The sequence below is a fragment of the Lacimonas salitolerans genome (genome assembly GCF_042677865.1).
In the GTDB taxonomy this organism is placed as follows: domain Bacteria; phylum Pseudomonadota; class Alphaproteobacteria; order Rhodobacterales; family Rhodobacteraceae; genus Lutimaribacter; species Lutimaribacter salitolerans.
In genome coordinates, this window is sequence record NZ_JBHUDD010000043.1 from 1 (window position 1) to 56,116 (window position 56,116).

Consider the following 56,116-nt stretch of genomic DNA (forward strand, 5'->3'; position numbering starts at 1 on the left):
CGTTCTCATCCTGATTGACGCTGGATTCTCAGCCTGTTTGTCGCGCGGCAGCATTGCGCCTGCACAGTCTCACCCTGCCCCACAGTGCCCGCCACATGCACAAATCCACCTGCAACAACTGCACGGCAATAGCCGATCCTGGCCTCGTATGCGCCGCCCGAGTGTATCCGCCTGATCCTCATGCTGTCTCCACCAATGCCACGAAAAAAGGCGGCGTTTGCACACCGCCTTTGTCAGGTATCACTCTGCAACCGCCCTAGCCGGCCGTCGCGCCCTCTTTCTTCTTGTCGGCATAGATCAGCAGCGGGCGGGCCTCGGAGGTCACCGCCTCTTCGTTCACCACGACCTCGCGCACCTCGGTCTGCCCGGGCAGTTCGAACATCGTGTCCAGCAGGATGTCCTCGAGGATCGAGCGCAGACCACGCGCGCCGGTCTTGCGCTTGATCGCGCGCTTGGCGATCGCGCTCAGCGCATCGTCGGTAAAGCTCAGCTGCACGTCTTCCAGTTCGAACAGCCGCTGATACTGCTTGACCAGCGCGTTCTTGGGCTGCGTCAGGATGGTGATCAGCGCGTCCTCGTCCAGATCCTCCAGCGTGGCGATCACCGGCAGGCGGCCGACGAATTCCGGGATCAGACCGAATTTCAGCAGATCCTCGGGCTCGAGCTCCTTGAAGGTCTCGCCGATCCCGGCCTCGGAATCGTCGCGCACATCGGCACCAAAGCCCATGGCGCTGCCCTTGCCGCGCTGCTTGATGATCCGGTCCAGACCGGCGAACGCCCCGCCGCAGATGAACAGGATGTTTGTCGTGTCCACCTGCAGGAACTCCTGCTGCGGATGCTTGCGCCCGCCCTGCGGCGGCACCGACGCGACGGTGCCCTCCATCAGCTTGAGCAGCGCCTGCTGCACGCCCTCGCCCGACACGTCGCGGGTGATCGACGGGTTTTCCGACTTGCGCGTGATCTTGTCGACCTCGTCGATATAGACGATGCCGCGCTGCGCGCGCTCGACATTGTATTCCGACGATTGCAGCAGTTTCAGAATGATGTTCTCGACGTCCTCGCCGACATACCCCGCCTCGGTCAGAGTGGTGGCATCGGCCATGGTAAAGGGCACGTCCAGAATCCGCGCCAGCGTCTGCGCCAGCAGCGTCTTGCCGCAGCCCGTGGGGCCGATCAGCAGGATGTTGGATTTCGACAGTTCGATATCGCTGGACTTGGCCGAGTGGTTCAGACGCTTGTAGTGGTTGTGCACGGCCACCGACAGCACCCGCTTTGCCATCGCCTGCCCGATCACGTAATCGTCCAGCACCTCGCAGATGTCGCGCGGTGTCGGCACACCGTCGGTCGATTTCAGCCCCGCGCTCTTGGTCTCTTCGCGGATGATGTCCATGCACAGCTCGACGCATTCGTCGCAGATGAACACCGTGGGGCCTGCGATCAGCTTGCGCACCTCATGCTGGCTCTTGCCGCAGAAGCTGCAATAGAGGGTGTTCTTGCTGTCGCCGCCGGAATTCGTCGCCATATCGTCCCTTTCAGGCCTCGTCCTGCATGTGCCGGCGCGGGGCCGGTGCCAAAGCGTTGGACGGTAGCCTAAAACAGCCGTCCCGCGCCCACAATGCGAAATTTGCGCCGCACCCCGACCGGGGGACGGCTAAACGTTTACTTGCCGTCTTCGTCACCAACAACGCGGTTCTCGACGATCTCGTCCAGATGGCCCCAGTCCTTGGCTTCTTCCGGGCTCATCCACTTGTCGCGGTCCAGCGCCTCGCGCACCGTGTCATAGTCCTGGCCCGAATGGCGCATGTACAGCTTGTACATCCGTTCCCGCGTGCGCTCGATGTGCTGGGCCGAAATCAGGATATCGGCCGCCGTGCCCTGCATCCCGCCCGAGGGCTGGTGCACCAGGAACTCGGCGTTGGGCAGCGAGAACCGCATCCCCTTGGCCCCGCCGATGGCGATCACCGACCCCATCGAGGCCGCAAGCCCGCACACCAGCGTCGACACCTTGGGTTTGATGTACTGCATCGTGTCATAGATGCTCATCCCCGCCACCACGGACCCGCCGGGGCTGTTGATGTACATGCTGATTTCCTTTGACGGGTTCTCCGCCTCAAGGTGCAGCAGCTGCGCGACGATCAGGCTGGACATGCCGTCATGCACCGGACCGTTCACGAAAATGATCCGCTCCTTCAGCAGGCGCGAGAAGATGTCGTAAGCTCGCTCGCCCCGGCTGGTCTGCTCCACCACCATGGGAACCAGCGTATTCATGTAGATATCAAGTGGATCTTTCATTTCCGCCCGCCTGCTTAATGTTTGTTTCCGATGATTAGCCGTCAGTTGTTAACCGAGTCTTAGTGGTGCGTCCAAGGGGCTGCAAGGGGCACCGGCCCGGCTTGTCGCCCGTTTGTCTTGGTCTAGCTCCCCACAGGCACAGAACAAGGCCCGCAAAGATGACAGACTTTCCCGCCACCCGCACCGCCGCGCTGGAGAAACTCCAGCAATTCCTGCCCCGCGCGGGGGCCGATTACGCCAAGCTGCGCAACTTCGACCACGGGGCCGGGCGTCACGACAACGTGTCCAGCCTGTCCCCCTACATCCGCCACCGCCTGCTGACCGAGGCCGAGGTGCTGCAGGCCGTGCTGGGCCGCCATTCACCCCGCGCCGCCGAGAAATTCATCGCCGAGGTGTTCTGGCGCACCTACTGGAAAGGCTGGCTGGAACTGCGCCCCTCTGTCTGGCTGGAATACCGCGCCGGGGTCACCCGCGCCTGGGACCGGGTGCAGGCCGAATCCGGCCTGCGCGCCGCGTGGGAGGATGCGTGCCTTGGCCGCACCGGCATCGACTGTTTCGACGCCTGGGCGCAGGAGCTGGTGCAGACCGGGTACCTGCACAACCACGCGCGGATGTGGTTCGCCTCGATCTGGGTCTTCACCCTGCGCCTGCCGTGGGAACTGGGGGCCGATTTCTTCCTGCGCCATCTTCTGGATGGCGATCCGGCCTCCAACACGCTGGGCTGGCGCTGGGTCGCGGGCATCCAGACCAAGGGCAAGACCTATCTGGCGCGGGCCGACAACATCGCCAGATACACCGGGCAGCGGTTCACCACGCAGGGCCTCGCCCCCAGCGCCCCGCCGCTGGACAGCGCCCCACACCCGGCGCCCCTGCCCGCGCCCACCGGCGACGTCGTGGCCTACGACCGCCCCACCGCCCTGATCCTGCACGAGGACGACCTCAGCCCCGGTTTCCTCTTCGATCGCGGCCTGGCCCCCGTTGCCACTGCGCTGGTGCAGGCCAGCGCCGGGCGCAGCCCTTTGGCGGTGTCCGACGCCGTGCACCGGTTCACCACCGGCGCGCTGGCGGATGTGCAGGCGCGCTGGGGTGACAGGCTTGGCCCGGTCACCATGATCGACAACGCCACCGACCTGCGCGCCTGGGCCGAGGGCACGGGGGCCGACCAGATCGTCACCCCCCACGCGCCCACCGGCCGCATGGCCGAGATGCTGACCGGTCTTGCCGCCGATCAGCCGCTGGCCCGCGTCCTGCGCGATTTCGACGCCCGCGCATGGCCCCACGCCACCCACGGCTTCTTCAGGTTCAAGGCACGCATCCCCGACTTTCTGGCCGCCTCCGGGCTGCGCGCGCGTTAACAAAACTCACGTTCCCGTGTGTGCATGGTCGGTGCATGGTCCGTGCATGGGCGGCACATCGGGATTTCTTGCAAATGCCGCAGTCCTTACCTATACGCCCGTTCATGCTGGACACCGCCACAAACCGCCCCGATCTGCCGCCCGAAATCGCGCGGCGCCGCACCTTTGCGATCATCTCGCATCCCGATGCGGGCAAGACCACCCTGACCGAGAAATTCCTGCTCTATGGCGGTGCCATCCAGATGGCCGGACAGGTCCGCGCCAAGGGCGAGGCCCGGCGCACCCGCAGCGATTTCATGCAGATGGAAAAGGACCGGGGCATCTCGGTCTCTGCCTCGGCAATGTCGTTCGATTTCAAGCAGTTCCGCTTCAATCTTGTGGACACACCCGGCCACTCGGATTTTTCCGAAGACACCTATCGCACCCTTACGGCGGTGGATGCGGCGATCATGGTGATCGACGGGGCCAAGGGCGTGGAAAGCCAGACGCAAAAGCTGTTCGAGGTCTGCCGCCTGCGCGACCTGCCGATCCTGACATTCTGCAACAAGATGGACCGCGAAAGCCGCGACACCTTTGACATCATTGACGAAATTCAGGAAAACCTTGCCATCGACGTGACCCCGGCAAGCTGGCCCATCGGCATGGGCCGCGATTTCCTGGGCTGCTACGACATGCTCAACGACCGGCTGGAACTGATGGACCGCGCCGACCGCAACAAGGTGGCGGAATCCATCCAGATCAAGGGGTTGCACGACCCCGAACTGGCCAAACACATCCCCGCCCACCTGCTGGAAAAGCTGCGCGAAGAGGTCGAAATGGCCCGCGAGCTGCTGCCCGAGCTCAACCCCCAATCGGTGGTCGAGGGGCACATGACGCCGATCTGGTTCGGCTCGGCCATCAACTCCTTCGGGGTCAAGGAACTGATGGAAGGCATCGCCACCTACGGCCCCGAACCCCAGCCGCAGCGCGCCCAGCCTCGTCAGATTTTGCCAGAAGAAACAAACGTTTCCGGCTTTGTCTTCAAGGTTCAGGCCAACATGGACCCCAAGCACCGGGATCGTGTCGCCTTCGTCCGCCTCGCCTCGGGGCATTTCAAGCGCGGCATGAAACTGACCCATGTGCGCAGCAAGAAGGCGATGACCGTCTCCAGCCCGGTGATGTTCCTGGCCTCGGATCGCGAACTGGCCGAAGAAGGCTGGGCCGGCGACATCATCGGCATCCCCAACCACGGCCAGCTGCGCATCGGCGACACATTAACCGAAGGTGAAGCTTTGCGTGTTACCGGTATTCCCAGCTTTGCGCCGGAGCTGTTGCAGACCTGCCGCGCGGGTGATCCGATGAAGGCCAAGCATCTGGAAAAGGCCCTGATGCAATTCGCCGAGGAAGGCGCCGCAAAGGTGTTCAAACCCTCCTTCGGCTCGGGCTTTATCGTCGGCGTCGTCGGTGCCTTGCAATTCGAGGTGCTGGCCAGCCGGATCGAGCTTGAATACGGCCTGCCCGTCCGGTTCGAATCGTCGCAATTCACCAGCGCCCGCTGGGTCACCGGTCCGAAAGAGGCTGTGGATAAATTCGTCGCTGCCAACAAGCAGCACATCGCAACGGACAACGATTCCGACATCGTGTACCTGACACGCCTGCAATGGGATATCGACCGCATCGGGCGCGATTATCCAGATGTGGCGCTGTCGGCGACCAAGGAAATGATGGTCTGACGTGGCCCTGCAAAACCGCGTCCTGCCCAGTGGCGACATCGTGGCGCATCCCGCGCGCGGCACGCTCATGGGCAATCGCGGCATCCTGCACGACGCGCAGCGCCGTCTTGGAACGGCTAGCTGGCGGCATCCGCACTGGATCTACTGCCGCTTGCACTTCAAGGACCGCCACCGACAGGTGATGCAGCCCGGTGCCTATACCGAGTTGTTTTTTCTGGACGAATCCGTAGCCCTTGCCGCCGGTCACCGCCCCTGTGCCGAATGCAACCGCCCGGCCTACACCCGCTTTCGCGCGCTGTGGGAGCAGGTGCACGGCCCCACCGCCAGTGCCGCCGATCTGGACCGCGCCCTGCACCGCGCCCGCGTGACAAGAACCCGGCAGCAGATGCGTCACGAAAGCGATGCCGCGACGCTGCCCGCAGGCACCTTCATCCTGCACGAAGGTCAGCCGCACCTTGTGGCAGACAGGCAAATTTACCATTACACACCAGATGGTTACAGACCAGAAGCCACCAAACCCACCGGCCCCGTGACCGTCCTGACACCGCGACCCACGGTTGCTCTCCTTGCCGCAGGCTACTGGCCCGTGATGCACCCCAACGCAGGTTGATCCATGTCCGACATTCCCCGCAGCCTCGTCGCTCAACTGCTTGATGTCTCACCCGAAACCCTGCCCGCAGGCGACCTGCCCGCCGATCGCCTGGCACACCACCTGCTGACCTACCTGCGCGACACCGCCGCCGACGACCCGTCGGAACAGGCGCTGCGCACCCATCCGCAGGCCTGGGCCATGGCGCTCACCGACCGGCTATGCGCCGACCATCCCGACACCGGGCTTGACCTGACCCTCGCGGCCCTGCCGCTCTGTGACAGCCCCGACGATGTGGCCATGCTCGCCGCCGGCCCGCTGGAGGACTTGCTGGCCACCCACGGACCGGCCCTGATCGACCGGATCGAAACCCTTGGCCCCACCACACCTCGCCTGCGCTTTGCCCTGTCCGGCACATGGCCCGACCGGATCAACCCGCTGGTCTGGGCCCGGGTGCAGGCCGCGCGCGACCCCGGCCCCGATCTGGATGCGGGCGACCCGCTGCCGCCTGCCTGACGCCTCTTGCGCGCGCCACGACCGCGGGCCATCCTGTCCGCCATGAAGCGTGCCAGTCCCACCTATCCCGGCGGTTTTCCGGCGATCCTTGAGCAGATGGAGCGTCGCCGCGACCCGCTGGTTTTTGGACCGGGCGAGGCGCTGCCGCCGCTGGGCGTGGATCTGCAACCTCTCAAGGCCAACCGCGTCGATGGGCGCGCGCCCGAGGTTGCAGACTCCCGCAGCTCTTATGCACGCAAGTTCAAAGAGTTGGCAGGCGACTTTCATACGCTACCTGAACTTCTGCGCCTGCATGGCCTGCTGATCGCCAACCTGCGCCGCCGCAACCAGCCCGCTCATTGTGCCGCGCTGTTCCAACGCCTTTGGGCCGAGGAATCCGACTACCTGCTGGCCCGGCTTGATGCGCGCTGGATGGTCTCGGCCATCACCACGTTCGGCGATCACGGCGCGACAGAAACCCAGCGCCGGCTGGGCCAGTCCCTGACCGTCCTGTTCAGCATGATGAAGCTCTATGAAACAGAGCGTCTGTATTCCGGCCACAAACCCGATCAGGCCTTCGATGTCGGGAAAAAGTCAGCCAAGCGCCTGCCGATGGAAATGGACGCTTATGCGCTGGCGGGCGGCGGGCTGGACGTGAACCTGCTGGGCCGGTTGTGGCAGGATGCGAGCGCAGACCCGGTGATCGCCCCGCTGGCCCATCACCTGCTGGACCTGCTGATCCACGATCCAGGCGGTATCTTTCGCCGGTTGCGCCTGATGCGGGCGCAGCGCGAAAAGCAACTGGCAGCCGAGGGGCTGTCCAAACGGCGCGCCCCGGCGGATCAGCCCGAGGTCGCCGCACCCGTGCCCCTGCCGGTCAAGACCGATCCGGCCACCATCCGCTGGGGCACCGTGACCCTGACCAACGCGCCCCTGCCACGCATCGCCCACTTTGCCGCGCATCACCTGTCATTGGGCGCGGCCCGGGTGACGGTCTTTCTTGACACACCCGATCCGCAAACCGCTGATTTTCTGTCACAAAACCCGGATGTGCAGGTCATCACCTGCGACACCGACTGGTGGGCGGGCCAGAAAAAGCCACGCATGAAGGCGCATCAGATGCGGCAGGCCTGGGTCGCCACGCAATGCTACAACGCGACCGATCTGGATTGGCTGGCCCATATAGATGTCGATGAATTCCTTTTGCCCGACGCACCCTTGGCCGATCTGCTGGCTGCCGCCCCGCCCGATCAGGCCGCGCTGCTGATTCCGCCCGTTGAGATGCTGGCGGGCAGCACGCCCGAGATGTTCAAGACCACGCCGCGCATGGCGGGTCATGACAAGACGACCTTGCCCGAGGTCTACCCCACCTTCGGCACCCATCTGCGCGGCGGCTTCGTCAGCCATCTTGAGGGCAAGCTGATCGCCCGCACCGGCATTCCGGGGCTGCGCATGGGTCTGCACACGCTGTCGCATGATGGCGCGCCGGTGGGCAACCGCCTGCGCGTCAACGATATTCTGCTGGGCCACGCCCATGCCCCCGATTGGGACACGTTCCGACAGCATCTGGACTTCCGCCTGACGCGCGGCAGCTATCGCAAGGCCGACCGCGAGGCGTTCAAGCTGCGCGATGTGCTGGATTTTCTGATCGAGACCGAGGGCGAAACCGGCCTGCGCGCCTTTTTCGACGAGGTCTGCGCCGCCACGCCGGCCCTGATGGAACGCCTTCGCGCGCGCGGCATGCTGATCGAACGCCCACTGAATCTGGACGCCGCCGTGGCGCAGCATTTTGGCCCGTTGCCGGAACGTGCGCCATGACCACCTGGGGAATCGTCGCCACGATCAAGGCCCCGGTGCGCGAGGTGCTGAACTTTGCCGCGCATCATCTGGATCTGGGCGCGCATCGGCTGTTCATCTACCTTGACGATGACAATGGCGCTGCCTTTGACGCGCTCAAAAGCCACCCCAAATGCCGGCCCATGCTGACCGATGCGGCCTATTGGCAGAAACTGGGGATGAAACGCCGGGTCAAACACCAGTCGCGCCAGTTCGAAAACGCCCGCCACGCCTATGGCCGTGCCACCGGGCAGGTTGACTGGCTGGCGCATATCGACGTGGATGAGTTCCTGTGGCCTGACCTGCCCTTGGCGGATCAACTGGCAGCCTTGTCACCCGACTGCATGGGCGCGCGCCTCCCCGTGGCCGAGGCGCTGGCGGGCGACGGCCCGGTGACGCATTTCAAGACCTGCACCGCCGACCGGGCCACGCGCGACCGTCAGACCGCCGCGATCTGGCCCGACTACGGCGCACATCTGAACGGCGGCTTCCTGTCCCATGTCGCGGGCAAGATGATCTATCGCACCGGGATCGAGGGGCTGAAGGTGCAGATCCACAACATCTGGGTGCATGACGCGATGAACCCCGGCGAGGTGCGCTTGCGCGACACCACCTTGCTGCACATGCACGCCGAAAGCTGGCAGGCGTTTCGCGCCGCACTCGACTACCGGCTGGACAAGGGGTCGTACCGGGCCGAGCTGAAACCTGGGCAAAAAGGCGGGCTGACCTTGCACGATCTGTTCCAGACCCTGCGCGCCGAGGGCGGCGAACAGGCGGTTCGCCGCTTCTACGATCAGGTCTGCACCGCCCATCCCGAACTGCTGGACAGCCTGTGCACTCACGGCCTGTTGCGCAGTCATGCGCTGGATCTTGACGCCAAACGCGCCCGGCACTTTCCGCGCATTGATACCGATTAGGAGACAATCTGCCGAAATCCGCGCGATTTACCCCATGGTCCTTGATGCAGCGGCGAATCCGCTCACGCCTGCATTGACCACGCTGGCCCTTTGCGTTACTTGCGCGCACACGGGGTTGCTACGCGAAAAACCGCGGGGCCATACGGGCCTGACCCTGAACAGATGTACGGGCCATGATGTGTCCGTAATGAACGGATACCCATGACGAAGTTTTCCGACCTCAATCTCGATCCCAAAGTTCTCAAGGCCATCGACGAAGCTGGCTATGAATCACCGACGCCGATTCAGGCCGGCGCGATTCCCCCCGCCCTGCAAGGGCGCGACGTTCTGGGGATCGCGCAGACCGGCACCGGCAAGACCGCCAGTTTCGTGCTGCCGATGATCACCCTGCTGGGCAAGGGCCGTGCACGCGCACGGATGCCACGCAGCCTGGTGCTGTGCCCGACACGCGAACTGGCCGCCCAGGTGGCCGAGAATTTCGACATCTACACCAAGCACATGAAGCTGACCAAGGCGCTGTTGATCGGCGGCGTAAGCTTCAAGGAACAGGATCAGTTGATCGACCGTGGCGTCGACGTTCTGATCGCCACCCCCGGCCGCCTGCTGGATCATTTCGAACGCGGCAAGCTGCTGCTGACCGGCGTGCAGATCATGGTGGTGGACGAGGCCGACCGGATGCTCGACATGGGGTTCATTCCCGATATCGAACGCATCTTCAGCCTGACACCCTTTACCCGCCAGACCCTGTTCTTCAGCGCGACCATGGCGCCCGAGATCGAGCGGATCACCAACACCTTCCTGTCCTCGCCCGAGCGGATCGAGGTGGCCCGTCAGGCCACTGCAGGCGAGAACATCAAGCAGGGCGTCGTGATGTTCAAACCCTCGCGCCGCGACCGCGAAGGCACCGAGAAACGCACCCTGCTGCGCGCGCTGATCGACGGCGAAGGCGATGCCTGCAAGAACGCCATCATCTTTTGCAACCGCAAGACCGATGTGGATGCCACCGCCAAGAGCCTGAAAAAATACGGCTACGACGCGGCGCCGATCCATGGCGACCTGGACCAGAGCACGCGCACGCGCACGCTGGACGGGTTCCGCGATGGCAGCCTGCGGTTTCTTGTGGCCTCGGATGTGGCCGCGCGGGGCCTCGACATTCCCGATGTCAGCCACGTGATCAACTTCGATGTGCCCAGCCATGCCGAGGATTACGTGCACCGGATCGGCCGCACGGGCCGCGCAGGCAAGAAGGGCACGACCCTGATGATCTGCACCCCGCGCGACGACAAGACATTCGCCGCGATCGAAAAGTTGGTACAATCGGAAATCCCCCGCCTGCCCAACCCTCTGGGCGATGCCGCCCCCCTGTCCGAAGAGCCGGTCAATGCGGACACGTCCGAAAAGGCCCCTGAAAAGACCGCCCGCGGCCCGCGCGTGTCGCGCAGCAAGAAAAAGCCCGAGGCAGAAGCCGAGACCGCAAAGCCGGTCGAGGCAAAACCGGTCGAGGCCAAACCCGAACCGGCCCGCACAGAGCGCGCGAAACCCGAGCAGGCTAAAGCAGAGCAACCCAAGGCCGAGCGCAGCCCGTCAGGGCGCAGCGGCGGTCGCGGGCGCGATGACAAGGTTGTCGGCATGGGCGATCATCTGCCCAGCTTCATTGCACTCAGCTTTGAAGAGCGGCGCACCGGCTGACAGCCCGGTCATTTCATCGATGCACCCGACAAAAAAGGCCCCTTGCGGGGCCTTTTTTCGTTTCAGCGTCAAGAACCGGCCTCACTCCAGACGGCTGATGATCACCGTCACCTCGGCCTTCTTGCCGATCTCGTCCTGGCAGGTCTTGCGGGCCACGCGCTTGATGCCTTCGTCCAGCTTGTCATCATCGGCGCGGATCTTGGTGCCCGCACTCTGGACGAACTGGTCGATGTCGGCCTCCAGCACATCGACCAGCGCGGCATTGGACGTACCGATCTCGGGCAGGCCCTTGATCTCGACCCAGGGTTCCCCCAGCGCCTCGTTTTCCTCGTCCATGATGACGGACACGACGATATGGCCGTTCATTGCCATACGCAGACGGTCACGCACGATCCCGTCCAGCGCGCCGATCTTGACCGACCCATCCAGATAGGTGCGCCCGGTTTCGACATAGCCCGCGACCTGCGGCGCATTGCCCGACAGCGACACCATGGTGCCGTTGACCGCCACGATGGCTTGCGTGCCGTTGGTCTGCGCCAGCTTGGCATGTTCGCGCAGGTGGCGATGCTCGCCATGCATGGGGATCACCATCTGCGGCTTCATCAGCTCGTGCATCGTGGTCAGGTCTGGGCGGTTGGCATGGCCCGACACGTGATAGCGCCCGCCGCTGTCATCCACCACATCCACGCCGATTTCCGAGAACTGGTTGATGATGCGGATCACCCCACGCTCGTTGCCCGGAATGGTCTTGGACGAGAACAGGAACAGATCGCCCTCTTTCAGCTTCATGCCCATGTACTTGCCATTGGCCAGTTGCGCGCTGGCGGCGCGGCGTTCACCCTGGCTGCCGGTGACCAGCAGCATGACGTTTTCGCGCGGCAATTGCGCAGCATCCTCGGGGCTGATGACCTGCGGAAAATCGCCCAACACGCCGGTGGTCACCGACGCCTCTATCATCCGGCGCATCGCACGCCCCATCAGGCAGATCGACCGCCCCGCCCGCTCCCCCGCCTGCGCCAGTGTTTTCACCCGCGCCACGTTGCTGGCGAATGTCGTGGCCACGACCATGCCGCTGGCTTCGGAAATCAGCGCCTCGAGGTTGTCGGCGATATCGGATTCCGACCGGCCCGGATCGGGCGAGAACACGTTGGTTGAATCGCACACCAGCGCCTTGATGCCGGGCTTGGCAACATCCGCCCAGACCTCGGGGGTCCACGCCTCGCCCACGATCGGGGTGCGGTCCAGCTTGAAATCGCCGGTATGCACGACGCGCCCGTCGGGCGTGTCGATCACCAGCGCGCTGGTTTCGGGAATGGAATGCGAGATCGGCAGGAACCCCACGGTGAACGGCCCGGCGGTGGTGGTTTCAGGCCAGGGCGACACGGTGCGCACGGTCTTGTCCGAGTGGCCATGCTCGGCCATCTTGCCGCGCGCGATATTCGCGGTGAACGCGCGGCAATAGATCGGCGCGCCAAGACGCTCGTAGAGGTGCCCCACAGCTCCCACGTGATCCTCGTGCGCGTGGGTGATGAAGATCGCCTCGATCTGGTTGCGCCGTTCCTCAAGCCAGGCGATGTCGGGCAGGATCAGGTCCACCCCCGGCGTGCCGTCCATATCGGGAAATGTCACGCCCAGATCGACGACGATCAGCCGTTCCTTGCCCTCGGCCCCGTATCCGTAGACGTAACAGTTCATCCCCACTTCCCCGGCACCGCCAAGGGGAAGGTAAATCAGTTTCTCGCGGCTCATATGCTGCCCTGTTCCTTGTTATAACTGTGAATCACGGTCAGACCGTGCATTGTCAGATCTTCCTCGATGCTGTCGAACAGGTTCTCGGCCTGTGCAAACAGCGGGGCCAGCCCGCCGGTGCCGATCACCTTCATCGGGCGGCCGTATTCGGCCTTGATGCGGGCGGTGATCCCTTCGACCAGCCCGGTATAGCCCCAGAACACGCCCGATTGGATACAGGCCACCGTGTTGGTGCCGATCACATGCTCGGGCTGCGTAATGTCCACATGCGGCAATGCCGCTGCGCCCATATGTAGCGCCTCAAGGCTCAGGTTCACCCCCGGGGCGATCACCCCGCCCACATAGGCGCCATCCTCGGCCACCACGTCAAACGTGGTGNACGATCAGGTCGCCGCCATGCCGGTCGAACCCGCCTGCGGTATTCACCAGCCGGTCCGGTCCCACCGTCGTGCCCGCGTCCACACGCGGTGCCACCGGCAGCGCGCATTCCGGCTTTCCCACGACCAGCGGGCGGCAGCCAAAGAACCGGTCGGCAAAGACCCGCAGGTTCCACACCACGCGCGGCACGGTCGAGCTGATGATGACATCGGTGATCTTCGTCTCGATGCCATAATGCTGTATCAGCGTATGAAACCAGGTGAAATAGGCATCCGCCGTGCGCGCATGATGGGTCGAGGTGCGCAGCGTGCACAGCGACCGCGAACCGTCCCAGATGGTGAACACGGTATTCGTATTGCCGCAATCAATCGCCAGAAGCATCGGTGCCCCCTTCAAAGAATATGTCCGCCGCCGGGATCGCCATCCGGCCCTGCGCCGTCACAAGCACCAGATTGCCGGTATCGTCAATCGTCTCGAACCGCCCCTCCATGGTGCTGCGCAGGGTGCGGGCGATCACATCTTCGCCCAGCCGCGCGGCGCGGGCCAGCCAGGCCTCGCGGATCGGGGCAAAACCATCGGCGTCGAACTGCGCCTTGCGGGTGGCGAACGCGGCGGCCAGAAGGTCCAGGCACTCTTCGGGCGTCACCGCGATGCCGGTTTCCGTCATCAACGCAACGGGGCGCAGCGCGCCGGGTTCCACCGTCGCCGCCTCGGGCACTTCGCGCAGGTTGACGCCGATGCCGATGGCCAGATGCGCCACCCCGGTGCCAACGCCTGTGCTTTCCAGCAGGATACCGGCCAGCTTGCCACCGTTCAGCAGCACGTCATTTGGCCATTTCAGCTCAAAGGCCTGCGGCCTGCCGGTCACCGCGCAGCAGGCATCGTGCAGGGCCAGCGCCGCCACGAAGGACAGCAGCGCCACATGCCCCGGTGGCCCCTCGGGGCGCAGCACCAGCGTGCCGGCAAAGTTCCCGCCCGGATCACGCCAGGGCCGCCCGCGTCGTCCGCGCCCCTGGGTCTGGCGCAGGCCAAGTATCCACTCCGGCCCGGTCAGGGTGGGAGCGATCCGCACGGCCTCGGCATTGGTGCTGTCGACCTCGGCCAACACGCGGCGGCCATAGCCCGCAGGCCAGGTCATGCGCCCGGCCCCGAAACGCAGGCGGCGCCCAGCGGGCGCCGCGCCGTCGCACAGGTGCGTGGATCAGTTGACAAGCGTGGCCGCTGCGGCGGTTGCCGCGCCCTCGATCCCGAACAGGTTGATGATGCCCAGCACCATCACCGCAGCCGACCCCATCAGGCAGACCCACAGCACCGGCGCGCGCTCGGTTTCCAGCGTCTCACCTTCAGATCCGAAATACATGTAGAACACTATGCGCAGGTAATAGAACGCCCCGATGGCCGAGGCCACGGCGGATGCCACCACCAGCCAGACCATATCGGCATCCAGCGCCGCGCGCCACACGCCCAGCTTGGCGAAGAAGCCCAGCATCGGCGGCACGCCTGCAAGGCTGAACAACAGCACCAGCATGGCCAGCGCCCGGCCGGGTTCCCGCTTGGCGTACATGTTCAGCGCGCTGATCTCGGTCACCGGCTTGCCGTCGCGTTCCATCGACAGGATAAAGGCGAAGGTGCCGATGTTCATGGTCACGTAGATCGCCATGTAGATCAGCATCGCCTCGACCCCCAGCGCGGTGCCTGCGGCCAGTCCGATCATCGCATAGCCCATATGCGCGATGGACGAGAACGCCATCAGCCGCTTGATGTTGGTCTGCCCGATCGCCGCAACCGCGCCCAGGAACATCGACAGCACCGCCAGCAGCGCCACGATCTGCGTCCAGTCGCCGGTGGCATCGCCAAAGGCATCGTGCATCACCCGGGCAAACAGCGCCATCGCTGCCACCTTGGGCGCGGTGGCAAAGAATGCCGTGATGGGCGTGGGCGAGCCTTCGTAGACATCCGGCGTCCACATGTGGAACGGCACCGCCGACACCTTGAACGCCAGACCGGCGATCATGAACACCAGCCCGAACAGCAGGCCCAGCGGCAATTGCCCGTCACCCGCCGCGGTGATGATGCCCGAAAACAGCGTGGTGCCCGCAAATCCATAGACCAGCGACGCGCCATACAGCAGCAGGCCCGACGACAGCGCGCCAAGGATGAAATATTTCAACCCCGCCTCGGTCGATTTCAGGCTGTCGCGCCGCAAGCTGGCCACCACATACAGCGCCAGAGATTGCAGTTCGAGCCCCATGTAGAGCGCGATCAGGTCGCCCGCGCTGACCATCATCATCATGCCGACAACAGACAGCGCCACCAGAACGGGGTATTCGAACCGCAGCATCCCGCGCCGCGCCATATACTCCTGGCTCATCACCAGAACGACGGCCGCACTCAGCAGGATGGTGACCTTGGCGAACCGGGCAAAGGCATCATCGTGGAACATCCCGTTGAAGGCCACGTTGGTGCCGGACCCGCTCAGCCCGATCCAGACTGCCAGCAGCGCGAACACCGCGGCGGTCAGCCACACCAGCAGCCCCGCGGCCCGGTCCTTGGCCGTGTAGACAACAACCAGAAGCGCGCCCATCGCATAGGCCGACAGCACGATTTCCGGCAGGATGGTGATCAGATCAGCCTTGATCATCTTGTCAGTCCTTGTTTGCCTGGGCGACCTGGGTGGCGGATGCGCCATCGGCCAGGGCCATGTCATAATTCTGGATCAACGCCGACACCGACGGCCCGATGATATCGGTCACCGCCGCCGGATAGACGCCCAGCCACAGGGTCATCACGATCAGCGGGGCAAAGATCGCCTTTTCCCGCTGCGTCATGTCCTTGATGGTCTTCAGGCTTTCCTTGATAAGATCGCCCAGCACCACCCGGCGATACAGCCACAGCGCATAGGCCGCCGACAGGATCACGCCGCTGGTGGCCACAAGGGCAACCCATGTGTTGACCTGGAACACGCCCATCAGCGTCAGGAACTCGCCGACAAAGCCGCTGGTGCCCGGCAGGCCCACGTTGGCCATGGTGAAGAACATGAAGATCAGCGCATAGGCCGGCATCCGGTTGACCAGCCCGCCATAGGCGTCGATCTCGCGCGTGTGCATCCGGTCATAGATCACGCCGACGCACAGGAACAACGCGCCACTGATGAAGCCATGGCTGATCATCTGGAAGATCGCGCCGTCAATCCCCTGCTGGTTGGCGGCAAAGATGCCCATGGTCACATAGCCCATATGCGCCACCGAGCTGTAGGCGATCAGCTTTTTCATATCCTCCTGCACCAGCGCGACAAGGCTGGTGTAGACGATGGCGATGGCCGACAGCCACAGGATCAGCGGGGCCAGAACATCGGCCCCCACCGGAAACATCGGCAGCGAAAACCGCAGAAAGCCATAGCCGCCCATCTTGAGCAGAATCGCCGCCAGCACCACCGACCCCGCGGTGGGTGCCTGCACGTGCGCATCGGGCAGCCAGGTGTGCACCGGCCACATCGGCATCTTGACCGCGAAACTGGCAAAGAACGCCAGGAACAGCAGCGTCTGCATCCCGCCGACGATCTGGATGCCCAGCACCGAGATCCCCTGCGAGCTGAACACATGGGTCATCAGCGACGGTCCGTCACCGCAGGCCGCGATGCAGGTGGTGCCCGCATCCGCGAACATCGCCACCATCGCCACCAGCATCAGCACCGAGCCAAGGAAGGTATAGAGGAAGAACTTGAACGAGGCATAGATGCGCTGCTTGCCGCCCCAGATGCCGATGATCAGGAACATCGGGATCAGCCCTGCCTCGAAGAACAGGTAGAACAGCACCATGTCCAGCGCCATGAACACGCCCAGCATCAGCGTTTCCAGCAGCAGGAAGGCGATCATGTATTCCTTGACGCGGGTGGACACATCCCAGCTTGCAGCGATCACAAGCGGCATCATGAAGGTGGTCAGCATCACGAACAGCACGCTGATCCCGTCCACGCCCATGCGGTATTTCAGCCCCATCAGCCACTCGCGTTCCTCGACGAACTGAAAGCGCGTGTTGGCGGGATCGAACTGGAACAGGATGAACAGCGAGATCAGAAAGGTCACGCTGGTGGCGATCAGGGCCAGCCACTTGGCATTGCGCTGCGCCGCAGCATCCTCGCCGCGCAGGAACACCGCCAGGATCAGCGCCGCCAGCGCCGGGATGAAGGTGACGATGGAAAGAAGATTGTCCATTACTGCGCCCCCCCGGTGAGCGTCATCCATGTCACCATCACGACGATGCCGACGACCATCCAGAATGCATAGGTAAAGATGTACCCCGACTGCGCCCGACCGGCGAGCCGCGAGAAGAAGGGGATCACCCCCATCGACACGCCATTGATCGTCCCGTCGATCACGTCACCATCGCCGCGCTTCCACAGGAAGCCGCCCAGCCATTTCGCAGGCCGGATGAAGACAAAGTCGTAGATCTCGTCGAAATACCACTTGTTCAGCAGGAACAGGTACAGCGGGCGGTTCGCCGCGGCCACGCGACCCGGCATGGTCGGATCGAGGATGTAGAACCAGAACGCCACCGCCAGACCCAGAAGCATGGCGATGAACGGGCTGATCTTGACCCATTTCGGCACGTTGTGCGCATCGTCCAGCACGGTGTTGCCGGGCGCGATATGGATGGCACCCTGCCCCGGTGCGCCGGTCATCACGTAGTGATGTTCGGGCGCGCTTTCGCCCTCCTGCGCCTCGGCCTCGGCATAGGGAACGCCGAAGAACCTGCCGACATCGTCGGTATGGCCGAAAAAGCTGTTGTACCAGACCATGCCCGCCAGAACCGACCCGACGGCCAGCACCGCCAGCGGTGCCAGCATGATGGTCGGGCTTTCATGGGCATGCTCGTGGGTGTGCTTGTCGCCGCGCGGCGTGCCCCAGAAGGTCAGGAACATCAGCCGCCAGCTGTAGAAACTGGTGAACAGCGCCGCGATCACCAGCATCCAGAAGGCATAGCCGCCGTTGGTGCCGGCATAGGCGCTCTCGATCACGGCATCCTTTGACAGGAAGCCGGCAAAACCGATCGTGGTCAGCGGAATGCCCACCCCGGTGATCGCCAGCGTGCCGATCAGCATCGCCCAGAAGGTCATCGGGAACTTCTTGCGCAACCCGCCATAGTTGCGCATGTCCTGCTCGTGATGCATGCCGTGGATCACCGATCCGGCGCCCAGAAACAGCATCGCCTTGAAGAACGCATGCGTGAACAGGTGGAACATCGCCACCGAGTAGACGCCGACGCCCGCCGCCACGAACATGTAGCCAAGCTGCGACATCGTCGAATAGGCGATCACGCGCTTGATGTCGTTCTGCACCAGACCGATGGTCGCCGCGACAAAGGCGGTCGAGGCCCCAAGAAAGGTGACGAACATCATCGCCTCGGGCGCGTACTCCAGAATGGGCGACATCCGGCAGACCAGGAACACGCCCGCCGTCACCATCGTGGCGGCATGGATCAGGGCTGACACCGGCGTCGGCCCTTCCATGGCGTCGGGCAGCCAGGTGTGCAGGAAAAGTTGCGCCGATTTCCCCATCGCGCCGATGAACAGCAAAAACGCGATCAGGTTGGCGGCGTTCCACTCGGTCCACAGGAAAGTCAGCTGCGTCTCGGCCAGTTGCGGCCCGGCGGCGAACACATCGTCCAGATTGATGCTGTCCACCAGGAAAAACAGCGCAAAGATCCCCAGCGCAAAGCCGAAATCGCCCACCCGGTTGACGACAAAGGCCTTGATCGCCGCAGCATTGGCGCTGGGTTTCTTGTAGTAGAACCCGATCAGCAGGTACGACGCGACCCCCACGCCCTCCCAGCCAAAGAACATCTGCACAAGGTTGTCCGCGGTCACCAGCATCAGCATGGCAAAGGTAAAGAACGACAGGTAGGCAAAGAACCGCGCCTTGTAATGCTCGCCGTCCTTCCAGGCATGGTCATGCGCCATGTAGCCAAAGGAATACAGGTGCACCAGTGCCGACACGCTGGTCACCATGATCAGCATGATCGCGGTCAGCCGGTCCAGCCGGATCGACCACGCGGTATCCAGACTGCCCGAGCGGATGAAATCAAGGATGTGGATCTGCTGCGTCACCGAGGCATCCAGCGTCAGGAACACGATCCATGACAGCAGGCACGACAGGAACAGCAGCCCGGTGGTGACCCATTGCGCCGCCTGCTCACCGATCAGCCGCCAGCCAAAGCCCGCGATCAGGGCCCCGATCAGGGGCGCGAAAAGAATGATCTGTGCCATGGGTCGTCAGCCTTTCATCACGTTGACGTCTTCAACGTCGATGGTTCCGCGCACGCGGAAGAAACACACAAGAATGGCCAGCCCGATCGCGGCCTCGGCCGCGGCGACGGTCAGAACGAACAGGGTGAACACCTGCCCCACCATGTCGCCGAGATAGCTGGAAAAGGCGACCAGATTGATGTTCACCGCCAGCAGCATCAGCTCGATGCTCATCAGCAGGATGATCACGTTCTTGCGGTTCAGGAAAAGCCCGAAAACCCCGATGACAAACAGCGTGGCCGCCACTGTCAGGTAATGCTCAAGTCCGATCATTGGTCTGTCCCATCGTCTTTTCCGGTTGTGCCGGGGCGCAGATCGCCCCGTTCCGGTTTTCTTTGGTCAAAGGCCCTGCCCCGGTTTCACGTCGCGCAGTTCCATCGCCTTGTCGGGGTCGCGGTACATCTGTTGCAGCACGTTCTGGCGTTTCACGTCCGAGCGGTGGCGCAGCGTCAGCACGATCGCCCCCACCATGGCCACCATCAGGATCAGCCCCGACAGTTGGAAAACCAGGAAATACTGGTCATAGATCAGCAAGCCCAGGGCCGCGGTATTCTCGACGCCCTCGGGTGTCGGTGCCGCGCGGGCGGCCTGCGCCCCGGTCGAGGTTTCCCACGCACCGAAGGCGATGGCGAACTGCATCAGCAGCACCACACCGATCAGCAGCGCCAGCGGCATGTATTGCGCCATCTCGGCCTTGAGCTTGGCGAAATCCACATCCAGCATCATCACGACGAACAGGAACAGGACCGCCACCGCGCCCACGTAGACGATGATCAGCAGCATCGCCACGAACTCGGCCCCCAGCAGCACGAACAGACCCGCCGAGGACAGGAACGCCAGAATAAGCCACAGCACCGAATGCACCGGGTTGCGGCTGATCACGGTGAACAGCCCGCCCGCGATGGCGCAGATGGCGAACAGGTAGAATGCCAGTGCAACGATTGTCATGCCTCGTCGTCCTTTCCTTCGTCCATCACCTCGCGCGCAAGCTCCATCGCGCGGGTCATGGCCGGTATGCCGGCGAACATCGACATCTGCGCGATGGTCTCGGCGATTTCGTCCCGCGTGGCCCCGGCCTCGCGCGCATGGCGCACGGTCATGCGAATCTGCGTGTCGGCCTGCGCGCCCTGCATGGTCAGCCCGGCCAGCGTGATCAAGAGCCTTGTCTTGGCATCCAGCCCATCCTTGCTGATTCCCTTGCCAAAGGTCATTTCCATGATCTCTTTGGGCATCGTCGGCCACAGCTTTTCAAACCCCCGGGGGTTGAAGGTCTCCAGCGCCGGATTGAACGCCTTGGCCATTTCCTGCGCCTGCTGCATCATCAGCTCGAAAGGGGTTTTGGGATCGCTCATCTGTAGGGGGCATCCAGTTCAAGGTTGCGGGCAATCTCGGCCTCCCAGCGGTCGCCGTTGTCCAGCAGCTTGGCCTTGTCGTAGAACAGTTCCTCGCGGGTTTCCGTGGCGAATTCGAAATTCGGCCCCTCGACGATGGCATCGACCGGGCAGGCCTCCTGGCAGAAACCGCAGTAGATGCACTTGGTCATGTCGATGTCATAGCGCGTGGTGCGGCGGCTGCCGTCCTCGCGCGGTTCGGCGTCGATGGTGATGGCCTGCGCGGGGCAGATCGCCTCGCACAGCTTGCACGCGATGCAGCGTTCCTCGCCATTGGGATAGCGGCGCAGCGCGTGTTCACCGCGAAACCGAGGGGACAGCGGGCCTTTTTCATGCGGGTAGTTGATCGTGACCTTGGGCGCAAAGAAATAGCGCAGCCCGATCTTGAACCCCTTGAAAAAGTCCGAAAGCAGGAAATAGCCCGCCGCGCGTCTGTAGTCGATCTGTGTCATGTGATCTCCCTCAGCTCCAGCGCGCGAACGCGCCCCAGAACCATTCAAATTTTGCCGCGAACGCCACGAACACCACCCAAAACAGCGACATCGGCAGGAACACTTTCCACCCCAGCCGCATCAGCTGGTCGTACCGGTACCGGGGCGTGATCGCCTTGACCATCGAGAACATGAAGAAAACGAACAGCATCTTCAGGATCATCCAAAACACGCCGTCGGGCAGCCCGGGGATGGGTGACAGCCAGCCGCCAAAGAACATCAGCGACACCAGCGCGCACATCAGCACCACCGCCACCAGTTCGCCGATCATGAACAGCAAAAACGGCGTGGAGGAATATTCGACCTGATAGCCCGCCACCAGTTCCGATTCCGCCTCGGGCAGGTCGAACGGCGGCCGGTTGGTTTCGGCCAGCGCGCTGATGAAGAACAAGAACAGCATCGGCAGGTGCGGCAGCCAGTACCAGCTGAACAGGCCAAAGTCACCATCCTGCGCCCGCACGATATTGCCGAAATTCATCGACCCGGTGGAAATGATGATGCCGATGATGATCAGACCGATGCTGACCTCGTAGCTGATCATCTGCGCCGCCGAGCGCAGGCTGCCAAGGAACGGATATTTCGAGTTCGACGCCCAGCCGCCCATGATCACGCCGTAGACCTCAAGACTGGAGACGGCAAAGACATACAGGATCGCCACGTTGATGTCGGAAATCACCCAGCCATCGTTGAACGGGATCACCGCCCAGGCGATCAGCGCCATGACCAGCGTCACCATCGGGGCCATCAGGAACACCGCCCGGTCGGCCCCGGCGGGAAAGATCACTTCCTTGACGATGTATTTCAGGAAATCGGCGAAACTTTGCAGCAGGCCAAAGGCCCCCACCACGTTGGGGCCGCGCCGCATCATCACCGCCGCCCAGATCTTGCGGTCGGCATACATCAGGAATGCCAGCGCCAGCATCAGCGGCAGCACCAGCAACAGAACCTGCCCAACGATGACAAGCAACATGCCCAGATAGTTGTTGGTAAAGAATTCGGTCATTTTGCCCTCTACACCGTCGGTATTCCGTTTTCCCGGCAGGCCGCAACCGTCACCTCGGCGTCAATTGTCCGGGTGCCGCGCGGCAGCGCGGGCGAGATCGTGTAGACCGCATCGCCGGTCCAGATCTCATTGTTTTCATCCACATTCGTGCGTACCTGACGCGCAAAGCCATAGCCCCGGATCAGCGCATATTGCGCCGCCGCGCACTCGGCATAGGCGGTCACGTCATCCGTGTCACGCGCGCCGCGCATGGCGACGATGAAATTCACCAGATCCCCATCCAGCAGCCGCGTCTCGACGCCCCGATAGACCGCGTTTTCCGGCACCACGGGGCGCTCGGGCTGCGGCTGGTCCGAGGCCATGCAGCCCGCCAGCACCACGCTGGCGAGGGGGGATATGACACCCGCGGCGCGCATCACTCGGCGGCCACGGCCATGGTGCGGGCCTTGGCGTTGGCCGACAGTTCCGCCATCAACTCGCTGGACCGCGCAATCGGGTTGGTCAGCCAGAAATCGCGGATCGCATAGCGGAAGGCCGCGTCGCCCAGCGTGCCCGGCTCCAGCGGCTGCCATGCGTTCTCGGCCACCTCGTCGATCCGGCCCAGATGCGGCACCGCCTCGATCAGAACGCGGCGCAACTGCGCCAGGCTGTCCCAGGGCTGCGTCGCGCCCATCTCGCCCGACAGGGCGCGCAGGATGGCCCAGTTTTCCTTGGCCTCGCCGGGGGCGAAACTTGCCCGCAGCGCCAGTTGCGGCCGGCCTTCGGTGTTCACGAACAGGCCCTGCTCCTCGGTGTAGGCGGCCCCGGGCAGGATCACATCGGCGCGATGCGCCCCCCGGTCGCCATGGCTGCCTTGATAGATCACGAACGCGCCCTCGCCGATCTCGACCTCGTCCGCACCAAGGTTGTAGATCACATCGGCATCCTGCACCGCCGCCATGCCCTTGGGGTTGGTCGCATCGACATCCATCGCGCCCACGCGCCCCGCCGCCGTGTGCAGGATCAGCAGCCGCGATTGCGTCGCCTCGGCCACCTTCATCGCATGGCCCAGCACCGCCGCGCCATCGGCCTCGGTCAGCGCACCCTGCCCCACGATCACCACGGAAGGCAGATCAACCACCTTGTCAAAACTGCGCCCCGACAGATCCGCCAGCGCCGCGCGGTCATCGCCCATATGCGCATAGGGATAGGTCAGATCGACCGCCGGGCCGATCAGCCCCACCTCGGCCCCGTTGGTCCAGGCCTTGCGGATGCGCGCGTTCAGCACGGGCGCCTCGTCGCGCGGGTTGGTGCCGATCAGCATGATGTATTGCGCGCTGTCGATCTCCTCGATTGTGGCCGTGCCGACATAGCCGCCACGATTGCCGCTGGGCAGCTTGGCGCCATCGGTGCGGCATTCGACAACGCCACCCTGACCTTCGATCAACTGCTTGAGGGCAAACGCCGCCTCGACCGGGGCCAGATCGCCGACCATACCGGCCAACGCCTTGGCGCCCTTGATCTTTTCCGCCGCCAGCGACAGCGCCTCGGGCCAGGTGGCCGGGCGCAGCTTGCCGTTCTTGCGCACATACGGCCGGTCCAGCCGCTGCCGCCGCAGCCCGTCCCAGACAAACCGCGTCTTGTCGGAAATCCATTCCTCGTTCACGCCGTCATGGTTGCGCGGCAAAAACCGCATCACTTCGCGGCCCTTGGTATCGACCCGGATGCTCGACCCCAGCGCATCCATCACGTCGATGCTCTCGGTCTTGGTCAGCTCCCAGGGGCGCGCGGTAAAGGCATAGGGCTTGCTGACCAGCGCGCCCACCGGGCACAGGTCGATGATGTTGCCCTGCAGATTGCTGTCCAGCGTCTCGCCCAGATAGGCGGTGATCTCGGAATCCTCGCCGCGCCCGGTCTGACCCATTGTGGTGATCCCGGCCACCTCGGTGGTGAACCGCACGCAACGGGTGCAGGAAATGCAGCGCGTCATATGGGTTTCGACCAGCGGGCCAAGGTCCAGATCCTCGGTCGCGCGCTTGGGCTCGCGAAAGCGGCTGAAATCGACGCCATAGGCCATCGCCTGATCCTGAAGATCGCACTCGCCGCCCTGATCGCAGATCGGGCAATCCAGCGGGTGGTTGATCAGCAGGAACTCCATCACCCCTTCGCGGGCCTTCTTGACCATCGGGCTGTTGGTCTTGATCACCGGCGGCGCGCCTTCGGGACCGGGGCGCAGGTCCTTGACCTGCATCGCACAGCTTGCCGCAGGCTTGGGCGGTCCGCCCACGACCTCGACCAGGCACATCCGGCAATTGCCCGCGATGGACAGCCGCTCGTGGTAACAGAACCGCGGAATCTCGATCCCGGCCTCTTCGCAGGCCTGGATCAGGGTCATGGCCGGATCAACCTCGATCTCGTTGCCATCTATGATGATCTTGCGGAGGTCAGTCATTGGTCCTCACTTCGCTCTTAGGAAGGCGCCGATCTGGCTGCTCTTCTGAATCTCGTCGCGCCCCAGCTGGCACAGGTCGGCATCCTTGGCCGGGTCCAGCCCGTGGTTGCGCACATAAGCCTCGCCGCGGGCACGTATCCGCGCCTTCTCGGCATCGCTTTTCACATAGTCTCTAATCTGGGCATCCGAATAGCCAAGATCGCTGGCCTGCGACCGGATCGACCACAGGTAATTCAGCCCACGCAGGGTGCGCGGCGCGATCGAGTCGCATCGCTCGCTGATCTCGATCGCCAGGGCGACCCACAGCATCTGGTTGTCGATCTGCGGCACGTCGCGCAACGGCGGCTGCGCGGTGGCGGCCTGTGCCAGCCCACCACTCAGGCCCACGGCCAGTACTAGCGCGGCAATCATTCGCATGGCATCACTCCTTTTGACACGGGGCAGGCATGCCCCCGCGCCAAAGCTGGGAACGCCCTGCCCTGATATGCAATAGCCGCCACATCAACCCTTTGATATACGCGCCAGATCACCATCCGTCGCACCGCCCCGACAGGATCAGGTTGCCATTCTCGATCTGCAGGCTGCCATCCGCGTCATCCGGGCCCTGCGCCCATGAGATCCGCGAGTTGCCAAAGGTCTCGATGCAATGGCGCACCGCCTCGTGCCGGCCCGCCTCGCGCGCGCCCTCCAGCGTCTTGCCCGCGTCGCGCACCTCGACCAAAAAGTTGCGCGCGTCGGTCTTGTCGGCATCCAGCTTGGTCCGAAAGGTCGCACCGTCGAACACGGGCCGGTTCTCACCGCACGCCGCCAAGGCCAGCCCCGCCACCAAAACCACGGACATGCTGCGCATCATCGCCCTCACTCCGCCGCCATCGCGCCGCTGCGCCCGGTTTTCTGCGCCTTGATCCGGTCCTCGATCTCGTCGCGGAAATTGCGGATCAGACCTTGGATCGGCCAGGCCGCCGCATCGCCCAGGGCACAGATCGTGTGGCCCTCGACCTGCTTGGTCACGTCGAACAGCATGTCGATCTCTTCCAGTTCGGCCTCGCCGCGCACCAGGCGTTCCAGCACCCGCATCATCCAGCCGGTGCCTTCGCGGCAGGGTGTGCACTGGCCGCAGCTTTCGTGCTTGTAGAACGCCGCCAGCCGCCAGATCGCCTTGATCATGTCCACGCTCTGATCCATCACGATCACCGCCGCCGTGCCCAGACCGGAGCGCAGATCCTTTTGCAGATAGTCGTAATCCATCAGCGCGCCGCGCATGTTCTCGGCGCGCACGCAGGGCACCGAACTGCCGCCGGGGATCACCGCCTTGAGGTTGTCCCACCCGCCGCGAATGCCGCCGCAGTGCTTTTCGATCAACTCCTCGAACGGGATCGACATCGATTCCTCGACCACGCAGGGCTGGTTCACATGGCCCGAGATCGCGAAAATCTTGGTGCCCGCATTGTTGGGCCGCCCGAAGGACGAAAACCACGACGCCCCGCGCCGCAGGATCGTCGGCACCACCGCGATGCTTTCGACGTTGTTTACCGTGGTCGGGCAGCCATACAGCCCTGCACCGGCGGGAAACGGCGGCTTCATCCGCGGCATGCCCTTCTTGCCCTCGAGGCTTTCCAGCAGCGCGGTTTCCTCGCCACAAATATAGGCCCCGGCCCCGTGGGTCAGGTAGAGGTCGAAATCCCAGCCCGATCCGGCAGCATTGCGCCCCAGCAGCCCGGCCTCGTAGGCCTCGTCGATGGCCGCCTGCAACGCCTCTTTCTCGCGGATGTATTCACCCCGGATGTAGATATAGCAGGCATGCGCATTCATCGCGAAAGACGCGATCAGGCACCCCTCGATCAGCGTGTGCGGATCGTGGCGCATGATCTCGCGGTCCTTGCAGGTGCCCGGCTCGGATTCGTCGGCATTGACCACCAGATAGGCGGGCCGCCCGTCGCTTTCCTTGGGCATGAACGACCATTTCAGCCCGGTCGGAAAGCCCGCACCGCCCCGGCCCCGCAGGCCCGAGGCCTTCATCTCGTCGATGACCCAGTCGCGGCCCTTGTGGATCAGACCGGCAGTGCCATCCCAATGCCCACGGGCCTGCGCACCCTTGAGCGTGCGGTCATGCATCCCGTAGAGATTGGTAAAGATCCTGTCTTCGTCTTTCAGCATCCGTTTACCCCTGATCCTTTTGGCGCGCGCGCCAGATTTGATAGATCATCGCGATGGCCAGCACGAAACCAGCCAGCGCGATCAGGTCGAACAGCGCGCGCACCCGCATGCTCCACCCCATTTCAGCCCCGATAAGGTTGGCCAGAACCCAGAACACCCCAGTCCCCGCGATCACAAGGGCGGCGATCCGCCCTTTGCGCGCCTGTTGCTGTTCAGTGTCGGTCATGGCCGTCCTTGTCAGTACACATCGCCGTCATCGACGCGTTTCGAAAACTCGGTATCCCCGCCAGCCGCGAGGACCTTTGCCTGTGCCACCCAGTCGTCGCGGGTGACCCGGCCCTTGAACCCGGTCAGGTTGGCATTGACCCACGCCACCTCATCCGCGCTCCAGCTGGCGATCTGATCGAAATGAAAGAACCCCATCCCGTGCAGCATCTTTTCCATCTTCGGCCCGACACCCTTGATTTCCTTCAGGTTGTCGGCCTTGCCATCACGCGGCGCACTCAGCGTTTCGGGCTTGGTGCCCGGATCCTCGTCGGCATCGGCTGCGTCGTCCTTGCGCACCTCTGGCGTTGCGGCCTTGGCGGCCTTGCCCGCCTCGTCGGCTTTCGCGGCAACCTTTTCCGCCCCGGCCCTGGTGGCATCGGCGGTCTTTTCCGCCGCGCCTGTCACGGTTGCCGTGGCCGTCCTGGCAGCCTCCCTGGTCTTTTCGGCGGCTTTCGCTGCCGTTTCCTTTGCCGCCCCGGCGGCATCCTTTGCCGCGTCCGTCGCCTTGGTCGTCGCCTGGGACACCTTGTCCGGCGTCGCTTTCGCCGCGTCCGACGTGTCCCTGGCCGTCTCTGCCGTCGCAACCTTGACCGATGCAGCCGCATCATGCGCCGCAGCCGCCGAGGCCGTGGGCGCGCCAGCACGCGCCCCGCCGTCCGCAATCCGGCGTGCCCGCGCACTCAGCTCGATATCGCCCGGCGTGCGTCCCGCGGTGCCCGGCTGGACCGGACCCTCCAAAGGCACGCACAGGATCGACGCCAGCAGCAGCCAAAGCACCCCGGCAATGGCCCCGGCCGCCAGCACAGCAGCCCAGAATGTCCACCCGCCCAGCAGCATCAGCATCACAAAGGCCAGCGCCCCTGCGGCAGCCCCCATCGCCAGTGTTCCCACCTGGCAAATGAATTTGTTCGACCAAGAACTCATTGCAACTCTCCCCGTTCGTTAAGGTTCACGTCTGTCAGACGTCCCCCTTCTTAGCACGGTCCGAGAATTCAGTCTTGCCCCCGGCGGCAAGTGTTTTTGCCTGTTCGACCCAATTGTCACGGCTGACACGGCCCTTGAACCCTTCGAGGTTGCGATCGACCCAGGCCACCTCATCCGCGGTCCAGCCGGCGACCTGGTCGTAATGATAGACCCCCAGATCGTGCAACAGGGCCTCCAGCTTGGGTCCGACCCCCTTGATCGCCGTCAGGTCATCCGGCGTGCCTTCGCGCGCGGTGTCCAGCAGGGCAGGCCTGGTGCCCGCTGTTTCCTCTTCGGTGGCGACAGGTTCGGGGGCGGCCTTGGCCTGCGCCTGCGGCTTGGCGGCGGTCTTGGCGGGTGCCTCTTGTTTCATCACGCCGGTCTCGTCCGCGCTGTGGCCTTCGGACCGGTCCGCATCATCGCTCAACTCGGTCTGGCGTGGCACGCTATCGTGATCCTTGTGCAGCCACGGCGTCAGGACCGGCACCTCGGTCCCGTCGATCCGTTTGATCGTGTCGCCCAGATCCACCGCAGCCTGCGCACTGGCATTGTATTGCGCATGGCCGCTGTCGAACTCCTTGAGCGTGGTCAGTCCCGATTCCGGCTCGGCGGCAAAGCGTCCGTTCTGCGGCCCTGGTACCGGCACCTGACCGGCGCGCAACTCGTCGATGATCTCGGCAAAACGCCCAGTGGTCAGATCCTCGTAGTAATCCTTGCCGATCTGCGCCATCGGCGCATTGGCGCAGGCGCCCAGGCATTCCACCTCTTCCCAGCTCAGCTTGCCATCCTCGGACACCTGATGCGCCTTGGGCGCGATCTTGTCGCGGCACACGGCAATCAGATCCTCGGCCCCGCAGATCATGCACGACAGCGTGCCGCAGACCTGGATATGCGCCACGCTGCCCACCGGGTGAAGCTGGAACATGAAATAGAACGTCGCCACTTCAAGCGCGCGGATATGCGCCAGCCCCAGCATGTCGGCGACGCCCTCGATCGCCGGACGGCTCAGCCAGCCCTCCTGCTCCTGCGCGCGCCACAGCAGCGGAATGATGGCCGAGGCCTGCCGCCCCTCGGGGAACTTGCTGATCTGCCCCTCGGCCCATTTCAGGTTCTCGGGCGTGAAGGCAAAGCTTGCAGGCTGTTGATGATGAAGGCGTCGCAGCATCAGGCACAGGCTCCGGTCGTCAGGACAATTCCACCGCTTTCCAGGCGCTCGGCCTGCTTGGCGGTCAGCTTATAGGCGGCCACACCCTGCATCTGCTCGCGCGTCAGCCCGGTCTGGAACTCGACCGCAAGGTAATCGGGCTCGGTCACCAACCGGCACCCGATCGAGGCCACGGCCATATCGAACTCGGCCAGCATGTCCTTGTCCACGCCCTGCGGCGGGATCGCGCAGGCAGCGGTCAGCGCCAGCAAGGCCATGGCCGAAACGGCGCGAAAGGAACGGATCGGGCCCAGCCCGGTTACAAGACGCATCACCTGTCAATCTCCCCAAACACAACATCAAGCGAGCCCAGAATGGCCGAGGCGTCGGCCAGTTGGTGCCCGCGGCACAGGTGATCCATCGCCTGCAAATGCGGATAGCCCGGCGCGCGGATCTTGGCGCGGTAGGGCCGGTTGCTGCCATCGGCCACCAGATAGACACCGAACTCGCCCTTGGGCGCCTCGACGGCGACGTAGATCTCGCCCTCGGGCACGTGGAACCCTTCGGTATAGAGCTTGAAGTGATGGATCAGCGCCTCCATCGAGGTCTTCATCTCACCTCGTTTGGGCGGCGTCAGCTTGCCGCGCGCCATCACCTCGCCCTGGTTTTCCGGCATCGCCAGCTTGGCACAGGCCTGCCGGATGATATGGGCCGACTGGCGCATCTCTTCCATCCGGCACAGGTAGCGGTCATAGCAATCGCCGTTGGTGCCGACGGGAATCTGGAACTCGAACTCGTCGTAGCATTCATAGGGCTGCGCACGCCGCAGATCCCAGGCAAAGCCCGACCCCCGCACCATCACGCCGGAAAACGCGAAATTCTGGATGTCCTCTTCGGTCACGACACCGATATCGACATTGCGCTGCTTGAAGATGCGGTTCTCGGTCAGCAGCTCGCCGATATCGTCCAGCACCTTGGGAAACTGCTCGGCCCAGGCGTCAATGTCCGAGATCAGCTTGGGCGGCAGATCCTGATGCACCCCGCCGGGCCGGAAATAGGCCGCGTGCAGGCGCGCGCCGCAGGCCCGCTCGTAAAAGATCATCAGCTTTTCACGCTCTTCGAAGCCCCACAGCGGCGGCGTCAGCGCCCCCACGTCCAGCGCCTGCGTGGTCACGTTCAGCAGGTGGTTCAGGATGCGCCCGATCTCGCAATACAGCACCCGGATCAGCGACGCGCGGCGCGGCACCTCGGTGCCGGTCATCGCCTCGATCGCCAGAACCCATGCATGTTCCTGGTTCATCGTGCCCACGTAATCCAGCCGATCGAAATACGGCAGGTTCTGCAGGTAGGTCCGGCTTTCCATCAGCTTCTCGGTGCCGCGGTGCAGCAGGCCGATATGCGGGTCGCAGCGTTCCACGATCTCGCCGTCCAGCTCCATAACCAGACGCAAGACACCATGTGCCGCAGGGTGTTGCGGGCCGAAGTTGATGTTGAAGTTGCGGATCTTCTGCTCGCCCGTCAGGGCGTCATCGAAACCTTTGGAGCCGTCCATCATGCCTTACTCCTGTCCGTCCGGCCGCGCCATGGTGCGAAACACCTTGGTCAGCAGCTTCCAGCGTCCGTCGACCCTGACAAACCCCAGATGATCCTCATAGCGCAGCGGCGGCACGTCGACCCACAGGTGTACCCGCGCGATCTCGCCCCCCGCCACATCGACGCACAGCACGTCAAAGCTGGCATCACCTTTCGCAGGCGTGCGCCCACGCACCCGCTCCAGATAGGCGGCCTTGTCCCAGAACGTGGCCTTGCCGTCCTCGATCATCGTCATCTGGAACCGGTCGTGGCACAGATCCTCGAACACCTCGGCGCGGGCGAAATACACCGCCTCGCCATAGGCCACGGCCTGCGCCATCACCTCGTCATATGCGGTCGCGGGGTTGGTCATGCCTTGCCCTCGCCCTTCTCGTCACCTGGCAGCACGTATTGCGCGCCTTCCCATGGCGACATGAAATCGAACTGGCGATACTCCTGCACCAGCTTCACCGGCTCGTAGACCACGCGCTTGAGCGTCTCGTCATAGCGCACCTCGGTATAGCCGGTGGTCGGGAAATCCTTGCGCAGCGGATGCCCGCGAAAGCCGTAATCGGTCAGCAGGCGCCGCAGGTCGGGGTGCCCGGTGAACAGGATGCCGAACATGTCGAACACCTCACGCTCGAACCAGTTGGCCGACGGATGCGTGTCGGTGATCGACGGCACCATATCCTCTTCGCGCAAAGAGGTTTTCAGGCGGATGCGGTGGTTCTGGTACATCGACAGGAAGTGATAGACCATCTCGAACCGTTTGGGCCGTTCGGGCCAGTCCACGGCGGTGATATCGACGAGGGTCGAGAACTTGCAGGTCGGATCGGCCTTCAGAAACTCGACCAGCCCGGCGATATTGGCCAGCGCCACGTCGATCACCAGCGCGCCGCGGTCAATGCGCCAGTCCACCACGCAATCGGGTCGCTTGCCCGCGATATGGGTGGCCAGGTCTGTCAGGGCATCACTCATCTCACGATCGTCCCCGTGCGGCGGATCTTGCGACCCAGTTGCAGGATGCCATACAGCAGCGCCTCGGCCGTGGGCGGGCAGCCCGGCACGTAGATGTCCACCGGCACGATCCGGTCGCACCCGCGCACCACCGAATAGCTATAGTGGTAATAGCCGCCGCCATTGGCGCAGCTGCCCATCGACACCACGTAGCGCGGCTCGGGCATCTGGTCATAGACCTTGCGCAGCGCCGGGGCCATCTTGTTGGTCAGCGTGCCCGCCACGATCATCACGTCCGACTGTCGCGGCGAGGCGCGCGGCGCGATCCCGAACCGTTCCGCATCATAGCGCGGCATCGAGGTGTGCATCATCTCGACCGCGCAGCAGGCCAGACCGAATGTCATCCAGTGCAGCGACCCGGTGCGCGCCCAGTTGACCAGATCCTCGGATGCGGTCAGCAAAAAGCCCTTGTCCTGCAATTCGCGGTTCAGCGCCTGCGTGGCCACTTCCTTGTCGCCCTCGGCGCTGTAGGCCCCATAGGGCGACTTGACCGATGGCGCCGATTTCACGCGATCGGTCTGCTGGCCGTCGCCCTGCACCTTGGTGACAAGCGGTTTGTCGTCGCTCACTCCCATTCCAGCGCCCCTTTCTTCCACTCATAGGCAAAGCCCGCGGTCAGCACGCCCAGAAACACCATCATCGACCAGAAGGCCGTCATGCTGATGTCCGCAAACGCCACCGCCCATGGAAACAGCATCGCGATTTCCAGATCGAAGATGATGAACAGGATCGACACAAGGTAGAACCGCACGTCGAACTTCATCCGCGCGTCGTCAAAGGCGTTGAACCCGCATTCATAGGCGCTGACTTTTTCGGGGTCGGGATTGCGCACCGCCAGAACGATGGCGGCAAGGATCAGGACAAGGCCCATACCGATGGCCAGTCCCAGGAAAACGAGGATGGGAAGATATTCCCGCAGCATTTCTTCCACGAAATGGCTCCTTTCAGACACGCGTTGGCGTGTAAACTGCTGGCGACAGTGTCTTGACGGGCGGTTTACTCCTGCCCCAAGGCAGGGTCAACCAAAGCTCGATCACATTCAAAGTCCCGCAACTGTCGTCGATTTGCCTTTGCATACAACGGCACACGGGCTGTTTGTCCACCATTTTCACCCTTTCAGACGTCAAAAATTTTTCGGCACTCGCAAAACGCATGCGGCAGCGCAGCATCGCCCCGACTCGCCCCGGAAACGCTATTCCCAAAAGGTTAGCGGCAAATCACCATCCGGCCAGCCCGTTCTTGTCGCAGGGCCGGGCAGCCAGCCCGGTGCGATCACCCCGCCCAGGCAGGCTTGCGCTTGTCAAAGAACGCACCGATCCCCTCGGGGGCCTCGTCCCCCTCCCAGCAGGCAACAAGCTCGTCGATGGTGTGGCGGATCGTGTCCTCGTCGATAACCGGCCCCAACCGGCGCAGCAGCGCCTTGGCCCGCGCCACCGCCTGCGGTGCGCAGGACAGATAGGGCGCGATCTCGGCCTCGATCGCGGCATCCAGGTCCTCTGCCGCCACGACCCGCGCCAGCAGGCCAAGCTCCACCGCCTCGTCGGCACCAAAGCGGCGGCCCGACATGAACACCCGCCGCGCCCGCGCCTCGCCCATGCGTGCGCAGACATAGGGCCCGATGGTGGCCGGGATCAGCCCCAGCCGGGTTTCGGTCAGCGCCATCTGCACATCCGGCGTACCGATACAGACATCGCAGACGCTGGCCATGCCCAGCCCGCCGCCAAAGGCATTGCCCTGCACCCGCCCGATCAGGGGCTTGGGCAGGGTGTTGAGCGCCTGAAGCATCCAGGCCAGCTTGCCCGCCTCAGCGCCCCGCTCGGCAGGGGTTGCGCCCATCTGCGCCTGCATCCAGGCCAGATCGCCCCCGGCGCAGAACGTGCGACCCCGCGCGCCCAGCACCACGACGCGCACGGCGTCATCAGTGGCAAGCGCGTCCACCGCCGCGCGCATCTGCGCGATCATCTCGCCCGAAAGCGCGTTGTGCTTGTCCGCCCGGTCCATCCACAGCCGGGCCACACCCCGTGCCTCGCGTTCGACCGTGATCATCTGTTCCATCCCGTCTCTCCTGTCTGATGTCCTTGGCCCGAAGTCTGACCCCGAGAATTTTCGTACGAAAATTCTCCACCGCCGCCGCCGCGCCCGAAAATTTTCGGACGAAAATTTTCGTCTAGCCAGCCCGCATCGCCCGCGCCATGGCCGCACCGCTCAGGACAACGTCGCGGTCCAGCCCGGGTTCGAACCCCAGCGCCTCCAGCCGGTCCAGCACCGCCTCGGTCGCCACGTTGCCTGCCGCCCCGGGCGCATAGGGGCAACCGCCCAAGCCCCCGACGGCGGCGTCAAACACCCGCAGCCCGCGCGCCAGCGACGCCTCAATGTTCTCCAGCGCCCGGCCGCCGGTGTCGTGGAAATGTCCGGCCAGCCGCACGGCCGGCACCACCTCCAGCACCGCGTCAAGCATGGCACCGATGCGCTCGGGCGTTGCCTGCCCGATGGTGTCGCCCAGGCTGATCTCGTAACAGCCCATCGCGTCCAGCCGCGCGGCCACCTGCGCCACCTGCGCCGGATCGGTCGGCCCGTCATAGGGGCAATCGCTCACGCAAGAGATATAGCCGCGCACCGGCAACCCGACCTTGCGCGCGGCCTCGGCCACCGGCCCGAACCGCTCCAGACTTTCGGCGATGCTGGCGTTGATATTGGCGCGGCTGAACCCTTCCGAGGCCGAGCCGAAGATCGCCACCTCATCCGCCCGCGCCGCGATGGCCCGCTCCAGCCCCTTGATGTTGGGCGTCAGCGCGGCATAGCGCACGCCCGGCGCGCGGGTGATCCCGGCCAGAACCTCGCCGCTGTCGGCCATCTGCGGCACCCATTTCGGACTGACGAAACTGGCCACCTCGATGCGGGCAAACCCTGCCTTGCTCAGACAATCGACCAGCGCGATCTTGTCCGCCGTGGGGATCGGCCGCGCCTCGTTCTGCAACCCGTCACGCGGGCCGACCTCGAAAATCTCGACCTTTTCATCCATGGCTCTCCTCCTTCCTAAGGCAAGGCGGCACGGTGGCGCGCAGATGCGGGCGCGCGCGCATCCGCTCCAGCCACGCCGCCAGCGCCTCGAACCCCGCAAGCATCGCGGCCCCTTCGGGCACGCGGGCAAAGCAGATCAACATCGGTGCCAGCATCAGATCGGCCAGCGTCAGGGCATCACCTCTCAGCACCAGCCCCTCCTGCGCCACCACGTCCAATGCCCCCAGTGCCACAGATGCCTGCGCCAGCCCCGCCCGCAGCACCGCCGCGTCGCCCACCTGCCCCTCCATGGGCAGATAGAAACCGTTGGAGTACACCTGCCGCACCAGCGGCCAGTAGACCTGCGATGCGGTGACCGACATCACCTGCGCCATCCGCGCCGCCCTGCGTGCATCCGCAGGCGTCAGGCGCGGCCCCGCCTGCACGCGGTCCAGATAGCCAAGGATCGCCGCGGTTTCATACAGGCTGAAATCGCCGTGCCGCAGGACGGGCACAAGGCCAAAGGGATGCCCCCGCACCGCCTGCCCTTCGAACGGGTTCACCTCGACATACCCATGTGCCAGCCCCATCTCGGCCAGCGCCCATCGCACCGACCAGGTGTAGACGCTGTCGCGGAACCCGGTCAGGGTCAGGGCATCGGCATCGCTCACGCCGCGGCCTCCTCCTCGTCCTCCAGCCGGATCAGCGCCGCCCCCGCCTCGACCTGCGCGCCGGGCTGGGCCAGCACCTCGGCCACCACACCGTCGCGGGTCGCCAGCAAAGCGTGCTCCATCTTCATCGCCTCAAGGATGGCCAGGCGGTCGCCCGCCGCCACAGCCTGCCCGGCCTCGGCGAACACCGCCTTGACCAGCCCGGGCATCGGCGCCTCGATCAGGTTGCCGCCCGCGCCCTCATGGGCCGCGCGCTCCAGCGGATCGACCACGTGAAACGCCAGTCCAGCCCCGCGAAACAGTGTGATCAAGTCACCCGCACGCACCGCCGCCACCCCCGGCACCGCGCCAAAGACCCAGTTGCCCGCGACGCGACGCGCCGGCACATCCTGCCCGGCCACGGTGATCACCCCCGCCCCGGGGCCACTCAGGGCCACGACAACCCAGCGCTCCTCCTCGCCAAAGCGCAGCAGGACCGAGCGCGGCAAGGGCGCCCACAGGGTGAACCCGGCGTCGCCCGGCAGATCACCGTCCAGACCCAGCGCCACCAGCGCCGCCTGCGCCCAGTCGGCGGGCACAGGCGCATCCACCCGCACCAGCGCGTCCAGATCCCGCGCAATCAGCCCGGTATCCACATCGCCCGCGGCAAAGCCCCGGTGCGCGCACAGCGCCGACAGGAAACCAAGGTTGGTTACTGTGCCCGCCACCTGGCACCCCGCCAGCGCCGCGCGCATCCGCGACAGCGCCACGTCGCGGGTGGGTCCATGGGTGATGATCTTGGCAATCATCGGATCGTAGAACGGGCTGATCGTGTCGCCCGAGCGCACACCGCTGTCCGACCGCGCCCCTTGCGGAAACGCCAGATGCGCCAGCGTGCCGGTGGCAGGCAAAAACCCCTTGGGCACATCCTCGGCATACAGCCGCGCCTCGAACGAATGCCCGTCGATCGTCAGATCCTCCTGACGCGCAGGCAACGCCTCGCCCGACGCCACGCGCAACTGCCATTCCACCAGATCGACGCCGGTGATCGCCTCGGTCACCGGATGCTCGACCTGAAGCCGCGTGTTCATTTCCATGAACCAGAACCCGTCGGGGCGCAGCCCCTCTGCGCCATCCACGATGAATTCGATCGTGCCGGCCCCCTTGTAGCCGATGGCTTGCGCGGCGCGCACGGCGGCCCCGCCCATCGCCGCGCGCATCTCGGGCGTCATGCCGGGGGCCGGAGCCTCTTCGATCACCTTCTGATGCCGCCGCTGCAGGCTGCAGTCGCGCTCGAACAGATGCACCGCGTTTGTGCCGTCACCGAACACCTGCACCTCGATATGGCGCGGGCGTTGGATGTATTTCTCGACCAGCACATCGGCATTGCCAAAGGCCCCGCGCGCCTCGCTCTGCGCACTGGCCAGCGCATCGGCAAAGCCTTCGGGCGCTTCGACCAGCCGCATGCCCTTGCCGCCGCCGCCCGCCACCGCCTTGATCAGCACCGGATAGCCGATGGCATCCGCCGCCCCCGCCAGATGCTCGGGGTCCTGGCTGGCCCCGTGATAGCCCGGCACCACCGGCACGCCGGCCTTTTCCATCAGCGCCTTGGCAGCATCCTTCAGCCCCATCTTGCGGATCGCCTCCGCCGACGGCCCGATGAACACCAGCCCGGCGGCTTCGACCGCATCCACGAAATCCGGGTTCTCGGACAAAAAGCCATACCCGGGGTGGATCGCCTGCGCCCCGGTGTCCAGCGCCGCCTGGATGATCCGGTCCCCGCGCAGGTAGCTGTCGCCCGGGGCCGATCCGCCGATATGCACCGCCACATCCGCCGCCGCCACATGCGCCGCGCCCGCATCCGCATCGGAATAGACCGCCACCACCTTGCAGCCCATCGCCCGCGCCGTGCGCGCCACCCGGCAGGCGATCTCGCCCCGGTTGGCAATCAGGATCGTGTCAAACATCCGCCTCTCCCATCGTGTCGCCCCTCATGTTTCCTCTCTCCCCGAATATCCCGGGGGAGTCGCCCACCGGGCGACGGGGGCAGCGCCCCCAATTCATCGGCCGAAATCCTCGATAACCTGGAAGGTCTCGACAAGCATCATCACATCAGGCGCGAAATGCCCCGCGCGCGTCAGATAGGACTGATAGCCCTGCCGCCAGTGATCGAGGTCGCGAAACTCGCCCTGCGGCGGGATGCGCGCCTCGTCCATCCGGTCGAACCGGACGTGCTCCACCTTCACGGTCCGCACTGCGAGCGTCGGCTTGCCCTCCCAATCCAGTGCGATATCGATGCGGCCCACCTCGGGCTCAGGCTCGCCCCGCAGCGCGAACGCGGCCAAAGCATCGCAGCTCATGGTCTTTTTCCCCGCCCGCACGAGGCCGAGGATCTCCGCGTTCAGCGCCGCGCTATCGCCATAGCGAAACGCGATGGCGCCAGGATAGCGGGCGCGAATATCTGCGGCCAGGTCTAGCTGCATCTGCCGCGCCAGCGAGGGGCCAGCCCCTCGCGCTCCCCGGAGTTTATCTGGCAAGATGAATAAAGGACCATCTTGCGCCTCACATCCGGAACACGCCGAAACGCGTCTCGGGGATCGGCGCGCAGAGGCTGGCGCGCAGCGACAGCGCCAGAACGTCGCGGGTCTTGCGCGGGTCCACGATGCCGTCGTCCCACAACCGCGCACTGGCATAAAGAGGGTGCGACTGCTCTTCGAACATGTCGATGGTCGGCTGCTTGAACGCAGCCTCGTCCTCGGCACTCCACGTCTCGCCCGCGCGCTCGATCCCGTCGCGTTTCACCGTGGCCAGCACGCCGGCCGCCTGCGCCCCGCCCATCACGCTGATGCGGCTGTTGGGCCATGTCCACAGGAAGCGCGGGCTATACGCCCGCCCCGCCATGCCGTAATTGCCCGCCCCGAAAGAGCCGCCCACCAGCATGGTGATTTTCGGCACCTGCGTGCAGGCCACCGCCGTCACCATCTTGGCCCCGTGCCGCGCGATGCCTTCGTTCTCGTACCGCCGCCCGACCATGAAACCGGTGATGTTCTGCAAGAAAACCAGAGGGATGCGGCGCTGACTGCACAGCTCCACGAAATGCGCGCCCTTCACCGCCGCCTCTGAAAACAGCACGCCGTTGTTGGCCACGATGCCCACCGGAATGCCCTTCACATGGGCAAACCCGGTCACCAGCGTCTCGCCGAACCGCGCCTTGAACTCGTCGAACCGGCTGCCATCGACGACGCGGGCGATCACCTCGCGGATGTCATAGGGCGTGCGCAGATCGGCGGGCACCACGCCCAGGATTTCCTCGGGGTCATAGGCGGGCTCTTCGCTGGCCTCCAACCGTAGGGTGGGTGCCAACCCACCCCCCAGACTGCCCACCGCGCGCCGCGCCAGCGCCAGCGCATGGGCATCATCCTCGGCCAGATAATCCGCCACACCCGACAGCCGGGTGTGCACATCGCCGCCGCCCAGTTCCTCGGCCGTGACCACCTCGCCCGTCGCCGCCTTGACCAGCGGCGGCCCGGCCAGAAAGATGGTGCCCTGATCGCGCACGATGATCGTCACATCCGACATGGCCGGCACATAGGCGCCGCCCGCCGTGCAACTGCCCATCACCACGGCGATCTGCGGGATGCCCTTGGCCGACATGTTGGCCTGATTGAAGAAGATCCGCCCGAAATGATCGCGATCGGGAAACACCTCGTCCTGTTGCGGCAGGTTCGCGCCGCCGCTGTCGACAAGATAGATGCAGGGCAGATGGTTCTGCTCGGCGATCTCCTGCGCGCGCAGGTGTTTCTTGACCGTCATCGGATAGTAGGTGCCGCCCTTCACCGTGGCATCGTTGCACAGGATCATGCAGGTCCGTCCCATCACCTGACCCACGCCCGCGATCATGCCCGCCGCCGGGGCCGCGCCATCATACAACCCGTGCGCCGCCGTGGCCCCTACTTCCAGGAACGGCGCGCCGGGGTCCAGCAGGTTGGCGACACGCTCGCGCGGGGGCATCTTGCCGCGCGACACATGCCGGTCGCGCGCCTTGGCACCGCCACCTTCGGCCGCCAGCGCTGCCGCCTCCTGCACCACGCGCAAAGCCTCCAGATAGCCCTCGCGGTTGGTGCGGAACTGGTCCGATGTCGGGATCGCCTGGGATAGCAGTTTCATTGTTTCTCCACCCGGGTTGCAGGTTGTTGCCGCCGTGTCGCGGCGATTTGAGGCACAGGCACGCTCATTCCCGCGCCCTTGGCCGTGTCGGTGGCGGCGGTCCGGCCCAACCGGCGCTGATCGCATCCGGCGCCGCCCCCAGATAGCGCGCCAGCACCCAGGCGCGCAGCGTGATGTCCAGCCGCCTGTTGGCCGCCCGCGCGCCGCAGCGCGGCCCGTCGCCCACGGCCACGCCCGCGCAATCCGGCCCGGCCGAGTGCCCATGCGCCAGCGCGTGCATGCGCGGATACAGGGCATCCGACCACATCCCGCGCCGTCCCGCCACCACTTCGGGTGCAGGCAGGCTGGCCAGCACCTCCGCCCGCAGCGCATCCTGCTGCGCGGTCAGGGCTTCGTGGCAGGTATCGGCGGCATCCTCCTGATCACACAGGAAAATACCCGCTTCGCCGCAATAGGCCATGCCCGCCAGATCGGCCACCGGGACCTGCTCGGCAAACGCGCCCTCGACATGCCAGCGCAATTCGCGCTCCAGCCGCTCGATGGCGATGTCGCGGCAGGCGCCAAAGGCGGGCACCGGCTCTTGCGCGGCAACCGGCGCGGTCATCGCCAGAAGGGCAATCGCCCATCTCATGCGCCATCCTCCGCCGCTGCGCGCGCCTTCAACTCGCGGCGGATCACCTTGCCGGTGACGGTCATCGGCAGCGCGTCCAGAAAAGCGATTTCCCTTGGATATGAATAGGCTGCAAGCCGATCTTTCACCCATGCCTTAAGATCTTCGGCCAGCGCCTCGCCCGCCTCGACCCCGTCCTTCAGCACGACATAGGCCTTGACGATCTCGGTCCGCAGCGCGTCGGGCTTGCCCACAACCCCCACCGTGGCAACGTCTGGATGGGTCAGCAGGCAATCCTCGATCTCGGCGGGGCCGATGCGGTAGCCGGACGAGGTGATCACGTCATCCTCGCGCCCGACAAAGCGGATGAACCCGTCCTCGATGATCCCCCGATCGCCGGTCAGCATCCACTGACCGCGAAACTTCTCCCGCGTCGCGTCCGGCCTGCGCCAGTACTCCAGCAGCATAGCAGGGCTGCCGGCGCGGATGGCGATATCACCCTCGCCCTCGGTCGACTGCCCGTGATCGTCGATCACCGCCACCTGATGCCCCGGCACCGCGCGGCCAATGGCCCCCAGACGCGCGTCGAACAGGCTGCCACAGGAGCTGGCTACCATGTTGCATTCGGTCTGGCCGTAGAACTCGTTGATCTGCACGCCAAAGGCCCGCCGCCCCCAGTCCAGCATCTCGGCGCCCAGAGGCTCGCCGCCCGATGCAACCGACCGCAACCCGGGCACCTCGCATTCCACCGCGCGCAGCATCCGCAGTGCGGTGGGCGGGAAGAACACGTTGCGCACCCCCGCCTGCGCCACGATCCGTGCAGCGCCGGTGGGCGTGAACTTGTCCATCCGCGCGGCCACCACCGGCACCCCCATCGCCAGCCCCGGCATCAGAACGTCGAACAGCCCGCCGATCCAGGCCCAGTCGGCCGGTGTCCAAAGGCAATCGCCGGGCTGGCCCAGGAAATCATGGCTCATCGCCACCCCCGGCAGATGGCCGGTCAGCACGCGGTGGCCATGCAGCGCGCCCTTGGGCGTGCCCGTCGTGCCGCTGGTATAGATCAGGACCGCCGGATCATCCGGCCCGGTGTCGACCCCGCCGCTGGCCTGCGCGCCGCCGGGCAGGTCCTGCGCGCGGATCACGCCCAGCCCCATGCCACGCAGCATCGCCGCGCCCTCGTCATCGGTGACGACAACACCCGCCCCGGCATCGTCCAGCCGCACCTCCAGCGCGTCGCGGCGGAACAGCTTGAACAGCGGCACGCTGATGGCCCCGATCCGCCAGGCCGCGATATGCGTCGCAGCACACAGGAACGACTGGCTCAGCAGCACGCCCACCCGGTCGCCGCGCATCACACCGTATTCGATCAACGCGTTTTCAACGCGGCGCGACAGACGCCACAACTCGCCATAGGTCATCTCGCGCCGGATGCCGTCGCTGACATCGATCAGCGCCACGCGTCCCGGGTCGCGCACCGCCCAGCCGTCGCAGACCTGATGCGCCATGTTCAGACGGTCCGGGATGTCCCACCGAAACGTTGCGCACAGCGCGTCATAATCGGGCGCGCGCATCAGCATGCCGCCACCGCCCCTTTCGCGCGCCGATGCGCCAGACGACCGAAATCATCCACGAAATACTCGCGCGCCGCTTCCGCCTCTGCGCAGCCGCAGCGCACCACCAGCCACAACCCGTCGCTGGCTGCTGGCCTTGCCGCGCAATCGGTCGCGCGCCCGCCTTCCTCGACATAAAGCGCCGCCATACGGTTGATCACCTCGGTCTCGCCCGGCGTCACGCTGCGCACGCCCAGCAGCCAGCCCAGAACGCCCGCGCACAGGATCAGCGCGACCAGCGGAGCGAATATGCGCGCGCGCAGCCCCATCTCAGCCGCGCGGCAGGCGCGCTTCCAGCGCCAGTGCCTGTTCGCCTGTCAACCGCATCAGGCAGGCCGCGCCCGCAGGCCCGGCCCCCGTGCCGCCGCCCCATGTGCTGTATTCATAGGCACAGGCCGCATCGCGAAACGTGATCCACGCCCGCTGCATGTCGCGCAGCGCCTCGGCCTGCCCGCTGGCGGGCCGGCCCGCCTGCTCCATCTCGGCATCCTGGGTGCGGGACTGCGCCATGACCGCGCCATAAGCCGTGTTCAGCCGGTCGTCCCAATAGCTCAGCTCCCGGTCCAGGCACCCGCCCATGCCCACGGTGCTGTGACCGCCCGGCGTCTCTTCCATGCACCGCTGTGCGGACAGGCCGATGCAGTCGCGCGGGGAGTCCGCAATCTCAAGACAGGCCTCGACCGCCCGGGGCGAGAATGTCAGCTCCTGCGCCGCCGCCGCGCCCGGCAAACAGGCCAGTATCGCGCCCAAGGGCCACCTCATCTCATCGCCGCCATCATCTCGCGGCCCACCAGCATGCGCCGGATCTCGGATGTGCCTGCACCGATCTCCATCAGCTTGGCATCGCGGAAGATCCGCCCCACTGGGTTGTCGCTCAGGTATCCCGCACCGCCAAAGGCCTGCACGGCCTGGTGCGCCACGCTCATCGCCACTTCGGATGCATAAAGCACGCAGGCCGCCGCATCCTGTCGCGTCACCTCGCCCCGGTCGCAGCTCTTGGCGACCTCGTAGACATAGGCGCGCGCGCTGTTCATCGCGGTGTACATATCCGCCAGCTTGCCCTGCATAAGCTGGAAGTTCCCGATCGGCTCGCCGAATTGCCTGCGCTCCGCCATGTAGGGCATGACCTCGTCCAGACAGGCCGCCATGATGCCGGTGCCGATGCCCGACAGCACCACGCGCTCGTAATCCAGCCCTGACATCAGCACGCGCACGCCCTTGCCCTCGTCGCCCAGCACATTCTCGAACGGCACCTCGCAGTCTTCAAAGATCAGCTCGCCAGTGTTGCTGCCCCGCATGCCCAGCTTGTCGAAATGCGGCCCCTGGGTAAAGCCGGTCATCGCCTTCTCGATCAGAAAGGCCGTGATGCCCTTCGACCCCGCCTCGGGGTCGGTCTTGGCATAGACCACCAGCGTATCCGCGTCCGGCCCGTTGGTGATCCAGTACTTGCTGCCGTTGAGCACATAGTAGCCGTTGCGCTTTTCCGCGCGCAGCTTCATCGACACCACGTCCGACCCGGCGCTGGCCTCAGACATCGCCAGCGCGCCGACATGCTCGCCCGAGATCAGGCCGGGCAGATACTTGCGCTTTTGCTCTTCGGACCCGTTCAGCTTGATCTGGTTCACGCACAGGTTGGAATGCGCGCCATAGGACAGCGACACGCTCGCGCTGGCCCGCGCGACCTCTTCCACCGCGATGGTGTGGGCCAGATAGGACATGCCCGCGCCGCCATAGTCCTCGTCCACCGTGATGCCCAGCAGGCCCATCTCGCCCATCTCGCGCCACAGGTGATGCGGAAAGGTATTGGTCTGGTCGATCTCTGCGGCCAGCGGCTTGATCCGCTCCTGCGCAAAGCGGTGCACGCTCTCGCGCAGCGCGTTGACATCCTCGCCCAGGTCGAACTTCATCGTGGCGTTGAACATGCGGGGCCCCTCCCAGGGTTTATTGAACACTTGTTCATAAAATGCCACCAAAGCACGGCCTGCGTCAAGCGCGCAGGTGTCCTGCCTTCATCTTGCCAGGTAAACTCCGGGGGTGTGGGGGCAGGGCCCCCACCCGGGCGTGGCCCGGAACGGGCCGCGCAATCCCTCAGCCACCCTGCCAGACAGCGCCCGCCTCGGCCCGGATGATCCGCGCGATCAGTCGGCAATCCTCGACCGAGAATGTCAGCGGCAGGCGCATGTCGATCAGCCCGGCAAGCACCCGGTCGGTGGCGGGCATCGGCTGTGACGGCGCATAGCGCCAGCTGTCATAGCGGCTGGTGAACCCCACCGGCTCGGCCCCGCCGAACCATTTCAGCTCGACACCGCGCGCGGCGCAGCGGCGCAGCACCTCCTGCACCTTCTCGGCGGCCCAGTCCAGCAGCAGGAACTGGATCGACGATCCGACAAAGTATTCATCCTCGGGCCGGTCCACCACGGTCAGGCCGGGCGTGTCGCGCACCCCCTCCTCGACCGCCCGATAGCGCGCGTTCCAGCGGTCGCATTGCGCCGCCAGCCGCGCCAGTTGCGGCCGCAGGATCGCCGCGCGCAGGTGGTCCATCCGCCCCGAGACGTTGGGCGTCTCATACCGCACCTCATCGAACGCCTCGGGCCCCGGGGCCGCCAGATGCCGCCCGTACAGCATGTAGGATCCCGACAGCATCACCGCCCGCGCCATGACCTGCGCGTCATCCGTCACCAGCAATCCGCCCTCGCCCGAGTTCAGATGCTTGTAGGTCTGCGTGGAATAGCAGCCGATCACCCCGTCGGTGCCCGACAGCCGCCCGCGCCAACGCGCGCCCATGGTATGCGCGCAATCCTCGATCACGCGGATTCCCGCCGCGTCGCAGATTTCCATCAGCCGGTCCATGTCGGCCAGATGCCCGCGCATGTGGCTCAGCATCAGCACATCGGCCTGATCCGCCTTGGCGGCCAGATCGTCCAGATCGATGACCAGCCCTTCGGTTACGCCGACGAACACCGGCACGGCGCCGACGCTGGCAATCGCCCCGGGCACCGGGGCCAGCGTGAAGGCGTTGGTCAGCACGCGGTCGCCATGCCCCACCCCCAGCGCACGCAGGGCACAGGCCAGCGCATAGCCGCCCGAGGCCACGGCAAGGCAGTATTTCACCCCCATCGCGGCGGCGAATTCCTGCTCCAGCAGCGCCACCTCGCCCGGCTCGTCGCCTGCGACGTTGTAGCGGTGCAACCGGCCTGTGCGCATGACGCGCACCGCCGCCTCGATCGCCGCGTCGGGGATCGGTTCCTGCTGGGTGAAGGTGCCGCGAAATATCTCTGTCATAAGGCAAGACATGCGCCAAGCCCCACGATCCGTCAATGTCGCATCGCCGGTTTTTCGGCACGCGACCGCGCAGGGCCTAGCCCAGCAAGCGCGCAACCACGCCCGGCAGTTCGTCAAAATGCGCGATGCTCGCCTCGGGCTGCAAGTCCAGCACCGCCTGCCCGGATGGCCCGAAGGTGACAAGCACCGATGGCACCCCCGCCGCGCGGGCGGTGTCGCGGTCGGTTTGCGTGTCGCCGATCAGGCAGGCGCGGGCCATATCGCCCCCGACCCGGCGCACCGCCTCCAGCAGCGGCGCGGGATCGGGCTTGCGCACCGGCAATGTATCGGCCCCGATCAGCGAGCCAAAGGCATCGCGCACGCCCAGCCGCGTCAGCAGGATCTGCGCCAGACCCTCGGGCTTGTTGGTGCATATACCAACCGAAAGCCCGGCCGATTTCAGCGCCTCGACCGCATCCATCGCGCCGGGATAAAGCCGCGTGTGCACGTCGATCGCATCGCCATAGGCCTGCAACAACACCGGGTAATACCGCGCCACGCGCAGTTCGACCTCGTCGCTGCCGACGCGCCCCAGCCCCAGCCGCAGCATCGCGCGCCCGCCGTGAAACGCGGTCAGCGCATCATTGCCCGGGTCCAGCACGTCGCCCAGCCCCATGTCGCGGAAACAATGGTTGGCGGCGGCGATCAGATCGCCGCTTGTATCGGCCAGCGTTCCGTCCAGATCGAAAATAACCGTTCCCATGTCATCCCTCTCCCCAGCGGCGGAAAACCGCAACCCGTGTCACATTCGGCAATCTCAAGTGATCCCTGCCCGGCTTGCGTGGCAGGCGCAAGCCCGTATAACGGCCAAAAGGCATTGAGAATGAGTAGTGATATGACCACGGCATTGATCGTCCTCGCGGCCGGCATGGGCACGCGCATGAATTCCGACCTTCCCAAGGTGCTTCATCCGGTCGCAGGTGCGCCCCTGCTGATCCACGCGATGAAATCGGGCGCGGTGCTGGAGCCTGCGCAGACCATCATCGTGGCGGGCCACGGCGCGGACGCGGTGACGAAAGTCGCGCAAGACTGGGACGAGGGTGCGCAGATCGTGCTGCAATCCGAACAGAAAGGCACCGCCCATGCGGTCGACATGGCGCGCGATGCGCTGGCCGGTTTTGACGGTGACGTGATCGTGCTGTATGGGGACACGCCCTTCATCCGGCCCGAAACCCTGCAAGCCATGCAAAGCGCCCGCGCGGCGCATGATGTCGTCGTGCTGGGGTTCCAGGCCGCCGATCCGGGCCGCTATGGCCGGTTGGTGATGGCGGGCGACACTTTGGACCGGATCGTGGAGTTCAAGGACGCCACCGAGGATGAACGCGCCATAACCCTGTGCAATTCCGGCGTCATCGCCGCCGATGCCACCACCCTGTTCGATCTGATCGCGCAGGTGGGCAATGACAATGCCAGCGGCGAATACTACCTGACCGATGTGATCGCCCTTGCCCGCGCGGCCGGGCTGTCGGCCACCGCCGTGACCTGCGATCAGGCGGAAACACTGGGCGTCAACAGCCGCGCCGAACTGGCCGGGGCCGAGGCCGCGTTTCAGGCCCGCGCCCGTGCGCAGGCGCTGGAGGATGGCGTCACGCTGATAGCCCCTGACACCGTTCATTTCGCCCATGACACCGTGCTGGGCCGCGATGCGCTGGTGGAACCCAACGTCGTCTTCGGGCCCGGCGTGACGGTCGAAACCGGGGCCACGATCCGCGCCTTTTCGCATCTTGAGGGCTGCCATGTCAGCCGCGGCGCGGTGGTCGGCCCCTATGCGCGGCTGCGCCCCGGTGCGGAACTGGCCGAGGATGTGCGCGTCGGCAATTTCGTCGAGATCAAGAACGCCGTGCTGGACGAAGGGGCCAAGGTCAACCACCTGTCCTATATCGGCGATGCCCATGTGGGGGCCGGGGCCAACATCGGCGCGGGCACAATCACTTGCAACTATGACGGGGTGATGAAACACCACACCAAGATCGGCGCGGGCGCGTTCATCGGGTCCAACACCATGCTGGTGGCCCCGGTGCAGGTGGGTGCCGGGGCGATGACGGCGTCAGGCTCGGTCATCACCCGCGACGTGGGCGATGACGCGCTGGCGCTGGGTCGCGCGCCGCAGGTGGAAAAACCCGGCATGGCCGCACGTCTGTTCGAGATGCTGCGCGCCAAGAAAGCCAAACGCGACAAGGGAGCAAAATAATGTGTGGTATCGTCGGAGTTCTGGGCACGCACGAGGTCGCGCCTACCCTGGTCGAAGCACTGCGCCGGCTGGAGTATCGCGGCTATGACAGCGCAGGGATCGCCACGGTCAACGCCGGTGTGCTCGACCGCCGCCGCGCGGTGGGCAAGCTGGTGAACCTGTCGGATCTGCTGGTGCATGACCCGCTGCCGGGCAAATCCGGTATCGGCCACACTCGTTGGGCCACCCATGGCGCGCCCTCGGTGGCCAATGCCCACCCCCACCGCTCGGGCACCGTGGCCGTGGTTCACAACGGCATCATCGAGAATTTCCGCGACCTGCGCGCCGAACTGGCCGGTCTGGGCCGCCAGCCCGAATCCGAGACGGACACCGAAACCGTGTCTCTGCTGGCCGCGTATTACATGGATCAGGGCGACGATCCCGTCACCGCAGCCCGCCGCACCATCGCCCGGCTTGAAGGGGCCTTTGCGCTGGTCTTCCTGTTTGACGGGCAAGAGGATCTGATGGTCGCCGCCCGCAAGGGCAGCCCGCTGGCCATCGGCCATGGCGAGGGCGAGATGTATGTCGGATCGGATGCCATCGCCCTGGCCCCGATGACCAACCGCATCACCTATCTTGAAGAGGGCGACTGGGCCGTCCTCACCCGCGCAGGCGTGGAAATCCGCGATGCGCAGGACGCGCTGGCAAACCGGTCGGTCAAGACCATCCGCCTGGATGCCACCCGCATCGACAAGGGCGGGCACAAGCATTTCATGGCCAAGGAGATCGCCGAACAGCCCCATGTGATCGGCGAGGCGCTGAATCACTACCTGACCGCCGACGGCCGCGACATTGCCCTGCCCGACAGCCTGCCCGATTTTGCCACCGTCAACCGGCTGACCATGGTGGCCTGCGGCACCGCCTATTTCGCCTGCGTGACGGCGAAGTACTGGTTCGAACGTATCGCCAGATTGCCAGTCGAGGTCGATATCGCATCCGAGTTCCGCTACCGCGAACCGCCCGTCACTGATGGCACCGTGGCCCTGTTCGTCAGCCAGTCGGGCGAAACCGCCGACACGCTGGCCGCCCTGCGCTATACCGCCGACAAGGCCGCGCATGTGATGTCGGTGACCAACGTGGCCGAAAGCTCGATCGCACGCGAAAGCGGCACCGCCCTGCCGATCCTTGCCGGGGTCGAGGTGGGCGTTGCCTCGACCAAGGCGTTCACCTGCCAGTTGACGGTGCTTTACCTGCTGGCGCTCAAGGCCGCGCATCAGCGCGGTGTTCTGGACGACGCGGCCCTGGCCGACCGCCTCTCGGCGCTGCGCAGCCTGCCGGGCATCGTCAATCAGGCGCTGGGGCAGGACCGGTCCGCGCGCAAGGTCGCCCGCAAGCTGGCCGAGGCCGATGACGTGCTGTTCCTGGGGCGCGGCCTGATGTACCCGATCGCCATGGAGGGTGCGCTGAAACTCAAGGAACTCAGCTATATCCACGCCGAAGCCTATGCATCGGGCGAGCTGAAACATGGCCCCATCGCCCTGATCGACAAGAAGATGCCGGTGGTGGTGATGGCCCCCAAGGACGCGCTGTTCGACAAGACCGTGTCCAACATGCAAGAGGTGATGGCGCGCGGCGGCAAGGTCACCCTGATCACCGACGAGGCCGGGCTGGCCGCCGCAGGGGATGGCGTGTCGCAGGCGCTGGTGATGCCCACGGTGGCCGATGATCTGGCCCCGATCCTCTATGCGATCCCGGCGCAGCAACTGGCCTATCACAGCGCCATCGCCAAGGGCACCGACGTGGATCAGCCGCGCAACCTGGCGAAATCGGTGACCGTGGAATGACGCCGCAGGACGCGCTTGACCAGTTGCACGCCGCCGCCGACCCCGGCCGCGCCGAGGGCATGGCCGCCTATCACAAGGTGCCGCGCCCCTATCTGGGCGTGCGCAACGGCGTGCTGGACGATCTGGCCAAGGGCTGGCGGCAGGGTCTGAGCGTGCCCGAGCGTGTGGCGCTGGCCGCGGGGCTGTGGGACAGCAACATCTACGAGGCGCGAATTGCAGCGGCCAAGCTGCTGACGCAGGCGCGCATCCGGCCCGACGATGGCCCGGTCTGGGACCTGATCGTGTCATGGGTGCCGGACTTCGACAGTTGGGCCATCGCCGATCACGCGATGATGGCCGGGCAGAAACGGCTGGTGGCCGACCTCACGCGCATCGAGGTGGTCGAGGGCTGGACGCAAGGCACGGCCCACTGGACCCGCCGCGCCGCCATGGTCATCACCCTGTCCTATGCCAAGCAGAACCACCCCAAACCCGACGAGGCCGCCATCCGCGAACGCGTGCTGGGCTGGGCCGCCACCTATGTGCGCGACCCTGAATGGTTCATCCAGAAATCCGTGGCCTGGTGGCTGCGCGACCTGTCCAAGCATGACCCGGACCGCGTGCGCGCCTTCATGGCCGACAATGGCCGGCACATGAAACCCTTTGCCCGCAAAGAGGCCGAGAAATACCTGCCGAAACCGCAAGCTGATTAAGCCTCGCGCCCTCGCCCGGTCCCCGTAACCGCTTTCTTTCTCAAGAAAGCGGGCCGAAATCTGCTACAGATTTCGGCACCCCGTCTCAGCCTTCGACTGACACCCGCACTTCGGGCAGTCCAGTCAGGGGTGCCCCGATCAGGCGCATGGCCGACAGCGAAATGCGGCTGCCGCCCGACTCTGGCCCCTCAATCGGGATCAGATCGACCTGCGCGCTTTGGCCTTCGAATTCGACCCGTCCCTTGGCCGGCGCGCTGACCAGCGGCGTCTCCAGCCAAAAGCCCGACCGCGCCGGATCCCCCAGCGACGCGACCGTCACGCCCAGATCGCGCGCGCCCGAGGCCGCGGGCGCCGATGCGGCTTGCCGTTCCTCGTCGGTGGTGGTGTCCAGCGCGTCGGCTGTGCGGGCACCCGACGGGGGCCGCGATGCCGGACCCGGACGCGCAACAGGGCGCACTTCGTCTTGCGGGGCCTGCGCGTCGGGCCGCTCGGACCGCTCGGGTTGCTCGGTGAACAGCGCACAGCCAGAGCCAAGGCTCAGCATCACGATGGGGATCAGGATTTTCTTCATGACGGTAGGATAGCCTCATCGCGGGGACCGGCGCAACGCAATCCCCCTTGCCCCGGCCAAATCCCGCGCTTACCTTCCGCCCATGACAGATGCCCCCCTCATAGATCCCTTCGCGCGCCCGATTTCCTACCTGCGCGTCTCGGTCACCGACCGCTGCGATTTCCGCTGCGTCTATTGCATGTCCGAAAACATGACCTTTCTGCCCAAGAAAGAGCTGCTGACGCTGGAAGAACTGGATCGCATGTGCACCACCTTCATCAAGATGGGAGTGGAAAAGCTGCGCATCACCGGGGGCGAGCCGCTGGTGCGGCGGGGAATCATGGGGTTCTTCGACGCCATGACCCGCCATCTCGACAGCGGTGCGCTGCGCGAACTGACGCTGACCACCAATGGCAGCCAGCTTGACCGCTTTGCCGCCGACCTCTTTGCCGCCGGGGTACGCCGCGTGAACGTGTCGATGGACACGCTGGACGAAAAGAAATTCGCCGACATCACCCGCTGGGGCCGCCTGCCCCAGGTGCTGCGCGGCATCGACGCCGCACAGGCGGCGGGCCTGCGGGTCAAGATCAACGCCGTGGCTCTGAAGGGTTTCAACGAGGATGAGCTGCTGCGCATGACCGAATGGTGCGCCGCGCGGGACATGGACCTGACCTGGATCGAGGTCATGCCGATGGGCGACATCGGCAACGAGGACCGGCTGGATCAGTACTGGCCCCTGCGCGACCTGCGTGCCACGCTGGGCCAGCATTACACACTGACCGATCTGGCCGAGCGCACGGGCGGCCCCGCGCGCTATGTCCGGATCGAGGAAACGGGCCAGAAAATCGGCTTCATCACGCCGCTGACCCATAACTTCTGCGAAAGCTGCAACCGCGTGCGCCTGACCTGCACCGGCGAGCTGTACATGTGCCTGGGCCAGGAGGACATGGCCGACCTGCGCGCGCCCCTGCGCGCCAGCCCTGACAACGCCGCGCTGGAACAGGCCATCCGCGCCGCCATCGCGCGCAAGCCCAAGGGCCATGATTTCGACTATTCCCGCCAGTCGGTCGATGGCCGCGTCACCCGCCACATGAGCCATACGGGCGGGTAACTCCGTGACACCGCCTCTGGTCAGCGCATATCGCGGCGTCACCACGCTCGCCCCTTGGTTGCTGGCCGGACTGGCCCGCCGCGCCCATGCGCGTCAAGGCGCACCGGCCCACCGTCTGACCGAACGCCTTGGCCGCGCGACGCTGGATCGCCCGGCTGGCCGGCTGATCTGGCTGCACGCCGCCTCGGTCGGAGAGGTGCAATCGCTGGTCGCCCTTGCCCCACTGCTGGCCGATGACGCAAAGCTGCTGGTCACGACCGCCACCCAGACCGGGGCCGGGCGCGCCGCCAGCGCCTTGCCGCCCGAAACCCTGCATCAGTTTCAACCGATCGACACGCCTGCACCTGTCGCGAGGTTCCTGTCGCACTGGTCCCCCGATCTGGCCGTGATGGTCGAGGCCGACATGCCCCCCAACATGCTGTCTGCCCTGAACCGGCGCGGCATTCCCGCCGCCCTGATCGGCGCGCGCCCGTCGAAAACGCGGCGGCGCTTTCCCAAAACCGCACGCGCGCTTCTGAGCCGTTTCGATCTGATCACCGCCAGCGCCGCATCGGTCGCGCAGGAAATGACCGCGCTAGGCCTGCGCGTGGCCGTGGTCGAGGATCTCAAAAGTGCTGCACTGCCCGCATCCGCGCCCCGTCCGGACTGGTCGCGCGCGCCGGAGGCCCGAGCGACATGGCTCGCCGCCTCGACCCACCCCGAAGATGAAGAGATCGTGTTCGCCGCGCATGACGCGCTTCTGGCCAGACACCCGGACACCCTGCTGCTGATCGCGCCGCGGCATCCGCGCCCCGACCGGGGCTGGCTGCCCGCGCGGTTCCGGGCGGTCTGGCACTCCGACGGTCTGCCCCCGCAGCCCGACACCAATGTCTATGTCATGGATGCCTTCGGCCAGATGCCCGGGCTGCATGCCGCCACTTCGGTGTGCCTGATCGGCGGAACCTTCGGCAATCGTGGCGGCCACAGCCCGTGGGAAGCAGCCGCCGCTGGCAATCACATCCTGACCGGACCGGATATCGGCAACAACAAACCGGCATTCGACAGGCTGGCACATCACATCGTCCAGACCCCGACCGAGATGACTGCCGCCATCGAACGCGCCTGGACCCTGCCGCCCAACACCCCGCCCGAAACGCTGGCAGCGCCCACACAAACCGCCGCCGCCCTGCGGGCGCTGATAAAAGGAAGGGTCGCGTGACACCTTGGCTCAATATCGCGCTGGCGTCCAAACTCTGCCAAGCCTCGCGCAGAACGGAACTTGAGGCTTTGCTGCAACACCGGACGTCAACCTCAAGAAAGCCCGATGTTATCGTAGCCACGCCCCGGCGGTTCCTTTCCCTGCGAAAACTCGTCAAACCGAATGACGCCGTCGACGCCATGCTTCGCATCATGCACACCTGCTTTGCACAAAGCCGCGAATTGGGGCTGGACTATACGCTTGCGCTGTCGGATCACCCCACCGCGTTGCCTTCGGCGAAACTGTACCTGTCGCATCACACGATCAATTCACCGGCTTTCGAAGTGATCGCATCCCGAGGCACAACGATCCGGCATTTCAAGGCTGCCGATCTTCCGGGGTATACGTGCCTTGATCCCATGGGGTTTGCCGGATGGTCATCACTTGCGGACAAGCAGGCGGCGGATTTCGACCAACCAGATCGTGCAAAGGCCGAGATCGACGCATTCTACATGCAGTCCAAGGCCCAAGTGTCATCTGGAGCACAGTCCAAGTACAAGCAATCCCGGATCGCCGAGGACCTTCCACCGAAGTTTGTTTTCGTGGCTCTGCAGACGATAGGCGACATGGTACAGCGTCAGGCCTACATGCCTATGTTGACAATGCTTGAGCTGGTGGTTGAACGCTTCTCGGGTACGGAAATCCAGGTGGTGATCAAACGTCATCCCAAATGTAGCAGCACCCGAGTCACCAAGGCGCTTAAGGCTTTGCAGAATATGCCCGGCGTCAAGATAACCACCAATTCGATCCACAACATCTTGGCACGCGCCCAAGCGATATTCACCGTCAATTCCGGCGTCGGCGGCGAGGCCATAATTTACGATCTCCCGCTGTACTGCTTTGGCAAGGCGGATTACGCCGCAGTCGCACATCAGGTGCGGAGCCGGGATGACCTGTACAGGTTGACCACCCCTATAAGACCGGCCTGCACAGATATGCAGCGCAGGAATTTTCTTTTCCACTACAGGAATATCTACCAGATTCGCCACAACTCCGATCTTCCTGACCGTTTGCGTCAGTTGATCGCCGAGAAGGCCGTCAGCCGCTGAAATCCGTCAAACCCGGTGTCGTCGCCGACAGGCGGGCAAGCTCATGTTTCACCGCACCGTCTGCTGCGGCCATTTTCCGCAAAGTTGCAGTCGACCGGTCTCGATCTTCGAGTATCCCGTCCAGAAGCGGGGCCAGAATGGCCAGCATTGACCTGTTCTTGCCCAGACGTTTGCCAGGCAAGGCGCGGCTTGGCTTCTCGCCTTTGCCGCGCCCGAAGGCATGATACCGCGCAAGTATCTCGGGCGTCAGACGGTACGGCGGAAGGCCATCCTCGAATTTGTCCAGCCGTTCGCCATTGATGATACCGGCAATGTGATGTTGCGCGCGAAGGATAGTCTCGCGGATTAGGCGGACTTGCGCAGCGATTGCCGCGCGCTCTGACTGCTCGTTCGCCGACACCTCGACTGCCTCGGTCACGATCGCATCGATGTCGGCAAACCGATGAACCGGTCGGCTCGAACCCAAAAGAGAGGCCAATCCCTCGTTCTTGAACGAATTGCCCGTGAGAATAATGTTCGGCGTGCCTGCCGCTGCGGCCAAAATCGACATGTGATACCGCCCCGACAACAAAAATTTGCACTGCGCAAACAGGCCGGTGACCTGCGCATATCTTGCATTGAACGGGACTTGGGCATAGGTTCCGCGCTTCCATTTCAGCAATGCGCGCAGTGTCATCCTATAGTCCCGCGACAAGGCGAGCAGCGGCTTGAGCCCGGTGGCCTCGCGGATCATTTCCACCTGTTTCATGATAAGCGCATAGCGATCCGGGTCTTTCAATGCCGACCCGGACACCGCAAAGTAACCCTCTCCTTGAGCAAGAGGGGTCTTGGGCAGGTCGGCCTTGGGCGACAAGAAAGCCAAATCTGGCACATAGGCCGCATCTGTCACGCCGTTTTGACGTGCAAGCGCAACGGATGCGCCCTCGCGAAACCCTGAAAAGTCAAAGCTTCCAAAAGCTTCACTCGCGTTTTTCCGCACGACCTCTTCGTGAGAATAAAACGACTGATTCAGGGAAATCACCATGCGGTTCCACGCATGCTTTGCCACGAATGGCAACAGCATAAGACGCGGTCCTCGGGCGAAATTCGCCCCCAAACCCATCGTACCTTCGGCCTGAAACACGACCAGGTCGGAACGTTTGACAATGTCCGCCCAAAAGCCATACCGCTCGACGCACGCCTGCTCAAGATACCTCAGAGATGAACCGGCCTCGGCTGTCTGCTGCGAAACCTTGGTAAAGGCACCATAGACTTTATCTAGCTCTTGGTCGTACCGCACATCAACACGCGAGGACGGCAGCAGCGGAACGAAACTGAAGTCAAGAGCCTCGTCCGACGCAAAGCACCCTGCGATGAACTTCACAAGCTCGACGCTGGTGGCCTGACACCCCCAATTGCCTCGAAATCCTGTGAAGTTGATGATCGCGATGCGCTTCATATCCGTGCATCCAGCCTCAGGCTGCCGGCATCCGGCGTTCGACCAGTTCGGCGTACCACGAGCAGCCCGCAGGGATCGTCTCGTCATTGAAGTTGTACTCGGGGTGGTGCACCATCGCCGTGTCCCCATTGCCCACGATGATATAGGCGCCGGGCCGCTCTTCGAGCATGAAGGCGAAATCCTCGCCCCCCATCACCAGCGGCGCGTCATGGCAAATGCCCGACACCGATTTCGCCACCTCGGTAGCGAACTCCGTCGGCTCGTCATGGTTGACCATCACCGGGTAGTTGCGGAAATAATCCAGCTTGATGGTGCCGCCGAACGTGGCCGCCACCCCGTCGCAGATCGCCTGCATCCGGCTTTCCGCCAGATCGCGCAGCTCGTTCGACAGGGTGCGCACGGTGCCCTTGATCGACACCCGCTGCGGGATCACGTTGAACGCCTTGCTGGAGGTCTCGAAGGACGTGATCGACACCACGATCTGCCCCACCGGATCGGAATTGCGCGAGACGATGCTTTGCATCGCGGTCACCAGATGCGCCGCCATCAGCGTGGTATCCACCGTGTCCTGCGGCTTGGCCGCGTGCCCGCCACGCCCCTCGCACTCGATCTCGATCAGGTCGGTCGCGGCAAAGAACGGCCCCGGGCGGATGGCGAACTGCCCCACGGGCAGGCCGGGCCAGTTGTGCATCCCGTACACTTCCTGAATGCCCCATCGGTCCATCATGCCATCGGCGCACATCTCGCGCCCGCCACCGCCGCCCTCTTCTGCGGGCTGAAAGATCACCACCACGGTGCCGTCGAAATTGCGCGTCTCCGACAGGTATTTCGCCGCGCCCAGCAACATGGCGGTGTGGCCGTCATGGCCGCAGGCATGCATTGCACCGGGCGTCTTGGAGGCATAGTCCAGCCCGG

55 protein-coding genes and 2 pseudogenes (1 of these 57 cut by a window edge) are annotated in these 56,116 nt (G+C 64.9%); 13 read left to right on the forward strand and 44 right to left on the reverse strand.

Annotated elements, in window-relative coordinates:
• Positions 1-50: 50 nt before the first annotated feature.
• The 3 genes and pseudogenes from ACFTOW_RS06175 to ACFTOW_RS06185 form a co-directional block, all read right to left on the reverse strand.
• Positions 51-182: pseudogene (locus ACFTOW_RS06175) on the reverse strand (RidA family protein); the annotation flags it as partial.
• 74 nt (positions 183-256) lie between these two features.
• Positions 257-1,522 carry an ATP-dependent Clp protease ATP-binding subunit ClpX gene (gene clpX, locus ACFTOW_RS06180; RefSeq protein ID WP_379914157.1) on the reverse strand — a complete coding sequence of 422 codons (1,266 nt, stop codon included), beginning with the start codon at positions 1,520-1,522 and terminating at the stop codon, positions 257-259.
• 137 nt (positions 1,523-1,659) lie between these two features.
• Positions 1,660-2,292 carry an ATP-dependent Clp protease proteolytic subunit gene (locus tag ACFTOW_RS06185; RefSeq protein WP_379914159.1) on the reverse strand — a complete coding sequence of 211 codons (633 nt, stop codon included), beginning with the start codon at positions 2,290-2,292 and terminating at the stop codon, positions 1,660-1,662.
• Positions 2,293-2,450: 158 nt separating this feature from the next.
• Between ACFTOW_RS06185 and ACFTOW_RS06190 the strand changes: the two genes are divergently transcribed.
• The 7 genes from ACFTOW_RS06190 (at position 2,451) to ACFTOW_RS06220 (ending at position 10,885) form a co-directional block, all read left to right on the forward strand.
• Entirely contained in the window at positions 2,451-3,647 is a 1,197-nt protein-coding gene (locus ACFTOW_RS06190; protein ID WP_379914161.1) for an FAD-binding domain-containing protein, read from the forward strand.
• Between the two features lie 104 nt (positions 3,648-3,751).
• Positions 3,752-5,359, forward strand: a complete 1,608-nt coding sequence (locus ACFTOW_RS06195; protein WP_379914163.1) for a peptide chain release factor 3 — start codon at positions 3,752-3,754, stop codon at positions 5,357-5,359.
• Between the two features lies 1 nt (position 5,360).
• Entirely contained in the window at positions 5,361-5,969 is a 609-nt protein-coding gene (locus ACFTOW_RS06200) for a hypothetical protein (protein WP_379914165.1), read from the forward strand.
• A gap of 3 nt (positions 5,970-5,972) precedes the next feature.
• Positions 5,973-6,464, forward strand: coding sequence for a DUF6869 domain-containing protein (locus tag ACFTOW_RS06205; protein ID WP_379914167.1), 492 nt, complete (start codon positions 5,973-5,975; stop codon positions 6,462-6,464).
• Positions 6,465-6,506: 42 nt separating this feature from the next.
• Positions 6,507-8,261, forward strand: coding sequence for a glycosyltransferase family 2 protein (locus tag ACFTOW_RS06210; RefSeq protein ID WP_379914169.1), 1,755 nt, complete (start codon positions 6,507-6,509; stop codon positions 8,259-8,261).
• On the forward strand, positions 8,258-9,196 hold the full coding sequence (locus ACFTOW_RS06215) for a glycosyltransferase family 2 protein (RefSeq protein ID WP_379914172.1): 939 nt from the start codon (positions 8,258-8,260) through the stop codon (positions 9,194-9,196). Before ACFTOW_RS06210 ends, ACFTOW_RS06215 begins: the two co-directional genes overlap by 4 nt.
• A gap of 201 nt (positions 9,197-9,397) precedes the next feature.
• Positions 9,398-10,885, forward strand: a complete 1,488-nt coding sequence (locus ACFTOW_RS06220) for a DEAD/DEAH box helicase (protein WP_379914174.1) — start codon at positions 9,398-9,400, stop codon at positions 10,883-10,885.
• A gap of 81 nt (positions 10,886-10,966) precedes the next feature.
• Here ACFTOW_RS06220 and ACFTOW_RS06225 read toward each other — a convergent pair whose 3' ends face one another.
• The 38 genes and pseudogenes from ACFTOW_RS06225 to ACFTOW_RS06410 all read right to left on the reverse strand — a co-directional run bounded on the left by ACFTOW_RS06225 (position 10,967) and on the right by ACFTOW_RS06410 (position 45,813).
• Positions 10,967-12,634, reverse strand: coding sequence for a ribonuclease J (locus ACFTOW_RS06225; protein ID WP_379914176.1), 1,668 nt, complete (start codon positions 12,632-12,634; stop codon positions 10,967-10,969).
• Positions 12,631-13,393, reverse strand: a pseudogene (locus tag ACFTOW_RS06230) (type III pantothenate kinase). Before ACFTOW_RS06230 ends, ACFTOW_RS06225 begins: the two are co-directional and overlap by 4 nt.
• Positions 13,377-14,150, reverse strand: a complete 774-nt coding sequence (locus ACFTOW_RS06235) for a biotin--[acetyl-CoA-carboxylase] ligase (RefSeq protein WP_379914178.1) — start codon at positions 14,148-14,150, stop codon at positions 13,377-13,379. The pseudogene ACFTOW_RS06230 and the gene ACFTOW_RS06235 overlap by 17 nt, the downstream one beginning before the upstream one ends.
• A 63-nt stretch (positions 14,151-14,213) precedes the next feature.
• A complete protein-coding gene (gene nuoN / locus ACFTOW_RS06240; RefSeq protein WP_379914180.1) occupies positions 14,214-15,653 on the reverse strand; it encodes an NADH-quinone oxidoreductase subunit NuoN in 1,440 nt (479 codons plus the stop codon).
• A 4-nt stretch (positions 15,654-15,657) separates the two neighbouring features.
• Positions 15,658-17,226, reverse strand: a complete 1,569-nt coding sequence (locus ACFTOW_RS06245) for an NADH-quinone oxidoreductase subunit M (protein ID WP_379914182.1) — start codon at positions 17,224-17,226, stop codon at positions 15,658-15,660.
• Complete coding sequence (nuoL, locus tag ACFTOW_RS06250) at positions 17,226-19,277, reverse strand: NADH-quinone oxidoreductase subunit L (RefSeq protein WP_379914184.1); 2,052 nt, start codon at positions 19,275-19,277, stop codon at positions 17,226-17,228. Before nuoL ends, ACFTOW_RS06245 begins: the two co-directional genes overlap by 1 nt.
• Before the next feature lie 6 nt (positions 19,278-19,283).
• The gene (gene nuoK / locus ACFTOW_RS06255) at positions 19,284-19,589 is read right to left on the reverse strand and encodes an NADH-quinone oxidoreductase subunit NuoK (RefSeq protein ID WP_379914186.1); all 306 of its coding nucleotides are present in this window, start codon (positions 19,587-19,589) and stop codon (positions 19,284-19,286) included.
• Positions 19,590-19,655: 66 nt separating this feature from the next.
• The gene (locus ACFTOW_RS06260) at positions 19,656-20,264 is read right to left on the reverse strand and encodes an NADH-quinone oxidoreductase subunit J (RefSeq protein ID WP_379914188.1); all 609 of its coding nucleotides are present in this window, start codon (positions 20,262-20,264) and stop codon (positions 19,656-19,658) included.
• Complete coding sequence (locus ACFTOW_RS06265; RefSeq protein ID WP_024811839.1) at positions 20,261-20,668, reverse strand: carboxymuconolactone decarboxylase family protein; 408 nt, start codon at positions 20,666-20,668, stop codon at positions 20,261-20,263. The genes ACFTOW_RS06260 and ACFTOW_RS06265 overlap by 4 nt, the downstream gene beginning before the upstream one ends.
• Complete coding sequence (nuoI, locus tag ACFTOW_RS06270; RefSeq protein WP_379914191.1) at positions 20,665-21,159, reverse strand: NADH-quinone oxidoreductase subunit NuoI; 495 nt, start codon at positions 21,157-21,159, stop codon at positions 20,665-20,667. Before nuoI ends, ACFTOW_RS06265 begins: the two co-directional genes overlap by 4 nt.
• Positions 21,160-21,169: 10 nt before the next feature.
• On the reverse strand, positions 21,170-22,201 hold the full coding sequence (nuoH, locus tag ACFTOW_RS06275; RefSeq protein ID WP_379914193.1) for an NADH-quinone oxidoreductase subunit NuoH: 1,032 nt from the start codon (positions 22,199-22,201) through the stop codon (positions 21,170-21,172).
• A gap of 8 nt (positions 22,202-22,209) precedes the next feature.
• A complete protein-coding gene (locus tag ACFTOW_RS06280) occupies positions 22,210-22,617 on the reverse strand; it encodes a hypothetical protein (RefSeq protein WP_379914195.1) in 408 nt (135 codons plus the stop codon).
• The gene (gene nuoG / locus ACFTOW_RS06285; protein WP_379914197.1) at positions 22,617-24,632 is read right to left on the reverse strand and encodes an NADH-quinone oxidoreductase subunit NuoG; all 2,016 of its coding nucleotides are present in this window, start codon (positions 24,630-24,632) and stop codon (positions 22,617-22,619) included. Before nuoG ends, ACFTOW_RS06280 begins: the two co-directional genes overlap by 1 nt.
• 6 nt (positions 24,633-24,638) lie before the next feature.
• Positions 24,639-25,049 carry a DUF5333 domain-containing protein gene (locus tag ACFTOW_RS06290; protein WP_379914199.1) on the reverse strand — a complete coding sequence of 137 codons (411 nt, stop codon included), beginning with the start codon at positions 25,047-25,049 and terminating at the stop codon, positions 24,639-24,641.
• Between the two features lie 109 nt (positions 25,050-25,158).
• The gene (locus ACFTOW_RS06295) at positions 25,159-25,473 is read right to left on the reverse strand and encodes a hypothetical protein (RefSeq protein ID WP_379914201.1); all 315 of its coding nucleotides are present in this window, start codon (positions 25,471-25,473) and stop codon (positions 25,159-25,161) included.
• A gap of 17 nt (positions 25,474-25,490) precedes the next feature.
• Positions 25,491-26,789 (reverse strand): NADH-quinone oxidoreductase subunit NuoF, encoded by a 1,299-nt coding sequence (gene nuoF / locus ACFTOW_RS06300; RefSeq protein WP_379914203.1) that lies wholly within the window; start codon positions 26,787-26,789, stop codon positions 25,491-25,493.
• Positions 26,790-26,793: 4 nt separating this feature from the next.
• Positions 26,794-27,015, reverse strand: a complete 222-nt coding sequence (locus ACFTOW_RS06305) for a DUF5337 domain-containing protein (protein ID WP_379914205.1) — start codon at positions 27,013-27,015, stop codon at positions 26,794-26,796.
• A gap of 11 nt (positions 27,016-27,026) precedes the next feature.
• Entirely contained in the window at positions 27,027-27,947 is a 921-nt protein-coding gene (locus ACFTOW_RS06310; protein ID WP_379914207.1) for a hypothetical protein, read from the reverse strand.
• A gap of 67 nt (positions 27,948-28,014) precedes the next feature.
• Entirely contained in the window at positions 28,015-29,184 is a 1,170-nt protein-coding gene (locus tag ACFTOW_RS06315; protein WP_379914209.1) for an NADH-quinone oxidoreductase subunit E, read from the reverse strand.
• Positions 29,184-29,495, reverse strand: a complete 312-nt coding sequence (locus tag ACFTOW_RS06320) for a hypothetical protein (protein ID WP_379914297.1) — start codon at positions 29,493-29,495, stop codon at positions 29,184-29,186. The genes ACFTOW_RS06315 and ACFTOW_RS06320 overlap by 1 nt, the downstream gene beginning before the upstream one ends.
• Positions 29,495-30,715, reverse strand: a complete 1,221-nt coding sequence (locus ACFTOW_RS06325) for an NADH-quinone oxidoreductase subunit D (RefSeq protein WP_379914211.1) — start codon at positions 30,713-30,715, stop codon at positions 29,495-29,497. The genes ACFTOW_RS06320 and ACFTOW_RS06325 overlap by 1 nt, the downstream gene beginning before the upstream one ends.
• 6 nt (positions 30,716-30,721) lie before the next feature.
• Positions 30,722-31,108 (reverse strand): nuclear transport factor 2 family protein, encoded by a 387-nt coding sequence (locus tag ACFTOW_RS06330; RefSeq protein WP_379914213.1) that lies wholly within the window; start codon positions 31,106-31,108, stop codon positions 30,722-30,724.
• Positions 31,105-31,713, reverse strand: coding sequence for an NADH-quinone oxidoreductase subunit C (locus ACFTOW_RS06335; RefSeq protein ID WP_379914215.1), 609 nt, complete (start codon positions 31,711-31,713; stop codon positions 31,105-31,107). Before ACFTOW_RS06335 ends, ACFTOW_RS06330 begins: the two co-directional genes overlap by 4 nt.
• On the reverse strand, positions 31,710-32,327 hold the full coding sequence (locus ACFTOW_RS06340; protein WP_379914217.1) for a NuoB/complex I 20 kDa subunit family protein: 618 nt from the start codon (positions 32,325-32,327) through the stop codon (positions 31,710-31,712). The genes ACFTOW_RS06335 and ACFTOW_RS06340 overlap by 4 nt, the downstream gene beginning before the upstream one ends.
• On the reverse strand, positions 32,318-32,683 hold the full coding sequence (locus ACFTOW_RS06345; protein WP_379914218.1) for an NADH-quinone oxidoreductase subunit A: 366 nt from the start codon (positions 32,681-32,683) through the stop codon (positions 32,318-32,320). Before ACFTOW_RS06345 ends, ACFTOW_RS06340 begins: the two co-directional genes overlap by 10 nt.
• 341 nt (positions 32,684-33,024) lie before the next feature.
• The gene (locus ACFTOW_RS06350; RefSeq protein WP_379914219.1) at positions 33,025-33,807 is read right to left on the reverse strand and encodes a crotonase/enoyl-CoA hydratase family protein; all 783 of its coding nucleotides are present in this window, start codon (positions 33,805-33,807) and stop codon (positions 33,025-33,027) included.
• A 112-nt stretch (positions 33,808-33,919) separates the two neighbouring features.
• Positions 33,920-34,774, reverse strand: a complete 855-nt coding sequence (locus ACFTOW_RS06355; RefSeq protein WP_379914220.1) for a hydroxymethylglutaryl-CoA lyase — start codon at positions 34,772-34,774, stop codon at positions 33,920-33,922.
• Entirely contained in the window at positions 34,767-35,423 is a 657-nt protein-coding gene (locus ACFTOW_RS06360) for a glutathione S-transferase family protein (protein WP_379914221.1), read from the reverse strand. Before ACFTOW_RS06360 ends, ACFTOW_RS06355 begins: the two co-directional genes overlap by 8 nt.
• A complete protein-coding gene (locus ACFTOW_RS06365) occupies positions 35,420-37,369 on the reverse strand; it encodes an acetyl/propionyl/methylcrotonyl-CoA carboxylase subunit alpha (RefSeq protein WP_379914222.1) in 1,950 nt (649 codons plus the stop codon). Before ACFTOW_RS06365 ends, ACFTOW_RS06360 begins: the two co-directional genes overlap by 4 nt.
• Positions 37,370-37,462: 93 nt before the next feature.
• The gene (locus ACFTOW_RS06370) at positions 37,463-37,885 is read right to left on the reverse strand and encodes an ASCH domain-containing protein (RefSeq protein WP_379914223.1); all 423 of its coding nucleotides are present in this window, start codon (positions 37,883-37,885) and stop codon (positions 37,463-37,465) included.
• 79 nt (positions 37,886-37,964) lie between these two features.
• Complete coding sequence (locus ACFTOW_RS06375; RefSeq protein WP_379914224.1) at positions 37,965-39,569, reverse strand: carboxyl transferase domain-containing protein; 1,605 nt, start codon at positions 39,567-39,569, stop codon at positions 37,965-37,967.
• Positions 39,570-39,633: 64 nt separating this feature from the next.
• Positions 39,634-40,200: a hypothetical protein gene (locus ACFTOW_RS06380; protein ID WP_379914225.1), complete on the reverse strand. Its 567-nt coding sequence runs from the start codon at positions 40,198-40,200 to the stop codon at positions 39,634-39,636.
• Entirely contained in the window at positions 40,197-41,756 is a 1,560-nt protein-coding gene (locus ACFTOW_RS06385; protein WP_379914226.1) for an AMP-binding protein, read from the reverse strand. The genes ACFTOW_RS06380 and ACFTOW_RS06385 overlap by 4 nt, the downstream gene beginning before the upstream one ends.
• The gene (locus ACFTOW_RS06390; protein ID WP_379914227.1) at positions 41,750-42,058 is read right to left on the reverse strand and encodes a hypothetical protein; all 309 of its coding nucleotides are present in this window, start codon (positions 42,056-42,058) and stop codon (positions 41,750-41,752) included. Before ACFTOW_RS06390 ends, ACFTOW_RS06385 begins: the two co-directional genes overlap by 7 nt.
• A gap of 1 nt (position 42,059) precedes the next feature.
• Positions 42,060-42,551, reverse strand: coding sequence for a lysozyme inhibitor LprI family protein (locus tag ACFTOW_RS06395; RefSeq protein WP_379914228.1), 492 nt, complete (start codon positions 42,549-42,551; stop codon positions 42,060-42,062).
• Positions 42,548-43,711 (reverse strand): isovaleryl-CoA dehydrogenase, encoded by a 1,164-nt coding sequence (locus ACFTOW_RS06400; protein ID WP_379914229.1) that lies wholly within the window; start codon positions 43,709-43,711, stop codon positions 42,548-42,550. Before ACFTOW_RS06400 ends, ACFTOW_RS06395 begins: the two co-directional genes overlap by 4 nt.
• Positions 43,712-43,877: 166 nt before the next feature.
• Positions 43,878-45,071 (reverse strand): DegT/DnrJ/EryC1/StrS family aminotransferase, encoded by a 1,194-nt coding sequence (locus ACFTOW_RS06405; protein ID WP_379914230.1) that lies wholly within the window; start codon positions 45,069-45,071, stop codon positions 43,878-43,880.
• A gap of 76 nt (positions 45,072-45,147) precedes the next feature.
• Positions 45,148-45,813 (reverse strand): HAD-IA family hydrolase, encoded by a 666-nt coding sequence (locus tag ACFTOW_RS06410; RefSeq protein WP_379914231.1) that lies wholly within the window; start codon positions 45,811-45,813, stop codon positions 45,148-45,150.
• Positions 45,814-45,945: 132 nt separating this feature from the next.
• On the opposite strand from ACFTOW_RS06410, the gene glmU reads away from it, so the two are divergent.
• From glmU to ACFTOW_RS06425, 3 genes are read left to right on the forward strand one after another with little or no spacing between them, the layout of a single operon-like run.
• Entirely contained in the window at positions 45,946-47,301 is a 1,356-nt protein-coding gene (glmU, locus tag ACFTOW_RS06415) for a bifunctional UDP-N-acetylglucosamine diphosphorylase/glucosamine-1-phosphate N-acetyltransferase GlmU (RefSeq protein WP_379914232.1), read from the forward strand.
• Positions 47,301-49,124, forward strand: coding sequence for a glutamine--fructose-6-phosphate transaminase (isomerizing) (gene glmS / locus ACFTOW_RS06420; protein WP_379914233.1), 1,824 nt, complete (start codon positions 47,301-47,303; stop codon positions 49,122-49,124). The genes glmU and glmS overlap by 1 nt, the downstream gene beginning before the upstream one ends.
• Positions 49,121-49,816 (forward strand): DNA alkylation repair protein, encoded by a 696-nt coding sequence (locus ACFTOW_RS06425; protein ID WP_379914234.1) that lies wholly within the window; start codon positions 49,121-49,123, stop codon positions 49,814-49,816. The genes glmS and ACFTOW_RS06425 overlap by 4 nt, the downstream gene beginning before the upstream one ends.
• Before the next feature lie 85 nt (positions 49,817-49,901).
• Here ACFTOW_RS06425 and ACFTOW_RS06430 read toward each other — a convergent pair whose 3' ends face one another.
• Complete coding sequence (locus tag ACFTOW_RS06430; protein ID WP_379914235.1) at positions 49,902-50,387, reverse strand: hypothetical protein; 486 nt, start codon at positions 50,385-50,387, stop codon at positions 49,902-49,904.
• Between the two features lie 82 nt (positions 50,388-50,469).
• Between ACFTOW_RS06430 and moaA the strand changes: the two genes are divergently transcribed.
• From moaA to ACFTOW_RS06445, 3 genes are read left to right on the forward strand one after another with little or no spacing between them, the layout of a single operon-like run.
• Positions 50,470-51,477 carry a GTP 3',8-cyclase MoaA gene (moaA, locus tag ACFTOW_RS06435; RefSeq protein WP_379914236.1) on the forward strand — a complete coding sequence of 336 codons (1,008 nt, stop codon included), beginning with the start codon at positions 50,470-50,472 and terminating at the stop codon, positions 51,475-51,477.
• A 4-nt stretch (positions 51,478-51,481) separates the two neighbouring features.
• Positions 51,482-52,675: a 3-deoxy-D-manno-octulosonic acid transferase gene (locus tag ACFTOW_RS06440; RefSeq protein ID WP_379914237.1), complete on the forward strand. Its 1,194-nt coding sequence runs from the start codon at positions 51,482-51,484 to the stop codon at positions 52,673-52,675.
• Positions 52,672-53,763 carry a capsular polysaccharide export protein, LipB/KpsS family gene (locus tag ACFTOW_RS06445; RefSeq protein WP_379914238.1) on the forward strand — a complete coding sequence of 364 codons (1,092 nt, stop codon included), beginning with the start codon at positions 52,672-52,674 and terminating at the stop codon, positions 53,761-53,763. Before ACFTOW_RS06440 ends, ACFTOW_RS06445 begins: the two co-directional genes overlap by 4 nt.
• Here the strand turns inward: ACFTOW_RS06445 and ACFTOW_RS06450 are convergent.
• Together ACFTOW_RS06450 and ACFTOW_RS06455 are read right to left on the reverse strand one after the other, a co-directional pair.
• Positions 53,753-55,201 (reverse strand): polysaccharide pyruvyl transferase family protein, encoded by a 1,449-nt coding sequence (locus ACFTOW_RS06450; RefSeq protein ID WP_379914239.1) that lies wholly within the window; start codon positions 55,199-55,201, stop codon positions 53,753-53,755. The two genes, ACFTOW_RS06445 and ACFTOW_RS06450, sit on opposite strands and share 11 nt — an antisense overlap.
• A 16-nt stretch (positions 55,202-55,217) precedes the next feature.
• Positions 55,218-56,116, reverse strand: partial view of a M20 aminoacylase family protein gene (locus ACFTOW_RS06455; RefSeq protein WP_379914240.1) — the 3' portion only. The gene runs 265 nt beyond the window's last position; 899 of the gene's 1,164 nt are visible here — the last part of the coding sequence; its start codon lies beyond the right edge, outside the window — the gene reads right to left on this strand; it ends in the stop codon at positions 55,218-55,220.

Coding starts and splice junctions, on each gene's coding strand:
- nuoI (WP_379914191.1), bottom strand. CDS start 21,159: ATGACACAGATCGACTACAGACGCGCGGCGGGCTATTTCCTGCTTTCG.
- ACFTOW_RS06215 (WP_379914172.1), top strand. CDS start 8,258: ATGACCACCTGGGGAATCGTCGCCACGATCAAGGCCCCGGTGCGCGAG.
- ACFTOW_RS06220 (WP_379914174.1), top strand. CDS start 9,398: ATGACGAAGTTTTCCGACCTCAATCTCGATCCCAAAGTTCTCAAGGCC.
- ACFTOW_RS06425 (WP_379914234.1), top strand. CDS start 49,121: ATGACGCCGCAGGACGCGCTTGACCAGTTGCACGCCGCCGCCGACCCC.
- ACFTOW_RS06315 (WP_379914209.1), bottom strand. CDS start 29,184: ATGCTGCGACGCCTTCATCATCAACAGCCTGCAAGCTTTGCCTTCACG.
- ACFTOW_RS06190 (WP_379914161.1), top strand. CDS start 2,451: ATGACAGACTTTCCCGCCACCCGCACCGCCGCGCTGGAGAAACTCCAG.
- nuoN (WP_379914180.1), bottom strand. CDS start 15,653: ATGATCAAGGCTGATCTGATCACCATCCTGCCGGAAATCGTGCTGTCG.
- ACFTOW_RS06265 (WP_024811839.1), bottom strand. CDS start 20,668: ATGAGCGATCCCAAAACCCCTTTCGAGCTGATGATGCAGCAGGCGCAG.
- ACFTOW_RS06295 (WP_379914201.1), bottom strand. CDS start 25,473: ATGTCCGTGGTTTTGGTGGCGGGGCTGGCCTTGGCGGCGTGCGGTGAG.
- ACFTOW_RS06400 (WP_379914229.1), bottom strand. CDS start 43,711: ATGTTCAACGCCACGATGAAGTTCGACCTGGGCGAGGATGTCAACGCG.
- ACFTOW_RS06245 (WP_379914182.1), bottom strand. CDS start 17,226: ATGGACAATCTTCTTTCCATCGTCACCTTCATCCCGGCGCTGGCGGCG.
- ACFTOW_RS06365 (WP_379914222.1), bottom strand. CDS start 37,369: ATGTTTGACACGATCCTGATTGCCAACCGGGGCGAGATCGCCTGCCGG.
- ACFTOW_RS06320 (WP_379914297.1), bottom strand. CDS start 29,495: ATGCGTCTTGTAACCGGGCTGGGCCCGATCCGTTCCTTTCGCGCCGTT.
- ACFTOW_RS06325 (WP_379914211.1), bottom strand. CDS start 30,715: ATGGACGGCTCCAAAGGTTTCGATGACGCCCTGACGGGCGAGCAGAAG.
- moaA (WP_379914236.1), top strand. CDS start 50,470: ATGACAGATGCCCCCCTCATAGATCCCTTCGCGCGCCCGATTTCCTAC.
- nuoK (WP_379914186.1), bottom strand. CDS start 19,589: ATGATCGGACTTGAGCATTACCTGACAGTGGCGGCCACGCTGTTTGTC.
- ACFTOW_RS06395 (WP_379914228.1), bottom strand. CDS start 42,551: ATGAGGTGGCCCTTGGGCGCGATACTGGCCTGTTTGCCGGGCGCGGCG.
- clpX (WP_379914157.1), bottom strand. CDS start 1,522: ATGGCGACGAATTCCGGCGGCGACAGCAAGAACACCCTCTATTGCAGC.
- ACFTOW_RS06335 (WP_379914215.1), bottom strand. CDS start 31,713: ATGAGTGATGCCCTGACAGACCTGGCCACCCATATCGCGGGCAAGCGA.
- nuoG (WP_379914197.1), bottom strand. CDS start 24,632: ATGACTGACCTCCGCAAGATCATCATAGATGGCAACGAGATCGAGGTT.
- glmS (WP_379914233.1), top strand. CDS start 47,301: ATGTGTGGTATCGTCGGAGTTCTGGGCACGCACGAGGTCGCGCCTACC.
- ACFTOW_RS06260 (WP_379914188.1), bottom strand. CDS start 20,264: ATGACAATCGTTGCACTGGCATTCTACCTGTTCGCCATCTGCGCCATC.
- ACFTOW_RS06450 (WP_379914239.1), bottom strand. CDS start 55,201: ATGAAGCGCATCGCGATCATCAACTTCACAGGATTTCGAGGCAATTGG.
- ACFTOW_RS06210 (WP_379914169.1), top strand. CDS start 6,507: ATGAAGCGTGCCAGTCCCACCTATCCCGGCGGTTTTCCGGCGATCCTT.
- ACFTOW_RS06405 (WP_379914230.1), bottom strand. CDS start 45,071: ATGACAGAGATATTTCGCGGCACCTTCACCCAGCAGGAACCGATCCCC.
- ACFTOW_RS06375 (WP_379914224.1), bottom strand. CDS start 39,569: ATGAAACTGCTATCCCAGGCGATCCCGACATCGGACCAGTTCCGCACC.
- ACFTOW_RS06185 (WP_379914159.1), bottom strand. CDS start 2,292: ATGAAAGATCCACTTGATATCTACATGAATACGCTGGTTCCCATGGTG.
- ACFTOW_RS06370 (WP_379914223.1), bottom strand. CDS start 37,885: ATGCAGCTAGACCTGGCCGCAGATATTCGCGCCCGCTATCCTGGCGCC.
- ACFTOW_RS06355 (WP_379914220.1), bottom strand. CDS start 34,774: ATGGATGAAAAGGTCGAGATTTTCGAGGTCGGCCCGCGTGACGGGTTG.
- ACFTOW_RS06205 (WP_379914167.1), top strand. CDS start 5,973: ATGTCCGACATTCCCCGCAGCCTCGTCGCTCAACTGCTTGATGTCTCA.
- ACFTOW_RS06330 (WP_379914213.1), bottom strand. CDS start 31,108: ATGACCAACCCCGCGACCGCATATGACGAGGTGATGGCGCAGGCCGTG.
- nuoF (WP_379914203.1), bottom strand. CDS start 26,789: ATGCTGAAAGACGAAGACAGGATCTTTACCAATCTCTACGGGATGCAT.
- nuoH (WP_379914193.1), bottom strand. CDS start 22,201: ATGACCGAATTCTTTACCAACAACTATCTGGGCATGTTGCTTGTCATC.
- ACFTOW_RS06380 (WP_379914225.1), bottom strand. CDS start 40,200: ATGAGATGGGCGATTGCCCTTCTGGCGATGACCGCGCCGGTTGCCGCG.
- ACFTOW_RS06410 (WP_379914231.1), bottom strand. CDS start 45,813: ATGGGAACGGTTATTTTCGATCTGGACGGAACGCTGGCCGATACAAGC.
- ACFTOW_RS06430 (WP_379914235.1), bottom strand. CDS start 50,387: ATGAAGAAAATCCTGATCCCCATCGTGATGCTGAGCCTTGGCTCTGGC.
- ACFTOW_RS06290 (WP_379914199.1), bottom strand. CDS start 25,049: ATGCGAATGATTGCCGCGCTAGTACTGGCCGTGGGCCTGAGTGGTGGG.
- ACFTOW_RS06340 (WP_379914217.1), bottom strand. CDS start 32,327: ATGGGAGTGAGCGACGACAAACCGCTTGTCACCAAGGTGCAGGGCGAC.
- nuoL (WP_379914184.1), bottom strand. CDS start 19,277: ATGGCACAGATCATTCTTTTCGCGCCCCTGATCGGGGCCCTGATCGCG.
- ACFTOW_RS06385 (WP_379914226.1), bottom strand. CDS start 41,756: ATGCTGATGCGCGCGCCCGATTATGACGCGCTGTGCGCAACGTTTCGG.
- ACFTOW_RS06350 (WP_379914219.1), bottom strand. CDS start 33,807: ATGGAACAGATGATCACGGTCGAACGCGAGGCACGGGGTGTGGCCCGG.
- ACFTOW_RS06225 (WP_379914176.1), bottom strand. CDS start 12,634: ATGAGCCGCGAGAAACTGATTTACCTTCCCCTTGGCGGTGCCGGGGAA.
- ACFTOW_RS06305 (WP_379914205.1), bottom strand. CDS start 27,015: ATGACCGACACTGAACAGCAACAGGCGCGCAAAGGGCGGATCGCCGCC.
- ACFTOW_RS06195 (WP_379914163.1), top strand. CDS start 3,752: ATGCTGGACACCGCCACAAACCGCCCCGATCTGCCGCCCGAAATCGCG.
- ACFTOW_RS06235 (WP_379914178.1), bottom strand. CDS start 14,150: ATGACCTGGCCTGCGGGCTATGGCCGCCGCGTGTTGGCCGAGGTCGAC.
- glmU (WP_379914232.1), top strand. CDS start 45,946: ATGACCACGGCATTGATCGTCCTCGCGGCCGGCATGGGCACGCGCATG.
- ACFTOW_RS06280 (WP_379914195.1), bottom strand. CDS start 22,617: ATGCGCGCCGCGGGTGTCATATCCCCCCTCGCCAGCGTGGTGCTGGCG.
- ACFTOW_RS06390 (WP_379914227.1), bottom strand. CDS start 42,058: ATGGGGCTGCGCGCGCGCATATTCGCTCCGCTGGTCGCGCTGATCCTG.